This is a genomic window from Serratia nevei (assembly GCF_024160145.1).
Lineage (GTDB): Bacteria > Pseudomonadota > Gammaproteobacteria > Enterobacterales > Enterobacteriaceae > Serratia > Serratia nevei_A.
Map to the genome: position 1 here is coordinate 1 of NZ_JAMYWQ010000035.1, position 49955 is coordinate 49955.

Sequence of the window (49955 nt, forward strand, 5' to 3'; positions counted from 1 at the left end):
TGCAGTATTGGATAAAAACATAGCTATCTCCCGCCGATAATTTTCATATCAGATCGGGAACAGGTGAAAAGATTCAAAAAAATCCCCAGACAACTGACCTGGGGATTTGTGTAGAAGAGACAGCCTGCGGCGCCCTTTTTTATGCGTTGGAATAACGTGCCTTCTCCGGCAGCCAGCGTTCGATCAGCGCCTGGGCGTGCTCCGGATAGTGCTGATGGAGATGGCGAGCAACGCGCTGCACTTCGGGGATCATCGCCTGATCGCGCAGCAGGTCCGCCACCTTGAATTCGGCGCTGCCGGTTTGGCGGGTGCCCAGCAGCTCGCCCGGGCCGCGGATCTCCAGATCGCGCTGCGCGATGACGAAGCCATCGTTGCTGTCGCGCAGCACCTGCAGGCGCGTTTGCGCAGTTTTGCTCAGCGGCGTTTTGTACAGCAGCACGCAGTGTGAGGCCACGGCGCCGCGCCCTACGCGGCCGCGCAGCTGGTGCAGCTGCGCCAGGCCCAGCCGCTCCGGGTTTTCGATGATCATCAGGCTGGCGTTCGGCACATCGACGCCGACTTCGATCACCGTAGTGGCGACCAACAGCTGCAGCTCGCCTTGTTTAAACGCCTGCATCACCGCCTGCTTTTCCTGCGCTTTCATGCGGCCGTGCACCAGCGCCACCTTCAGCTCCGGCAGCGCGGTTTTCAATTCTTCCCAAGTGGCTTCCGCCGCCTGCGCTTCCAGCAGTTCGGACTCTTCGATCAGCGTACACACCCAGTAAGCCTGCCGCCCCTCTTCCAGACAGGCGCTCTTCACCCGTTGAATGATGTCGGCGCGGCGGGTATCGGGGATGGCGACGGTGGTCACCGGCGTGCGGCCCGGCGGCAGCTCGTCGATCACCGAGGTATCGAGATCGGCATAGGCGGTCATGGCCAGCGTGCGTGGGATCGGCGTGGCGGTCATGATCAGCTGATGGGCGTGGAAGCCTTGCTCTTCGCCTTTCTCCCACAGCGCCAGCCGCTGGTGCACCCCGAAGCGGTGCTGTTCATCGATGATCACCAGCGCCAGGCCGTTGAACTGCACCTGCTCCTGGAAGATGGCGTGGGTGCCGACCACCATCGACACTTGGCCGCTGGCGATGGCTTCCTGCTGCGCGATGCGCGCCTTGCCTTTCTGTTTGCCGGCCAGCCAGCCGACCTCCAGCCCCAGCGGCTCGAACCACTGGCGGAAATTGTTGGCGTGCTGCTCGGCCAGCAGCTCGGTCGGCGCCATCAGCGCCACCTGCTTGCCGTGCGCGATAGCGCGCAGCGCCGCCAGCGCCGCCACCAGCGTTTTGCCGGAGCCGACGTCGCCCTGCACCAGCCGCATCATCGGGAAGTCTTTTTGCATATCGGCTTCGATGTCGGCCACCACGCGCGTTTGCGCGCCGGTCGGCGAGAACGGCAGCTGGGCGAGAAAACGGTTTTTCAGCCGATCGTCCGGCAGCAGCGGCTGCGCCTGATAACTCTGGGCACCGGCGCGCACCGCCAGCATGCTGAGATTATGCGCCAGCAGCTCTTCGAGGATCAGGCGTTTTTGCGCCGGGTGTTTGCCCAGCTCCAGATCCGCCAGCTGGATGTCCGGCGGCGGGCGATGCAGGGTGTGCAGCGCCTGCGGCAGGCTCATCAGGCCGCCGCTCAGCTCCGGCGGCAGCAGTTCGGCGATGGCGCAGGTATCCAGCAGCTCCAGCGCCTGATCGGTCAGCTTGCGCAGCGTGGCTTGCCGCACCCCTTCGGTGGTGGGGTAGACCGGCGTCAGCGACGCCTGCAGCTCGACTTCGCTGGCTTCGCCCTGAATGCGGTATTCCGGATGGATGATCTCCGCGCCGTGGTTGCCGCGTTTGATCTCGCCGTAGGCGGTCACGCGGCGGCCGGTGGCCAGGCTGTTCTTCATCGCGGCGTTGAAGTTGAAGAACCGCATGGTGAGAATGCCGGTACCGTCGCTGATCTGGCAGGTCAGCATGCGGCGGCGGCCGAAGCTGATGTCGCTGCGCAGCACTTCCCCTTCAACCGTGGCGTAGATGCCCGGCAGCAGATCGTTGATCGGGTAGAGGCGGGTGCGGTCTTCGTAGCGCAGCGGCAGGTGCAGCAGCAGATCCTGAATGGTCTCGAGGCCAAGCTTGGCCAGTTTGCCTGCCTGGCTGGCGCCAACCCCGGAAAGCGTGGTGAGTGGGACAGCATCCAGCAGGCGGCCTTTCATTTGCGCACCGTCGCCTGCATGGCCGCCCACCATTCGGCGCTGGCGACCACCTGGCCCTGCTCGTCAATCTGCGGGCGTGGCAGCCCTTTGCGCTTGGCCACGTTGGCCAGCACCGGGTAGCCGCCTTCGAACAGCAGACGCTGCTGCTCTTCTTCATCCAACATGCTGTTGTCGCGGCGATACAGGCCGGCGTTTTGCCGCTGGCGCTGTGCTTCATACAGGATCAGTGCCGAGGCCACGGAGACGTTGAGCGATTGCACCATGCCGATCATCGGAATGACGATGTCCCGATCGGCCAGCGCTAGCGCTTCTTCGGTGATGCCGGTTTTTTCCTGGCCGAGCAGCACGCAGGTGGGCCGGGTGTAGTCCACCTCGCGGAAATCGACCGCGCGGGCAGACAGATGGGTGGCCAGAATTTGCATGCCCTGCGCTTTCAGGTGACCGACCGCGTCGCCGATGGAACGATGGGTTTTGACGCTGACCCAGCTGTTGCTGCCGGCGGCGGAGGAAACCAGGGTGCGCATGCGGGTGGTGGGCCACACGGCGTGGACCTGATGCACGCCGACGGCGTCGGCGGTGCGGATAATGGCGGAGACGTTATGCGGTTTGTGCACTTGCTCCAGGCAGACCGTCAAATCCGGCTGCCGGGTCGCGAGCATTTCACAAATCCGCGCATAGCGTTCAGGACTCATAAGCGCTAGTTTCGGTTGCGGTTAACTTTGATCACATCCGGCATGATACGGATTTTACGCATAATGTTTGCCAAATGGATACGATCGCGGGTGGTCAAGCGGATAAAGGCGCTATAAACCCGACCGTCTTTCTCTTCGGTGTTCAGGCTCTGAATATTGGACTCGGCTGCGTTGATCGCCGCCGTCAGGTTGGCCAGCGCGCCCTGGTGGTTGAACATGTCCACCTTGATCTCGGCGATGAACTCCTGCTCGGTCTCTTTATCCCACTCGACCGCCATGAACTTCTCAGGCTCTTTCTGATAGCCGCGAATATTGCGGCAGGATTCATGGTGGATCACCAGCCCTTTGCCCGGGCTGACGTGAGCGATAATCGGGTCGCCCGGAATCGGACGGCAGCACTTGGCGAAGGTGATCAACACCCCGTCGGCGCCTTTGATGGCCAGGTTACGCACGCCGGAGGAAGCGCCCAGGCTGGACTGATCGCCCTGCAGGTTCTTCGCCACCACCACGCTCATGGCGTTGCCGAGGCCGATTTCCGCCAGCAGATCGTCCAGCGTCGCCAGCTTCATGCGGTCCAGCTCGTGCTGAATGTTTTCCTGCGGGATTTCGGCCAGCTTGCGGCTACCGCCCAGCGCATGATTGAGCAGACGGCGGCCGAGGCCGACGGAATCGTCGCGCTTGAGGTTCTTCAACATCTGGCGAATTTTGGCGCGCGCTTTCGAGCTGACCACGAAGTTCAGCCAGGCGGCGTTGGGCCGCGCGCCCGGTGCGGTGATGATCTCGACGGTCTGGCCGCTGGTCAGCGACTGCGACAGCGGATATGGCTGACGATCGACGCGCGCGCCGACGCAGGCATGGCCGATATCGGTATGCACCGCATAGGCGAAGTCGACCGGCGTGGCGCCGGCGGGCAGCTCGACGATGCGGCCTTCCGGGGTGAAAACGTAAATCTCATCCGGGAACAGATCGGATTTGACGCTCTCGATAAATTCAAACGAACTGCCGGCGCTTTGCTGCAGCTCCAGCAGGCTTTGCATCCAGCGCTGGGCGCGGATCTGCGCCGTGGTGCCGGTTTCGCCCTGTTCTCTTTCCTTGTAAGCCCAGTGCGCGGCCACCCCCATCTCAGCCATCTGATCCATGTCTTCGGTGCGGATCTGCACTTCGACCGGCACGCCGTGCGGGCCGATCAGCGAGGTATGCAGCGATTGATAGCCGTTGGCCTTGGGAATGGCGATGTAATCTTTCACTCGCCCCGGGCGCGGTTTGTACAGGCTGTGCACCTGACCGAGCACGCGGTAGCAGGTATCGACCTCTTTCACGATCACCCGGAACGCGTAGATATCCATGATGGAATGGAAACGCTGTTCTTTGAGGTGCATCTTGAGGTAGATGGAGTAGAGGTGTTTTTCCCGCCCGCTGACGCGGCAGGCGATGCCGGCTTCGGTCAGCCGCCCTTCGATCTCGGAGAGGATTTTTTGAATCATCTCTTTGCGGTTGCCGCGCGCGGCTTTCACCACTTCCTTGATCACGCGATAACGGTTCGGGTACAGCGCCTCGAAACCCAGCTCTTCCAGCTCGGTCTTCAGGTGATGAATACCCAGACGGTGGGCGAGCGGGCTGTAGATTTCCAGCGTTTCACGCGCGATGCGCCGGCGTTTGTCGGGGCGCAGCGAACCGAGGGTGCGCATGTTGTGCGTACGGTCGGCCAGCTTGATCAGCACGACGCGGATATCCTGCACCATCGCCATGATCATCTTGCGGAAGTTTTCCGCCTGCGCTTCTTTCTTGTCCTGGAACTTCAGCTTGTCGAGCTTGGAGACGCCCTCAACCAGTTCGGCGACGCTCTTGCCGAACAGCTGTTCCATATCTTGATAGGTGGCCGGGGTGTCTTCGATGACGTCGTGCAGCAATGCCGCCATCAGCGTCTCGTGATCGAGACGCATTTCCGCCAGGATGCAGGCCACGGCGACCGGGTGAGTAATGTAAGGCTCACCGCTGGAGCGTGTCTGGCCCTCGTGCGCGTCGCGCGCGACGAGGTATGCCTGTTTGAGGCGCTTAATCTGCTCCTCGGGCAGGTAACGTTGAATCAGCAGATTCAGGCTTTCAAACAGGTACAAGGCGGACTCGCAGTCTAATTAACGACGACCTTCAGCAATCGCGGTAACCGCTTGAATCTCTGCGGCTTCCTGCTCTTGCTGTTCCTGGCGCTCACGCACGTCGAGGATCTGGCTGGTGATCAGGCCTTCTTCGATTTCGCGCAGGGCGATAACGGTGTACTTGTCGTTCTCTTCCGGAACCAGTGCATCTTTGCCGCCGGTCTGGATCTGACGCGCCCGACGAGCAGCGACCAACACCAGGTCAAAACGGTTACCAATTTTCTCTACAGCGTCTTGAACAGTTACGCGTGCCATATTTGTGCTACTCCACAGGTGACGAAAAGACTGGGCATGATACTGAAACTGCCTTCAGTCTGCCAATAGTTTGCTGATTAAAGCGTCATGCCGCAGCAACTGGCGGCCCAAACGCAGGCGTTCGGCGCGAATGATGGTCTTCAGATCGGACAGCGCCAGATCGAAATCATCGTTCACGATCAGGTAATCGTACTCCGCGTAATGCGTCATTTCCGCCACGGCCTGAGCCATGCGCTTGGCGATCACCTCTTCGGAATCCTGCCCGCGCCCGCGCAGGCGGCGGCCCAGTTCTTCCTTCGACGGCGGCAGAATGAAGATGCTGCGCGCCTGCGGCATTTTGGCGCGGATTTGCTGCGCGCCCTGCCAGTCGATATCCAGAAACACGTCTACGCCGGTCGCCAACACTTGTTCGATGGCGGCGCGCGAGGTGCCGTAATAGTTGCCGAACACTTCGGCGTGCTCAAGAAATGCGTCCTGCTCGATCATCCGGCGGAATTCGTCTTTCGAGACGAAGAAATAGTGCTCGCCGTGATTTTCACCCGGGCGGCTGTCGCGCGTGGTGTGCGAAACCGAAACCTGCGTGTCGTACAGCGGTTGCGTCTTTAACAAAGCCTGAATCAGACTTGATTTACCTGCGCCACTGGGAGCAGAGACAATATAAAGCGTGCCTTGAGCCATGATGATGTTCGTTGATAACGGTTGATATGCCAATAACAGCGGATGTGTACTTTCTCCGCACAGTATACACGGCTAACGCGCCGGGTGTAGCGTTAGCTCGCATTTTGCCCGCCGCTTTGCGCGGAAAAAGCGGCGAATGAGCGAATTTGCGCGTCAAAGGGCCACATTTCTGCAGTTTTGGCCGCGGCGGCGGCGCGTTGCCGCCCCGAGATCAGTGATCCGGATGCTGGTAGTTGAACACCGGCAGGCCGAGGCGGAAGCGCAGGGCGATCAGGCGCGCGCTCAGGCCGGCGACCAGCGTGAGGATCACCACCAGATTGTGCGGCAGGCTGAGGTGCTGCAGGCCGATATACAGCCAGGCGGCGCTGAAGGCGATGCCGGCATAGATCTCTTTCTGGAAAACCAGCGGGATACGGTTGCAGAACATGTCGCGCAGCACCCCGCCGAAGACGCCGGTGATCACCGCGGCGATGGCGGCGATAATCGCGCTGTGCCCCATATCCAGCGCCACCTGCGCGCCGATGATGGAGAAGACGATCAGGCCGACGGCGTCGAGCACCAGGAACAGGCGGCGCAGATGGCGCATCAGGGGGGCCACCCAGGTGGTGACGATCGCCGCTATCGCGACGATGACGATGTATTCCGGGTGTTTGACCCAGCCCAATGGAAAATGCCCGAGCAGCATATCGCGCACCGACCCGCCGCCGATCGCCGTGACCGAAGCGATGATGATCACGCCGAACATGTCCATTTGGCGGCGGCCGGCCGCCAGCGCGCCGGTCATGGCTTCGGCGGTGATGCCGATGATATAAAGGATGCTCAGTAACATAAGGGATTCACAGCGTACTTGCGTCAGAATGATGGCCGGCAGGGTAATCGCCGCCGATGGCGCGCGCCACTGAGTTTTTTTTACCGATGGCGTTTCGGATTAATTTATCTAATCCAAACTCCATTTTTATTGCCGATAACCAGCCTTTTTTAACCTCTGGCTGTTAATGAAAGCATTAGAAATTTCGCGCTGGTTTCCATCGCTGACTATGCTTTTTGCAGCTAATCCTTCAACCGAGAAACCGAGACTGCAGATGAAAAACTCCCCGAAACTGGCCGTGGTGGCCGCCCTGCTGCTGAGCGGCTGTGTGGCGCCAGGCCACCAGGCAACGTCACCCGCCCCGGTTTGCCACACCGGCGATCCGATGATGCAGACAACGCTCTACTTCGGCCTGAATCGCCCGGCGGGGCCGGCGATCACCGCCGCCGAGTGGCAAACCTTCGTCGACAGCCAGGTGACGCCGCGTTTTAAAGATGGGCTGACGGTCTTTGATGCCAAAGGGCAGTGGCTGGGCCACGACGGCAAACTGGCGCGCGAGAACAGCAAGGCGCTGCTGTTGATCCATGCGCCGGGCAAAGAGAGCGAGGTGAATATCGAGGCGCTGCGCAGCGGCTATAAGCAGCAGTTTGCGCAGGATTCGGTGATGCGGGTGGATGCGCCGGTGTGCGTGGCGTTTTAAAGCGAACTCCCGGCCATGCGGCCGGGAGTGGGGATTACAGCACCAGGCCGGCGATGGCGGCCGACAGCAGGCTTACCAGCGTCGAGCCATAAACCAGCTTCAGGCCAAAACGGGAAACCACGTTGCCTTGCTGCTCGTTCAACCCCTTGATGGCACCGGCGACGATGCCGATGGAGGCGAAGTTGGCGAACGACACCAGGAACACCGACAGAATGCCCAGCCCGCGCGGCGACAGCTCCGCCGCGATCTTCTTCAGCTCGATCATCGCTACGAATTCGTTGGCCACCAGCTTGGTCGCCATAATGCTGCCCGCTTTCAGGGCCTCTTCCGCCGGGATGCCGATCAGCCAGGCCAACGGATAGAACACATAGCCGAGGATCTGCTGGAAGCTGATGCCGAGCACCGCCGAGAACAGCGCGTTGACGGCGGAGATCAGCGCGATAAAGCCGATCAGCATCGCCGCGATGATCATCGCAATCTTGAAGCCGGCCAGAATGTACTCACCCAACATTTCGAAGAAGCTCTGGTCTTCATGCAGTTTGTTCAGCTTCAGCTCCGGCTCGTCTTCGACCTGATACGGGTTGATGATCGACAGGATGATGAAGGTGCTGAACATGTTGAGGATCAATGCCGCCACCACGTACTGCGCGTCGATCATCGACATGTAGGCGCCGACGATGGAGAGCGATACCGTCGACATGGCGGTCGCGGCCATGGTGTACATGCGGCGCGGCGAGATATCGCCGATGATGCCCTTGTAGGCGATGAAGTTCTCCGACTGCCCCAGCACCAGCGTGCTGACGGCGTTGAACGACTCCAGCTTGCCCATGCCGTTGACCTTGGACAGCAGGGTGCCGACCAGGCGGATGATCAGCGGCAGGATGCGGAAATGCTGCAAAATGCCGATCAGGGCGGAAATAAAGATGATAGGGCACAAAACGCCGAGGAAGATGAACGCCAGGCCATCCTTGCTCATGCCGCCGAACACGAACTCCGATCCTTGGGCGGCGTAAGCGAGCAGAGTGTCGAAGAAGCCGGCGACGTGTTTGATCACGCTGAGCCCGCTGGCGGAGTGCAGGAAGAAATAGGCCAGCGCGCCCTCGATCACCAGCAGCTGGATGATATAGCGCAGGCGGATTTTCTTGCGATTATTGCTGACCAGCAGCGCCAGGGCGATGATCACCACCAGAGCCATAATAAATTGCAGAATTTGTGGCATAAACGGTCCGTACGGTTCACGGGCAGAAAAAAAACACATTTAGCCACAGCATCGCCCCCCTTTCATTACCTTGCGTGATAATTAGAACAAAATACTTATGGGGTGTGGGATATCTTGCCGATTGTCATCCGCACGCGCTGTCCGGCAGTTTTTCATAAGCTTCCCGCTGAGTCGGTTCCCCAGAGGCCTGCCGGCTCGCAACCTGATGCAATCGCCGTCACTCGCGTGCAAACGCCAGGAATCTGGCTCGCAATTGGCGCTTTTTCATGGCGTAAAGCGTGGTTTTCTCGAGGGAGGCAGAGAAAAATGCCTGAACAAGGCGCCACGACCGGCGCATGTTCTCGGACAAGGAGGCGAACGATGAATACCGGCACGTTGCTCAGGGCGCTGGCCAACGGCGTGAATCCCGACACCGGCGAGCTGTTGAGACCGGCTTCGGCGGCCTGTGCACCAGAGGCTATCCGTCTCTTGTTGGCGTTGGCCAACGAGTTCGACGGTGAAGCCGAACTGCAGAAAAAAGCCCGGCTGACGCCGGAGGAGAAGCGGCAGAAGAATCTGGCCAAGGGGCGGCCGGCCAATGCCTACTTTCCTTGGCCGGAAGAGGAAAAGCGGCAGCTGCGCGAGAGCCATGCGGCAGGGGCGACGCTGGAAGCGCTGAGCGATGAGTTTGAGCGCTCAACCTGGAGCATTGCGGTGCAGTTGCAAAAAATGGGTCTGATCGGCGAAGAGCAGGCGGCCGCTTATCGCTGATCTGCCACCATAAAAAAGCCCGCTTGGCGCGGGCTTGATAGCGTGCGGAGTGTGATCACTCGATGTTCTGGATCTGCTCGCGCATCTGCTCGATCAGCACTTTCAGCTCGATGGCGGAAGCGGTGACGTCGGCATTGATCGACTTGGAGGCCAGGGTGTTCGATTCGCGGTTGAACTCCTGCATCATGAAGTCGAGGCGGCGGCCGACGGCTTCTTTCTTCTTCAGGATGTTGTGCGTCTCTTTCACGTGCGCTTCCAGACGGTCCAACTCTTCGGCGACGTCGATGCGCTGCGCCATCAGCACCAGCTCCTGCTCCAGGCGGGTGTTTTCCAGCTGTACCTGTGCCTCTTCCAGCTTGCTGACCAGGCGTTCGCGCTGCCATTGCAGGATGTTCGGCATCTGGGCGCGCACTTTGACCACTTCAGCGCTGACGCCGTCGAGGCGCTGTTCGATCAGCGTTTTCAGCGCGGCGCCTTCGCTTTCGCGTGCGACGATAAAGTCATCCAGCGCGCCGTCCAGCGCCTGCATCAGCTCGGCGCTGATGGCGTCCAGATCCTGCTCCTGCGCGGACATCACGCCCGGCCAGCGCAGCACGTCGATCGGGTTGATTTCCCCTTCGTCGCTCTGCATTTTCACCCAGTTGGCGGCTTCGACCAGCTGTTTGGCCAGCTTTTCGTTCAGGATCAGCGAGCTTTGCGCGCTTGGATCCAGTTCGAAACGCAGGTTGCATTCGACTTTGCCGCGGGTCAGGCGGCCACGGATACGTTCACGGATCACCGGCTCCAGGCTGCGGAATTGTTCCGGCAGGCGGATGTAGGTTTCTAAGTAGCGCTGGTTAACGGAACGCAGCTCCCAGGCTGCGCTGCCCCATTCACCCTTGATTTCACGCCGGGCGTAGGCGGTCATGCTGCGGATCATTGATGCGTACCCGTAAAAGGAAAAGATGGGGCGATTATAGCGTCGCGGCTGCGGGCAGGATAGGCATTACGTCACGAAGCCCGTATAATGCGCAGCCAATAGTTGATTTGAAGCCGGAGAGAGCCCATGCGTCCTGCAGGCAGAGCACCACAGCAAGTTCGCCCCCTGACACTGACCCGTCACTATACCAAACACGCTGAAGGTTCAGTGCTGGTTGAGTTTGGCGATACCAAAGTCTTGTGCACCGCCACGGTAGAAGAGGGTGTTCCGCGCTTCCTGAAAGGCCAGGGGCAAGGTTGGGTCACCGCCGAGTACGGTATGCTGCCGCGCTCCACCCACAGCCGCAATGCCCGTGAAGCCGCCAAAGGCAAGCAGGGTGGCCGCACGCTGGAGATCCAGCGCCTGATCGCGCGCTCGCTGCGCGCCGCGGTGGATCTGAAAAAGCTCGGTGAATTCACCATCACCCTCGACTGCGACGTACTGCAGGCCGATGGCGGTACCCGCACCGCCTCCATCTCCGGCGCCTGCGTGGCGCTGGCCGATGCGCTGAACACGCTGGTGGCCAACGGCAAGCTGAAAGCCAACCCGATGAAGGGCATGGTGGCGGCGGTTTCCGTCGGCATCGTCAATGGCGAAGCGCTGTGCGATCTGGAGTATGTGGAGGATTCCGCGGCGGAAACCGACATGAACGTAGTGATGATGGAAGATGGCCGCATGATTGAAGTGCAGGGTACCGCCGAAGGCGAGCCGTTCAGCCACGATGAGCTGTTGGCGCTATTGGCGCTGGCCCGAGGGGGCATCGAAACCATCTTCCAGGCGCAGAAAGCGGCGCTGGCGGACTGATTTTTTAAGGCGACTGAGAAGTCGCCTTTTTTATGCCCGGCGATCGGGCGGCAGTAATGACAAGACCCAAGCAGATTCAGACGAGGAGAAGCAGTAATGAAAGCCTATCAGCGCCAGTTTATCGAGTTCGCGCTTAACAAGCAGGTATTGAAGTTCGGCGAGTTCACCCTGAAGTCCGGCCGCACCAGCCCGTATTTCTTCAATGCCGGCCTGTTTAATACCGGGCGCGATCTTGCGCTGTTGGGGCGCTTCTACGCCGAAGCCCTGATGGACTCCGGCATCGATTTCGACCTGCTGTTTGGCCCGGCCTATAAAGGCATCCCTATCGCCACCACCACGGCGGTGGCGCTGGCGGAACACCATGAGCGCGACGTGCCTTACTGCTTTAACCGTAAGGAAGCCAAGACCCACGGCGAAGGCGGTTCGCTGGTGGGCAGCCCGCTGCAGGGCCGCGTGATGCTGGTGGATGATGTGATTACCGCCGGCACTGCGATCCGCGAGTCGATGGAAATCATCGGCGCCAGCGGCGCTTCGCTGGCAGGCGTGCTGATCTCTCTCGATCGCCAGGAGCGCGGCCGCGCGGATATCTCCGCCATTCAGGAAGTGGAGCGCGACTATCACTGCAAGGTGATCTCGATTGTGACGCTGAAGGACCTGATTGCCTATCTGGAAGAGAAGCCGGAAATGGCGGACCACCTGGCGGCTGTGCGCGCTTACCGCGAGCAGTACGGGGTGTAAGTAAAAACGCCGGGCATGCCCGGCGTTATCTTTATTGCAGCTGGGCCGCCAACAGCGGCCAGCGGGCGTCGAATTCCTGCGTTGGACGATAGCGGAATTCCGAACGCACATAGCGCGACAACATGCCTTCGCAGAAGGCCAGCAGCTGGCTCGCCAGCAGCGTTTCATCGACGATAAAGCCTTTGCCTTCGCGCAATTTGCGCTCTTTCAACACCTGGCGCAGCTGCGCCTCGATGCGTTCGAACAACTGGTTGATGCGGCCCTGCAGGCGATCCTGTTCAAACATCAGCGCGTGGCCGGTCATGATGCGCGTCAGCCCCGGGTTGCGTTCCGCAAAGCCCAGAATCAGCAGTAAAATCAGGCGCAGACGATTAAACGTCTCTTTCTCGTCCTGCAAGATCAGGTTGATGCGGGTGATCAGGCTGTCTTCGATAAACTCGATCAGGCTGTCGAACATCCGTGTCTTGCTGGGGAAATGCCGGTACAGCGCAGCTTCAGAAACACCCACGTTCGCGGCGAGCTTGGCGGTGGTGATGCGTTGGCTGCCGTCGCTGGACTCCAGCATCTGGGCTAACGCCTGCAATATTTCCTCGCGCCGATTCCTTTTCGTCTTTTCTTTTTCTGCCATGTCTGATTAGACCCTTGCTAAAACTTAACTGACGGAAACCCGCGCACCGGCCGCTGCAGAGCAGGCTCTGTGCGGCTTATGTGATAGCTTTTTTACGATGCTGGGGTCAGCGGCCTTAACGGCCATTTTCCGCGCTGCCTGGTGTGCGCTGTAATTGTCGCGGTAAAACCTTGCCGCAGAGACATCCTTCTCCCCGGAAAGGCAAGGTTCAGGCGACGTTTCCCTGCCGGCCATCGTGCATTGGGTGGCGCTTAGTGGCGCCCCGAGTGGCCGAAGCCGCCTTCGCCGCGTTCGCTGCTGTCGAACTCTTCCACCAGGTTGAATTCGGCCTGTACCACCGGCACGAAGACCATCTGTGCGATGCGCTCACCCGGCTCGATGGTGAATGACTTCTGGCCGCGGTTCCACACGGATACCATCAGCTGGCCCTGATAATCGGAGTCGATCAGGCCGACCAGGTTGCCCAGCACGACGCCGTGCTTGTGGCCCAGGCCGGAGCGCGGCAGGATCACCGCCGCCAGGTCTGCGTCGGCGATGTGGATCGCCAGACCGGTAGGCAGCAGCGTGGTTTCACCCGGCGCCAGCTCCACCGCGCTGTCCAGGCAGGCGCGCAGATCGAGGCCGGCGGAGCCCGGCGTGGCGTAGGTCGGTAGCGGGAAATCCTGACCGATGCGCGGGTCGAGGATCTTAACGTCGATTTTTTTCATCATAACGGCTGACTATCTCGTCTATTAAACGTTGGCCAAGGAGTGCCTTGTCGCTCAGCGCCAGGCGTTTCTCTCCATCCTGCCAAAAAAGGTGCAGGGCATTGGTGTCGCTGTTGAACCCGTGCTCTGCAAGCGATACATCGTTAGCGCAAATCAAATCCAGCTTCTTACGCGCCAGTTTTTGCCGCGCGTATTCTTCCACATTCTGGGTTTCGGCGGCAAACCCCACGACAAACGGTCGATTTTGGGTCATCGCCGCCACGCCGGCGACGATGTCGGGGTTTTTTACCATCTTGAGGACGATTTCATCACCCTGTTTTTTTATTTTTTCATCGGCGATCTGCTCGGGACGGTAGTCGGCCACGGCGGCGCAGGAGATGAAAATCTGCTGCTGAGCGGCGCGCTGCTGCACCGCCTGCTCCATCTCCAGCGCACTGGTGACGTCCACCCGGGTGACCGATGGCGGCGTCGGCAGGCTGACCGGCCCGGCGATCAGCGTTACCTGCGCGCCGCGGGCGGCGGCGGCGCGGGCAATGGCGAAACCCATTTTGCCGGAGCTGTGATTGCTGATGAAACGTACCGGATCCAGCGCTTCACGCGTCGGGCCGGCGGTGATCATAACCTGCAAATGTTGCAGATCCTGCGGGGCGGAGAAATACGCGTTCGCCAGGTCGACGATTGCCAGCGGATCCAGCATGCGGCCCGGGCCGACGTCGCCGCAGGCCTGGCTGCCGCTGTCCGGCCCCCAGAGCAGCATGCCTCGCGCCTGCAGCGTTTGCAGGTTGGCCTGCGTGGCGGCGGCGCGATACATCTGTTGGTTCATGGCGGGGGCAGCGGCGATGGGGGCATCGGTTGCCAGGCAGACGGTGGTCAGCAGATCGTTGGCCATGCCGGCGGCGACGCGCGCCAGCAGATCGGCGGTCGCGGGCGCCAGAATCACCAGATCTGCCCATTTGCCGAGTTCTATGTGGCCCATGGCGGCTTCGGCGGCGGGATCCAACAGATCGTCGGACACCGGGTAGCCGGAAACGGCCTGCAGCGTCAGTGGCGTAATGAACGCCTTGGCGGCGTGGGTCATCACCACGCGCACTTCTGCGCCCCTGTCGCGCAGGCGGCGCACCAGCTCTGGGCATTTGTAGGCGGCGATGCCGCCGCTGATGCCAAGCACAATATGTTTGCCGGAAAGTCCCGTCATCATCATTGTCCGATTGAAAGCCGAAAGATGCGCCATTTTAGCATATCCGCCGTTCAGGTGAGCGATTCCGCAATGGCTGCAGGGCGTTACATTGTGCTTTGCGAAACACTTCGCAATGTTATCAAACACCTGTCGAACGCGCCGGGCAGCACATGGCATGCTGTAGCCCTTTCAGGGAGGAACATGATGAGCAACCCGATTGTGGCGTGCTGGCCGGGCGCGCTGGCGCCGCGTGAAAAGCTGTTGATGCAGGGGGCGGCGGCGCTGTCCGACGCAGAACTGTTGGCCATTTTTTTGCGTACCGGGCTGCCCGGCGTGCACGTGATGCAGCTGGCGGAGCAGCTGCTGCGCCGGTTCGGCTCGCTTTATCACCTGATGTCGGCCGATCATCAGGCTTTTTGCAGCCAAAAAGGCCTGGGGGACGCCAGCTATACGCAGCTGCAGGCGATTGCCGAGCTGGCGCTGCGCTTCTTTTCCAGCCATTTGTCGCAGGAAAACGCCATGCTCAATCCGCGCGTTACCCAGCATTATCTGCAAAGCCTGCTGGCGCACCGCGAGCGAGAGGTCTTTTTGGTATTGTTTTTAGACAATCAGCACCGGGTTATTCGCCATCAGGAGATGTTTGCTGGTACCATCAGCAGCGTCGTCGTCTACCCGAGAGAAATTGTGCGTGAAGCGTTGAAGGCTAATGCAGCCGCGCTGATTCTCGCGCATAATCACCCTTCGGGTAAGGCTGAACCCAGTCATGCCGACCGTTTGATAACCGAGCAGGTGGTGAAAGCCTGCCAGTTATTGGAGATCCGAGTGCTTGATCATTTGGTGATCGGTCGGGGTGAATGCGTCTCTTTTGCCGAGCGCGGATGGCTTTAAGCGATTTTTTCGCGATCCTTGTGGGATCTTTAGCTGTTCGGGACTTGAGCACTTACGCTTCAGAGCGTATACTACGCCACCTTTGAGAATCTTGGGTTTGGCGCAAGAGCCTATCTCAGCAGGTTTCTGACCTGATGTGTGGTTTCTACCTGATGACGAGAGTCTCCTCAGTATGAAGTTTGCTGAGATGGGCTCTAAAAGCCTGACGAGGCAGCCATACCCTATACGAAGCTCGAGCTGATTTGATTTTTGGAGAATAGACATGTCCCGAGTCTGCCAAGTTACTGGCAAGCGCCCGGTGAGCGGTAACAACCGTTCCCACGCAATGAACGCGACCAAACGCCGTTTTCTGCCTAACCTGCACTCACACCGTTTTTGGGTTGAGGCTGAGAAGCGCTTTGTAACTCTGCGTGTATCTGCTAAAGGTATGCGTGTTATCGATAAGAAGGGTATTGAGACGGTTCTGGCCGATCTGCGTGCCCGTGGTGAGAAGTATTAAGGAACTGAATCATGGCTAAAGGTGTTCGCGAGAAGATCAAGCTGGTTTCTTCTGCTGGTACTGGTCACTTCTATACCACCACGAAGAACAAGCGTACTAAGCCGGAAAAATTGGAACTGAAGAAATTCGATCCAGTTGTCCGTCAGCACGTAGTATACAAAGAAGCTAAAATTAAATAATTTTAGTGGATTAATGAAAAACCCGGCCTTGGCCGGGTTTTTTGTTTTATAAGGGTAGAAAACGTCGAAGGGGAAGCCAGATGCCTGAATTACCGGAAGTTGAGACGAGCAGACGCGGTATAGAGCCTTATCTTGTCGGCCACAGCATTCAGTATGCGGTAGTGCGCAACGCGCGCCTGCGCTGGCCGGTTTCCGAGCAGATCCTGACGCTGAGCGATCGACCGGTGCTTAGCGTGCAGCGCCGGGCCAAATACCTGCTGATCGAGCTGGACCGCGGTTGGATTATCGTGCATCTGGGCATGTCGGGTAGCCTGCGCATGCTGCGCGAGGAAAACGAAGACGAAGCCGGCAAACACGATCACGTCGATTTGGTGATCAGCAACGGCATGATCCTGCGCTATACCGATCCGCGCCGTTTCGGCGCCTGGCTGTGGTGCGAAGACCTGGCGACCAGCAGCGTGTTGGCGCACCTGGGGCCGGAACCGCTGAGCGAAGCGTTCAACGGCGACTACCTGTATGAAAAATCACGCAATAAGCGCACGTTGATCAAACCGTGGCTGATGGATAACAAACTGGTGGTCGGGGTCGGCAATATTTACGCCAGCGAATCGCTGTTCAGCGCCGGGATCCTGCCCGATCGTCCGGCGGGATCGTTGAGCAAAGCCGAAGCGGCGCTGCTGGTGAAGACCATCAAGGCGGTGTTGCAGCGCTCCATCGAACAGGGCGGCACGACATTGCGCGACTTTTTGCAGTCGGACGGCAAACCGGGGTATTTCGCGCAGGAGCTGCAGGTTTACGGGCGGGCGGGAGAACCGTGCCGCGCGTGCGGCACGCCGATCGAATCCGCCAAGCACGGGCAGCGCAGCACCTTCTTTTGCCGTCGCTGCCAGCGCTGAGCATTACTCGGCGGCGAGCTTCGCCATCAGCGCCTGGGTGACCACATCAGGCAGGAAAGGCGCGATATCGCCGCCGTGACGGGCGACTTCCTTCACCAGTGAGGAGGAGATAAACGACCACTCCTCGGAAGGCATCAGGAATACGCTTTCCAGCGTCGGCATCAAATGGCGATTCATGTTCGCCAGCTGCAATTCGTACTCAAAGTCAGATACTGCACGCAGGCCGCGCACCAGGATATTGGCATTCTGGTGAGCGGCGAAGTGCGCCATCAGCTCGCTGAAGCCCAGCACTTGCACATTGTCCAGATGCGAGGTGACCTGCGTCGCCAGCGCCACGCGCTCATCCAGGTTGAACAGCGGTTTTTTGCTCGGGCTGGCGGCGATGGCCAGAATCACGTGATCGAACATCAGTGACGCGCGCGTCACTAAATCCAGGTGGCCGTTGGTCATGGGATCGAAGGTCCCGGGATAGATGGCTTTGCTGGTCATGATTCACTTCTCTGAGTAGTTGCGGCCCAATGCCCATAATGCGGCATATTTATTGAAAGTATATTGCGCGTTGACCACCGCTAACAGCAACCCCTGTTTGCCATCCAGGAAGCCGGCGCGCAGCAGCCAGGTTTTGACGAAGGCGCCGAGCGTGTGGGTCAGGATCGACAGATAGCCGCAGCGTTTGCCGGCCCGGTGGCGTTGCGTGGCCCACTCTTCGGCGTAGCGCAGCTGTTTGCGCTGGAAGGCGAAGAAGTCGCGACAGGTCAGGTGCAGCATATCGCCGCTGAGAGGGATCACGTTGGCGTTGCCGATGTTCAGCGATTCGTGCACCAGATCGTCGTTATAGCGATAGCGTTGGTTGGCGTACAGGCGGTTGACGCGGTCGGGATACCAGCCGCTGTGGCGCATGAAGCGGCCAAGAAACAGGTTACGCCGCGCACAGCTGTAGACGGCGCCGTCGTCCGGCGCGTTCAACACCCGTTCGATGGATTGCCGTAGTTCGGGCGTGACGCGTTCGTCGGCGTCGATCATCAAAACGTAGTCATGGCTGGCGTAGCTTTGCGCCAGCTGGCGCTGTTTGCCGAACCCTTGCCAGTCGGTGTGCGAGAAGACCCTGGCGCCCAGGCTTTCGGCGACGGCGACGCTGTCGTCCTCGCTGCCGGAGTCCAGCACGATGATTTCATCGGCCCACTCGACCGAACGCAGGCAGTCCGGCAACAGCCCGGCTTCGTTTTTGGCGATCATCACCACCGACAGGCTTTTGCGGCTGCTCATTCAGTGACTCCGGGGCGGCAGGTGCGGTTCCAGCAGCTGCAGCAGGCGCTGCAACGCTCCCTGATTCTGATACAACACTTCCACCGCATGGCGGCCGTAGTAACGCCGGTAGTCTTCGTCGGTCAGCAGGGTTTCCACTTCCTTCACCAGCGAATCCACGTCGGTCACGGTGATCAGGCCTTCGGCCTGCGAGAGCTTGGCGCAGATGTCTTTAAAGTTGAAGGTATGCGGGCCCATCAGCACCGGGATGGCGTGCGCGGCCGCTTCCAGCGGGTTGTGCCCGCCGCGTTCCACCAGGCTGCCGCCGACAAAGGCCAGATCGGCGATGCCGTACAGCAGCATCAGTTCGCCCATGGTATCGCCGATCACCACCTGGGTGCTGCCGGACGGGATTTCGCCGCTGCTGCGCAGGGTGTAGCTGAAGCCGGCCTTTTGCACCAGCTCTTTGGCTGTCGGGAAGCGTTCCGGGTGGCGCGGCACCAGGATCAGCAACAGGTCTGGGTGTTTTTCCAGCAGCTTGCGGTGTGCTTCCAGCAGGATGGTTTCTTCACCGTCATGAGTGCTGGTGGCGATCCACACCGGGCGGCGCGGCGCCCATTGGCGGCGCAGCGTAACGGCGCGGGCGGCCAGTTCCGGGGTAACGGAGATATCGAATTTCAGGCTGCCGGTTACGGCCAGCTGCGAGCGTTTCAGGCCCAGCTCGATAAACCGATCGCCGTCTTCCTGGTTCTGCGCGGCGATCAGCGTAATGCGGCGCAGCATATCGCGCATGAACCCGCCAATTTTCTTATAGCCGGCGGCGGAGCGGGCCGACAGGCGCGCATTGGCGATCACCAGGGGGGTTTGCCGCTGATGCAGCGCGTTGATCAGGTTCGGCCACAGCTCGGTTTCCATGATGATAACCAGCTTGGGATTCACCTGGTCGAGGAAACGGTTCATGGAGCCGGGCAGATCGTAGGGCAAATAGACATGATGCACGTCTTTGCCGAAAGCCGACTGAACGCGTTCGGAACCTGTTGGAGTCATTGTGGTCACAGTTATCGGCAAAGCGGGGTAACGGTGGCGCAGCGCCCGCACCAGCGGGATGGCCGCCAGCGTTTCGCCGACGGAGACGGAATGCAGCATGATGCCGCCTGGCACGACTTTTCCGGCGCAGAAGCCATAGCGTTCCGCCCAGCGTTTACGGTAGGCAGGCGCTTTGCGGCTGCGCAGCAGTAGGCGGAGCCAGATCAGGGGTTGGATGAGGTAGAGTAGTACCTGATATAAACGCAGCAACATTCTATCAATTTCATTTATATGGGTTATTCGGAATAGTACCATAACTGAAAGGGAAAGGCGCTAATTTGGTAACCTGGGGTGTCAGTTTCAGACAACCGGCGAGCGATTTCGCCGACAGGCTCGAAATGAAGAATATTTTAATTATTCGCCGCGATAACATTGGCGATCTCGTTTGCACCACGCCCTTGATTGAAGGGGTGAAAATTGCCTATCCTGACGCAAAAGTTTATCTGCTGATCAATAAAATCAGCCAGGATGTTGTTAAAAACAATCCTCATCTCGAGAAAGTCTTTGTCTATAAAAAGGCCAAGCATAAGGCAAAGAATGAAACGACGTTGGGCGTTTATTTCGAGCGTCTGATGATTTTCCTGAAGCTGCGAAGAATAAAGTTCGATGCGGTTATTCTTGCCAACCCGGTGCCCTGCAAATACAGCCTGCGTTTAGCGAAAATGGCCGGCGCCACCCATATCATCGGCGCCGATCTGGGCACGAAAGATATTCAGCACCCGTTCCGCAAGGACGATTTCCGTGGTCAACATCAGGTCGAACATACCTACAGCTATTTATCGGCGATTACCGATCAATCCATTCCGATCCCGCCGGTGCGCGTGTTCCTGACGCCGCAAGAGCGGCAATTGGCGGCGCAGCGGCTGCAAGAACGGCTGCCACCGGTCGAGCGGGTATGCGCCGTGCATATCAGCAGCCGCAGCCCGAAAAGGCGCTGGCCGGTTGAACGCTATGCCGAAATCATCAACCGTCTGGTTGCCGATCCCCACACCGGCGTGCTGATCTTCTGGTCGCCGCAGGGCACGCTGGCGCCGGATGATATCGGCGACCAGCAGCGTGCCGAACAGCTGTTGGCGCTGTGTCAAAACGAACGCGTCGCGCTCTATCCGACGGCGTCGGTACGTGAGCTGTTAGGCGGGTTCGATTTATGCGATCGGGTGCTGTGCAGCGACGGTGGGCAGATGCATCTTGCCGCTGCGCTGAATAAGCAGCTGGTGGTGTTCTTTGGCGATACAAATAAAGAACTATGGCATCCGTGGACGCCAGACTACCAGATTTTGCAATCTGAATCCGGTGATTGTGTCGATATTTCTGTTAAGGACGTTTGGGACCTTATCAAGTATAAAAACGTCTGATTTTATTTTCCCGCCACATCCTGGTGGCGGGGGTGAAATAGAATTTACTCCACCAGTGATAAATACTTATCGAGAATCTTCTCGTAATCGAATTTACTATACATCTCCGCTGTGATTTGGGGAGGTGCCTGCCATGCCAGGCGCATTTTTTCCGCCAGTGCCTGTTCGTTCATTTCCGCCAGATAAGGCAGCAATGGCCCCGTCATGATTTCTTTCACGCCACCCGGACAAGCGGTGCTGACGATTGGGGTATGGCAAATCAACGCTTCGATCAGCACGGTTGGCAAACCTTCGCTGTCGGAGCTGAGAGTGACCATTTTGGCGCCTTTGATCGCCGGTAGCGGGTTGGTGTGGAATCCCGCGAGCACGACTTTATCCTGCAGGTTAAGGGCCGAGATTTTTTCTTGAATGGCATGGGTGGCCGCAGCCTCTCCCTGGCCGATAAGCAGCAGCTTTGCGGGCAGATCGGCCAAGGCAAACGCCGCCAGCAGTCGATCGTGGCGTTTTACCTGATGGAAACGGCCGACGTGCAAAATGTAATCTTCGCCGGCGAAGGGATTCTCCTGCGCTGCGCGGTTTTCTATTTCTTTGATATTAAATGGATTGTAAATGGTAACGAGTTTTTTGGGGCGAATACCGGTCTGCTCGATCAGGTCGGTGCCGATGGCTTCGGAAACGGTGATGACCTGGCGATTTTTATAGACCTTCTGCACTTTTTTTTGCTTTAACCAGCGGCTAAACCCCGTTTTGTTGCCCAGATAAGTGCGGGAAAACATGCCGTGGACGCAGTACCAGACATTGCAATCTTTCAGCACGCGAGAACGAACGACAATACGGTCGGTTTTGTGCAGATGGGAAATCACCAGTGCGGGTTTGCCAAACCTGGTGAATAAGTCGGGCAACAAACGGTCCATTGAGGCGGCACGGCGCGACAGCTCATGGGTTTTGCGAAACGCTCCTCTGTTGGTGTCGTGATCGACGACATAGTTCACGCCTGCCGGGATCTCATAGTCGAGGCGAGAGTTCAGTGATAGCAAAGTGACCGCACAGCCTCGTTGTTGCAAACCCTTGGCCAGCGTCAGAGTCACGTTTTCCGCACCGCCGCCCGGCAGGCCGTCGATAATCAGCAGGATATGTTTTTTCATGGTTTCAACAACCTTTGATAGAGGCTGATCAATTGCTGAGATAAGCGTTGGGCATCATGCGGCAAGATGGTGGCGCGTGCCGCTGCACCCATCTGCGATCCCGGCGCCTGGCGCGGCAGTGCCCGAATGGCCTCCGTGATGGCCGGTACGTCGAGCGCGTCGGTCACGAAGCCGTTTTGGCCCGGGGTGATAAACTCGGCGCCGCCGCAGGTGGTGCTGGTGATCACCGGCAGGCCGCACGACATCGCTTCCAGAATCACATTGGGGAACGGATCGTACAGCGTTGGCAGCAGCAGCGCGTCCGCAGCCTGATAGAACGGCAAGGTTTGCTTCTGCACGCCCATAAAGTGAATGCGATCGCCGCAGCCCAGCGACTGGGCCAACGCCCGATAGCGTTTTTCGGCCTTGTCTTTGCCGACCACCAGGAGGTGGCTGTCGGTCGCCGCGACGGCGCGGATGGCGGCGGCCAGCCCTTTGCGCTCGAAACCGGAGCCGACGAAGATCAGGCAGTGCGCCCGTTGCGGGATCGGGTACTGCTCGCGCAGACGGCGGCGCTGCGCCTCGTCGGCGGGCGGGAATTTTTGGTTGTCGATGGCGTTATAGATCACCGTGATTTTTTCGGCGGGCACGCCAAAGTCGGCGATGATTTCCTGTTTGATCATTTCGGCGTTGCAGATGACGGCTTTCAGCTCCGGCGCGGCGTACATGGCGCGTTCGGCGCACATCACATAGCGGTGATAGCGATTGGAGAACAGCCACTTGCGGCGCCATTCCGGCAGCAGACGCGCGCGCTGCAGCAGCCAACGGCGGTGTACGCCGTCGCCGGCGCGGTAAATGTCGCAGCCGGGAATGCGCTCGTGGCTTTGCACCAGATCGAAGCGCTCTTTCTGCCACAGCGCCCTGGCCGCCACGGCGAAGCCCCGCTCGCGGCTGATGCGGCCGAGTTTTAACGGGTTGCACAGGTGGATATGCCAGTTGGGATTGGCGTCACCCTGCCATTCGCGGGTGATGACGTTCAGATCGAGATCCTGTTGCTCCAGCGCCTCCAGAGCGCGGGAGACGAAACGTTCGGCTCCCCCATCCGGGCGGTATTTTTGGCGAACGATCGCCAAACGGAATGCTTTCATGCCAGCGTGCTCCGCGCGGCTGCAATCACCGCGTCTGTAGGAATAAGGTCAAGATACCGTTCGTCGGTGCCGGTATCGATGGCGTCCGGATCGGGCAGTTCGCCGAAGTCACCGGCCCAGATCACGGCACCGGTTGCCTGCCAAGGCCGCCAGAAGGTCAGCTTGGAAGGGCCGAACAGCGCTACGCACGGCGTTCGCAGCGCGGCGGCCATGTGCATCGGCACCGAATCCACGCCGATAAACAGTTTGGCGTGGTCGATCAGGGCGGCCAGTTGGCGCAGCGTCAGCTGGCCGGCCAACGAGATTACGCCCTGCGGTGGGCAAAGTGCCAAAATGCGTTCTACCATGGCCTGTTCTCTGGCGTCGGGGCCGGAGGTGATCACCAACTGGTGGCCGTCGGCCTGCAAGGCGGTGAGGGTGGCGGCCATTTTCTCTTCGCTCCAGCATTTGAAGAACCAGCGCGATGTGGGCTGCACCACAATATAACTGCCGGAGACGCCCTGTTGCTGCAACCGCTGCTCACAGGCCCGCCAATCTTGCGGATCGTAACTCATGGTCACCTGCTCATTGAGCGTGGGCAGGTTCAGCGGCGCCAGCAGCGACAGATTCTGTTCGACGGTATGCAGGTGGGCGTGATTGTCTACCGGCACCAGCTGCGTGTGGCAGTGGCGCCACAGGACGCCGCGGCGCTTGGGAAAATCGAAGCCCAAACGGATGCGCGCGCCGGTCAGGCGCGTGAGGATGGCGCTGCGCCACTGATCGGCCAGATTGACCACCAGATCGTAGCGCTGCGCCTGCAGGCGGCGCAACAGCGCCAGCTCGTGCCTCAGATGAGCGCGAGTGCCCTGTTTTTTCCATTGGCGGTCGATGGCGAACAGGTTCGACAGCTCTGAATTGCTGGCCAGCATCTCCTGCGTTTCCTGATACAGCAGCACATCGATCTGCGCCTGCGGGTAGTTTTGCCGCAGGCTGCTGATGACCGGTGTAACCAGCAGCATATCGCCGTGATGGCGTAGTTTTATGATCAGGATACGCTGTACGGATGGGGCGGAAGTAAGGGCTGGCGCGTCGTTCATCATGAGTCGCTTTCTGGGAAACCAATGTTTGATTCTAAATGACCCGATCGCATGTGGCTACTGTTGCACGGTTTTCTTGCCGGGCGGCAAAAAAATCGTCGTGCCGGGGACGAATGCGCTTCAACGTTGTCCAAATCAGGCTGCAAAGTCGTTTGCCCTGGCGAAACGGCCTGCGTAACATAGTGTATTCTGTTGATATCAGGCTCGATATTCATGACTAAACCGGCGTTTCTCATCACCATTGATACCGAAGGCGATAATCTGTGGCAAAACCACGATCGCATCGCGACCGAAAACACGCGTTTCTTGCCGCGCTTTCAGGCGTTGTGCGAAAAATACGCCTTCAAACCGGTTTATCTCACCAACTATGAAATGGCGATGGATCCGGCTTACGTCGAGTTCGCGCGCGACGTGATCGCCCGCGGCGCCGGTGAGGTGGGCATGCATCTGCACGCCTGGAACAGCCCGCCGCTGACGCCGCTGACCGATGACGACTGGCGCCACAAACCCTATCTTATCGAGTATCCCGCCGATCAGATCCGCGCCAAGGTCGATCACATGACCAAGCTGCTGGAAGATGCCTTCCAGACCAAAATGCTCAGCCATCGCGCGGGCCGTTGGGCATTCAACGAATACTACGCCTCGCTGCTGCTGGAATACGGCTATCAGGTGGACTGCTCGGTGACGCCGCGGGTCAACTGGCAGTTTTCGCCGGGCAATCCGCAGGGCAACGGCGGCACCGATTACAGCCGGTTCCCGTCGCAGGCCTATTTCATCGATCCGCAGAACATCGCCAAACCGGGCGCGTCGTCGCTGCTGGAAGTGCCGATGAGCATTCAGTACAAGCATTCGGCGCTGATGAATACATTCAAGCAGGGCTATGATCGGCTGCGCGGCAAACGGCGTTCGCCGTCGGTCCATTGGCTGCGCCCGAGCGGCGACAATCTGGCACAAATGAAAAAAGTGGCGCAAATGTCCTTGGCTCAAGGGCACGACTACGTTGAGTTTATGCTGCATTCTTCAGAGTTTATGCCTGGCGGCAGCCCGACGTTTAAAACGGAACAGGACATAGAAAGACTCTATGTCGAACTGGAACAACTGTTTGATTGGCTGCAGGGAATAACGATAGGAAAAACCCTGGCGGAATATTATTTGGACAAAGTCAGTACACGATGAGAGAAAAGAAAAAACTTAAGATTAGGCTGTGCGATTTCTTTCTCAGCCTGTTTTTCCGCCAGGCAAAAAGCACGCCGGAGAAGAAAAATGCCCTGGCCTCGATGACGTTCGACAACATCCTGGTCTATTCCACTACGGCGTTGGGCGACTATATGTTCAATTCGCCGGCGCTGCGCGCGATTCGCCTGCGCTATCCGCAGGCGCGCATTACGCTGGTCGCGCACCCCAAATATCAAAACTTGCTGACACAGCGCGACTTCTACGATGACGTGTTGTTCTGGACCAACAAAGTCAGCGATATGCCGGCGTTGGTAAAGCAGGCGAAACGCTATAAGCCGCAACTGGCCATTTTATTGCATTCTCATCTGCCTTATGACATCACCAGTGCAGCCATGGCCGGCTGCCAATATATTGTGCGCGACAATTACGCCAAGCCGGTGGGTAAAATGGCCCGTTGGTTGACCTATGGGTTGGATGATTACGACGAACACGTCATTGCGCGCAAAATGAAGCTGGTGGCGGCATTAGGGTGTGCGACCGACAATGTCGATATGGCGTTGCCATGCCGTTACGAAGTGCAGCCTAAGCAGGAAGGAACGGTGCGTGTGGGTTTCCAGCTTGGCGCTTCGACGCTGATACGTTGTTGGCCGCCGGAATATTACGCTGCTCTTGCACAGCGTTTATTGGCTGCGAACGAACGCATTGAAATCGTGTTGATTGGCTCGCCGCAGGAAACGCCTTTGGCTGAGGCGTTGATGAAACATATTGATGCGGCGTTGGCCGACAAAATCGTCAGTTTCGTGGGGAAAACCACGTTGCCACAGTTATTGGGGGTGATCGCCTCAATGGATCTGCTGGTGACGGGCGATACCGGCCCTTTCCATCTGGCTATCTCGCTGCATGTGCCGACCCTGAGCTTGTTCGTGACAGAAGATCCGCGCCGCAGCGGTCCCTATCAGGACCGCGAGCTGCATCAGAATATTTATCTGCCGTTGAGCGATCCGCGCGTCACCGACAAAGAAGCCCCTCTGCGAGCGATCGCTGTCGATGATGTTTACCTGCGCGTTATGGCGATGCTTGCGGCATAAGGGTAAAAAAGAGCGTGCATGCACGCTCTTTGCTCTCTGGGCGTTTTCAGTCATCGTATCCGCGTGGGTTACTCTGTTGCCAACGCCAGGCGTCCTGCATCATATCTTCCAATCCGCGACGAGCCTTCCAGCCCAGTTTTTCTGCGGCTAACGAAGCGTCCGACCAGCATTCGGCAATGTCGCCAGGGCGGCGTGGCGCAATGTGGTAGGCGATTTTACGGCCGCAGGCCCGTTCAAAGGCGTGCAGCATTTGCAGCACGGAGTAACCGACGCCGGTGCCCAGGTTGTAAACCGCCACGCCCTGAGAATCGCGGATGTGTTCTAGCGCCTGCAGGTGGCCTTCCGCCAGATCCATCACGTGAATATAGTCGCGCACGCCGGTGCCGTCCGGCGTAGGGTAGTCATCGCCGAAGACCGCCAATGCATCCAGCTTGCCGATTGCCACCTGAGCCATATAAGGCATCAGATTGTTGGGGATGCCGTTGGGATCTTCGCCGATCCGGCCTGAAGGATGCGCGCCGACGGGATTGAAGTAACGCAGGATGGTGATCGCGAAATCCGGTTCCGCTTTCGCGAAATCCTGCAGGATCTGCTCCACCATCAGTTTGGACGTGCCGTAAGGGTTGGTGGTGCCGCCGATGCGCGACGTTTCATGCAGAGGAACCTGCTCCGGCGTGCCGTAGACCGTGGCGGAAGAGCTGAAAATAAACTGGCGCACGCCGGCCTGGCGCATTTCATCCAGCAAGGTCAACGTGCCGCCGAGGTTATTCTGATAGTACTCCAACGGTTTGGCGGTGGATTCCCCGACCGATTTCAAGCCGGCGAAATGGATGACGGAAGAGATGTCATGTTCGGCGAAGATGCGCTTTAACGCCGCTCGGTCCTGAACATCGTCAGGGTAGAAAATGGCCGCTTTGCCCGCGAGCTCCGCTACGCGCTGCAGCGAAGTTGCAGAGGCATTCGCGAGGTTGTCCAGCACCACGACGTCTTCATTTCGCTCCAGCAGCGCCAGCACGGTATGTGAACCGATATACCCGGCGCCGCCAGTCACTAAAATAGCCATTGAGCCTCCTTCACGTTGATTATTTTTCGTTTGGGCCTGCGTTGGCGGCTGCTGAAGGCGACAGGCACAGGTAAATGGCCAGCAGCAACGTCAAGTTGGTCACATAACGGTGATCGATGAATAAGGTATCCACCATGCCAATCACGACCGTCGGCAGCAGCACCAGCAGCAAGACAGGTCTCGCCGTGGCGCCAAGGCGGCTGGCGTAAAACGTCAGCAGGTAAAACAGGACGACCGCCGTCAGGCCGATAAGGCCTTGCAGAGAGCCCGCATCGATCACATCGTTATGCAGGTGGAACACCAAGTTGCGCAATGCTTCGGGGTTACCGCCCTCGTGCCGGTTGATGTAATCGGTCGTTGAGGCCAATCGAGTGGCCGTGCCTTGGCCGTTAGGATGGTGCAGGATCGCGTCGACGCCCGCTTTCCACATGCTGATGCGCGAACCCAGTGACGAGTTGCCGTCGCCTTTTTGATAGTTGCCCAGCTCGGTCGCGGTGCCAACCAGCCGTTCAGTGGCTTTGCTGAAGAAATGGCTGGTGATGGCGGCGGCGAGCAGCGTAATGACGCAGGCGATCGCCATCGTGCGGAGTGAAATATGGTGCCTGCGGCCAAACATCATCAACAGAATGATTGGGTAAAGCAGCAGCGAAGAGCGCGTTTCCGTCAGTAAAATCAGCCCGAGCGTGATCAGAATGACCGCCGCGATGGCCAATGATTTGCGGCGCAGGTTCAACGATGCAATGACATATATCGTCAGCAGTGACTGCAAAACGTAAATGTAGGCGGTCATGGTGGAAACCGTCTTGATTTGCAAACGTACGTCCGGGGTTTTCAGGTAGTAATACAGCCCCATGTATGAGGTATAAAAGAAGCCGACGACGATCAGCACCTTAACCGCAAGCAGCGTTTTTCGGCCCCAGCTGTCGCGCAACGTGCCCAGTGCCAGTATCAGAGCCGCGCCCACGATCAGCCGCAGTGATGTGGTGAGGTAGTCCTCATCGGCCTCCATCATACTGACGGCCGGAAAACGCCAATGCCAGATGAGTTGGCTCAGCCCGACGAGAAACACGCCAAGCGCAACCATTGCCGCTTCACGCGGAATGTTGCGCGGGCGGCGTATCAGCAGGGTAATGACGGCAATGAAAGCGGACAGATAAAACGCGTTGCGGTTAAGCGTGGTGTCCGTCAGGGTCGTTGAAACCGCGATGGCGGCTAAAACGAATGCAAGCGTCATGGCATTGATGGTTTTTATTTGGCGAAGCATGCGAAACCTCGCTCCAGTGCCTGGACGAATTTAGCGTAATCAAAGCGATCGCGGGCGTGTTGCAGCGCGTTGTTGCTCATGGTCAGGTATTGTTTTTGCGTCAACACGGCGGCAATTTGGCGCGCACACGCCTCCGGCGATAGCACCAGCGGATCCATCATGCGTTGGGTCACGGCATTGAACACCTGATGCGGGAAGTCGATAGCGATGCCGGTCAGCGACTGATACTGCGCGAAAGTCAGCGTGGGGGCGATGCCGATGCCGCACTTACCGTCGGGGATCACTTCCGGTTGACCATCGATCAGCGGGAATATCACCGGGACGCCGTGGAATAACGCCTCCATGCAAGACAAGCCAAAAGGCTCGGTGACCGGCGAGCTGATATAGAAATCGATTTTTGCGAAGAATTCCGTCAGGTCCTGGCGGAAACCGAGGAAGCGCACCTGCTGTTGCAGGCCTAACTTTTCTACCAGCGCCCGCAGAACATCCTCATCGGGCCCTTTGCCGGCGATGTGGAGTTCTGCGTCGATGTTCATTTTCAGCAACGCCTGCAGCGTCAGGATAGATACGCCGATGCCTTTGAGAGAAACCAGGCGGGAGGCGGTGCCCAAGCATATCCGTGGGCCGGGCTCTTGCGTTTTGGGCGTTACGGCGGTTGGCGGTGGCACGCAGTTGCTGACAATCTCGATCGGACAGGTGAGCTTGAAGCGTTCTTCCATCACGCGTTTCGAGGCGTGGCTGACGGCGATGCAGCCGTCCACTTTTTCAAAGAAGCCGAGTGTCTTGCGAGTTAACGGATAACGCCATGAGCAGCCATGATCGTAATAAAGGGTTTGGCTGCCGCGGATTTTACGCGCCAGATTGGGGACGAAATCCCAGAAGATCACCAGGTCGGCTTGCTGCCGTTCGATTTTTCGCAACAGCGCCGTTTTACGCATAAAAACAGGGTATTTCAGCGAGCTGCCGCTGACGATCCTGTTGGCGAACGTGAGTGGCGTATCGCCCAGTTCACGCGCGATCTCTGCGCCGATCTTGTTGCTGATGCACAGGATGCTGTCGCTGCCTGAGGTGGTGTTGGCCAGGAATTGCAGAAATATCTTCTCTGCCCCGCCCATTTTTTCCAGATTGATGACGTGCAGCCGTTTCATAGCGTTTGCTCCTGCAGCAAAACGAATACCTCGCGGGCCGAGAGGGAAGCCATATGGCGATCGCTGGCAACGAGCGACCGCTGATTCTGCCCGTAGCCGCCGATCAGGCCGGGATCGGTCGGCCCGAACAGCGTGATGTTCGGTTTGTCTAGCGCGGCGGTCAAATGGCTGAGCCCGGTGTCGACCGAGACCACGCCTTTGGCGCCGGCCAGCACGTCAGCCACCTGCTGCAGGCTGAGTTTCGGCAACACCTCGACATGTGAAAAGCCTTCCGCCAGGCGCAACGCGCGCTGATGCTCATGCTCCGCGCCCCACGGCAGTTTGATCTTCAGCCCGCTGTCGGCCGTCAGCGCGATCAGCTCGCGCCAGTTTTGCTCCGGCCAGTGCTTGTCGTCACGGGTCGTCGCGTGCAAAAACACCAGATATTGACCGGCGTCGGCCGGCGGCTGGCTGAGAAAGCGCGCGGCGATGGCGTAATCGCCATAGCTGCCCGGTTTATCGTAGCCGAGGCTTTTGGCGAACAGCTCGCGCGTGCGTTCCACCGCGTGCTGCTGTTTGTCTATTTCATGGCGCACGTTGTAGAACCAACTGGCGAACGGCTCGCGCGCGCTTTTGCAGTCCGGGCCATGCTTGCTGCCTTTGGCGATGCGCGTGATCAGCGCGGCGCTTTTGATCAGGCCCTGCGCGTCGATCACCACGTCGTAACGGCGTTCTTGCAGCGCGCGCTTAAAGTCGCAGCGCTGTTGCCGGGTGTCGTTGCCGAACCAGTTTTTGCGCCAGCGGCGGATAGCTACCGGGATCACGCGATCGACCGCCGGGTGCCAGGTGGGGATTTGGCTGAAGCCTTCTTCCACCACCCAGTCGAAGCGGATATCGGGAATGGCCTGCTGCGCGTCGGTCAGGGCGGGCAACGTATGCAGCACGTCCCCCATTGAGGACGTTTTTACAATTAACACCTGCATGACTATTCCTCGCTGGCGACAAGCAACGGCGTCAGCGCGTCCAACACTTGCTGCGGCTGAATATCAATCAAACTTTGGTGATACCCCTGCTCGGCATCCCCCTTGCGCACCTTGTGATAGCCGCTGATCAAGCGGATAACCCGTGCCCTGTTGGAGAGCGGCGGCGTGAAGTCGGGGCTGCTTGGGCCGTACAAGGCTATCAGCGGTTTGTTCAACGCGGCGGCAACGTGCATTAAACCGGAATCGTTGCTGACCACCGCACGGCAGGCGGCGATCAGGATAACCGCCTGTTCCAGCTGGGTTTCCCCGGCCAGGTTACGGCAGAATTCGCGTGTATTTTCCTGCAATGCGGCGCGGATCTGCTCGCCGGCCTCGTGGTCTTTCGCCGAACCGAACAGTGCGACCTGATAGCCGCTCTCGATCAACTGCTGAGCCAGCGTTGCGTAGTGATAGTGTGGCCAGCGCTTGGCGGGGCCGAACTCTGCGCCTGGACAGAAGCCGACGATCGGCCGGCCGTCGGTCAGGTTGAAGGCCGCGGCGGTTTCGGCGATCTCTTCGTCGCTCACCTGCAGCCGTGGCCACAGCAGCGGCTGCGGCAGATCGTCGGCGCGCTGAATGCGGCCTTTGTCATAGGCTAGCGCCACGTAGCGCTGCACCATCAGCGGGAAGGCTGCCTTGTCGAGCACGCGGACGTCGTTCAGCAGGCCGTAGCGCATTTCGCCCCGCCAGCCGGTGCGCTGCGGGATATCGGCGAAGAAAGGCACCAGCGCGGATTTGAACGAGTTGGGTAGAACGTAAGCGCGATCGTAACGGTTGGCGCGCAGGGCGCGCCCCAGGCGGCGGCGCTCGCCGAGCCCCAGCGCGCCGTGGCCCAGCGGCATCGCCAGCGCCTGATTGACTTCCGGCATGCGCGCCAGCAGCGGGCGGCACCAGGCCGGCGCCATCACATCGATCTCCGCCGACGGGTATTCGGCCTTCAGGGTGCGATAGAGACTTTGCGACATCATCATGTCGCCAACCCAAGAAGGGCCGATAACCAGTATTTTCATACCCAGCGTTAATTCCTTCAGCTTATGCGGTGCGGTTCAACCAGGCCATGTACTCTTTCACGCCTTCGGCGACCGTTTTGAACGGTGCGTCGTAGCCAGCGGTGCGCAGCTTGGTCAGATCGGCCTGGGTGTACGCCTGATAGCGGCCCTTCAGCTTCTCCGGGAACTCGATGTATTCCACCGCGCCCTTCTGGTGGAAGTCCACCACCGCGTCGGCCACCGCCTGGAAGGTTTCTGCACGGCCGGTGCCGCAGTTGAAGATGCCGGATTTGCCGGTTTCCCAGAACCACAGGTTAACCGCCGCCACGTCGCCGACGTAGATGAAGTCGCGCTTGAAGTTTTCGCTGCCGGCGAACAGTTTCGGGTTTTCGCCGCGGTTGATCTGGGTGTTCAGGTGGAAAGCGACGCTGGCCATGCTGCCTTTGTGGCCTTCGCGCGGGCCGTAAACGTTGAAGTAGCGGAAACCGCAGATCTGCGAATCCGCTTCCGGCAGGATCTCGCGCACGTACTGATCGAACAGGAATTTGGAGTAGCCGTACACGTTGAGCGGCGCTTCATACGGGCGCTCTTCGATAAACTCTTCGCGCCCGCCGTAAGTGGCGGCGGAGGAGGCATACAGGAACGGGATTTCGCGATCCAGGCAGTAGTGAAGCAGGTCTTTGGAGTACTGATAGTTGTTGTCCATCATGTACTTGCCATCCCACTCGGTGGTGGCGGAGCAGGCACCTTCGTGGAAGACCGCTTCGATATCGCCCAGATCGTCGCCGGCCACGATGCTGGCGATAAAGTCTTCTTTGTCGATATAGTCGGCGATGTCCAGATCGACCAGGTTGACGAACTTGGTGCCGTCTTTCAGGTTATCCACCACCAGGATATCGCGATATCCCTTGTCGTTCAGTGCCTTAACGATATTGCTGCCGATCATGCCGGCGCCGCCAGTGACGATAATCATTGGGTTACCCCTGCTAAGCTGCCTGGCGGGGCACAATGCCCCACGCTCAATGGCGGTTATCATAGCATTTCATGCCGCGGCAAACAGCGTAAGGGCTCCGAATATCCCGCATTGCCATTGAAGTCCGCTTTTTGCCGTGATATCTGCTGCAATTTTAATATTCTCTCCCGCGCATTCTCGTCAGTTTGGTTACAAATCAGTAAAATATGCCGCAAAGAGCCCAATCCTGGAGATAACCGAATGTCAGCGTCTTTTTATCAGCAGTTGGAACAACAGCTTGCCGCCACTCGCAGTGAAGGGCTGTTCAAGGAAGAACGCATCATCACCTCCGCGCAACAAGCGGATATCGCCGTCGCCGACGGCAGCCATGTGATCAACTTCTGCGCCAATAACTACCTGGGCCTGGCCAACCATCCGGCGCTGATCGCCGCCGCCAAATCGGGGATGGACAGCCACGGCTTCGGCATGGCGTCGGTGCGCTTCATCTGCGGCACCCAGGACAGCCACAAGCAGCTGGAACAGAAACTGGCGGCCTTCCTGGGCATGGAAGACGCGATCCTGTACTCCTCTTGCTTCGACGCCAACGGCGGGCTGTTCGAAACCCTGCTCGGCCCGGAAGATGCCATCATCTCCGATGCGCTGAACCACGCGTCGATCATCGACGGCGTGCGCCTGTGCAAGGCCAAGCGCTATCGCTACGCCAATAACGACATGGCCGAGCTGGCCGCGCAGCTGAAACAGGCCAAAGCCGACGGTGCTCGCCACATTCTGATCGCCACCGATGGCGTGTTCTCGATGGACGGCGTGATCGCCAACCTGAAAGGGGTTTGCGATCTGGCGGATGAGTATCAGGCGCTGGTGATGGTGGATGACTCCCACGCGGTGGGCTTTGTCGGTGCCAACGGGCGCGGCACCCATGAATACTGCGAAGTGATGGGCCGCGTCGATATCATTACCGGTACGTTAGGCAAAGCGCTGGGCGGCGCTTCCGGCGGCTACACCGCCGCCAAGAAAGAAGTGGTGGAGTGGCTGCGTCAGCGTTCGCGCCCGTACCTGTTCTCCAACTCGCTGGCGCCGGCGATCGTCGCCGCGTCGATCAAAGTGCTGGAACTGCTGGAAGAGGGCGATGCCCTGCGCGATCGCCTGTGGGCCAACGCGCGTCTGTTCCGCGAAAAAATGACCGCCGCCGGCTTCACGTTGGCTGGCGCCGATCACGCCATCATCCCGGTGATGCTGGGTGAGGCGAAGCTGGCGCAGGAATTCGCCAATGCGTTGCTCAAGGAAGGCATCTATGTGACCGGTTTCTTCTATCCGGTGGTGCCGAAAGGCCAGGCGCGCATCCGTACCCAGATGTCCGCCGACCACACCCCGGAGCAAATCGAACGCGCAGTGGCGGCGTTTACACGTATCGGTAAGGATCTTGGCGTTATTGCATAAGGTAAAACCATGAAAGCACTGTCAAAACTGAAAGCGGAAGAAGGGATTTGGATGACCGATGTGCCTCAGCCAGAGCTGGGCCACAACGACATCATGATCAAAATCCGCAAAACCGCGATCTGCGGCACCGATGTGCATATCTACAACTGGGATGAGTGGTCGCAAAAAACCATTCCGGTTCCGATGGTGGTCGGCCATGAGTACGTGGGCGAAGTGGTGGCGATCGGTCAGGAAGTCAAAGGCTTCAGCATCGGCGATCGCGTGTCCGGCGAAGGCCACATCACCTGCGGCCACTGCCGCAACTGCCGCGGCGGCCGCACGCATCTGTGCCGCAACACCATCGGCGTGGGCGTAAACCGTCCGGGCTGCTTCGCGGAATACTTGGTGATCCCGGCGTTCAACGCCTTCAAGATCCCGGATAACATCTCCGACGAACTGGCTTCGATCTTCGATCCGTTCGGCAACGCGGTGCATACCGCGCTGTCGTTCGATCTGGTCGGGGAGGACGTGCTGGTGTCCGGCGCCGGCCCGATCGGCATCATGGCGGCGGCGGTGTGCAAACACGTCGGTGCCCGCCACGTCGTGATCACCGACGTTAACGAATACCGTCTGGAACTGGCGCGCAAGATGGGCGTGACCCGTGCGGTGAACGTCAGCAAGGAAAACCTTAACGACGTGATGGCTGAGTTGGGCATGACCGAAGGGTTCGACGTCGGTCTGGAAATGTCCGGCGCGCCGCCGGCGTTCCGCACGCTGCTCAATGCCATGAACCACGGCGGGCGTATCGCCATGCTGGGCATTCCGCCTTCGGATATGTCGATCGACTGGAACCAGGTTATCTTCAAGGGGCTGTTTATCAAAGGGATTTACGGCCGCGAAATGTTCGAAACCTGGTATAAGATGGCGGCGCTGATCCAGTCCGGTCTGGATTTGACCCCGATCATCACCCACCGTTTCTCGATCGACGAGTTCCAGCAGGGCTTCGACGCCATGCGCTCCGGCAAGTCGGGCAAAGTGGTGCTGAGCTGGGATTAACCTCGGCGAACAGTGAAAAGGGCCGGCATGCCGGCCCTTTTTTTACGCTTGCGGTTTGGCTTGCGTCCAGTGCTGCCAGTGGCGCTTGATGAAGGTCACCGGCGGCGAGGTGGCAATGCTGTCGGCGATGACGCCCAGCGCGGTGCCGGCGTTGGTTTTTTCCTTCGGCAGCTTGACCTTGCACTGCTTGATGCCGCCGCTGAACGGGTTCTTCGGCTGCGGTTTCTGCGGTTTGACCGGCGGTGGAACGTAGCCGCCGTTACTCTGCGGCTCGTTCAGCAGCGAGCTTGGTTTGACCAGCACGATATCGGCGGGCAGTGACGGCAGCATCTGCTGCAGCACTCTCACCGTCGCCGGGCGCGGGTGGCCAATGGCAATGGCGGAGCCGTTGCGCCGCGCCAATTCGACCGCGCGGTTGAATTGCCGGCGGATGTCGGCTTCGTTCGCGGTATCGTCGAGAAACACCTTGCGTTTGATCACCTTGACGCCGGTGCCGGCCGCGGCGCGGGTCGCCTGGCTGCTGCCGATGGTCATGCTGTCGAGGAAGTACAGGCGGTAGCTTTCGAGCGCCTGCATCACTTTCTGCATGCCCGGCAGGCTGGAGGTCATGGCGCTGCCCATGTGGTTGTTCATGCCGACCGCGTAGGGCACGTTGTTCACCGCGTTGCGGATGATGCGCTGGATCTCTTCGCTGCTCATGGAAGGTTGCAGGGTATCGCGTTCCAGCGGCTGCTTGCTGAGCGGCGCCATCGGTATGTGGATCAGCACTTCGCGGCCCTGGCTGTGGGCGCGGGTGGCCATCAGGCGGGCATACGGCGCGTTGGGCAACACCGCGACCGAGATCGCCGTCGGCATTTGCAGCACCGCGTTTTCTTCATGGGGGCGGTAGCCTACGTCATCGATGACGATGGAAAGTTTTCCTGCCTGCGCAGCGTAAACCTGCAGCAGGCAGCCGATTAACAGAGCTGTACGGGTTTTGACATAGCGCAAATCTATCTTCCCAACCACGGCAGTGGGTTAACCGCCTGTCCCTGACGACGGATTTCGAAATAGAGCGACGGCGTTCCCTGGCCGCCGCTGGTGCCGACCAGAGCGATCGGCTGGCCGGCGCGCACCTGCGCCCCGACGTTGACCAACGCGCTTTGGTTGTAGCCGTACACGCTCATGTCGCCTTTACCGTGTTCGACCACCACCATCAGACCATAGCCTTGCAGCCAGTCGGCCAGCAGCACGCGGCCATCGGCGACGGCTTTCACTTCGCTGCCTTCGCGGGCTTCAATCACCATGCCTTTCCAGCGTAGCTCGCCCTGCTGCTGTTCGCCAAAGCCGTGCAGCGTGCGGCCACGCACCGGCCACATCAGTTGGCCGGCCGGACGACCGAGGCCGCCGGTTCGCGCCATCAGTGAGCGATCGGCTTCGCTCGGCTTGTAGGTGGTGCCGGTTTTCTTCGCCTGCTGTTCCTTGATGCGCACCTGTTCGCGCACCTTGGCCGCTTCACGCGCTTCGCGTTCGGCGCGCGCCCGGGCTTCGCGCTCCGCGCGGGCGATCTTGTCGCGCATGCGGGCTTCGTTCTGGCGCAGTTCCACCAGGCGCTGTTGGTCTTTTTCCAGCGAAGCCTCCAGCGCGGTCAGCGTTTTCTTGCGGGCGCCGCGCGCCTGCTCCAGCTTCTGCTGCTGCGTCTGTTGTTCGTCCAGTAAGGATTTTTGCTGGCCCTGTTTGGCCACCAGCGTGGTTTTTTGCTTCGCCAGCTCGGCGCGGGTCTGTTTCAGTTCTTCGATGGTTTTCTGGCGCGCTTCGTTCAGATAGCCGAAATAGGCCAGAATACGTTCGCTGCGCTGGCTCTCTTCACCGCTGAGGATCAGTTGCACGGCGCTGTGCTGCCCTTGTCGGAAGGCGGCGTCGAGCTGTTTGGCGAGGAGGTTTTGTTGGGTCGATTGCTGCTTTTGCAGTTTGGCTATCGAGGCGTTCAGGCCGGAAATGTCCTTGCCCAACTGGGTGAGCGTGCCCTCGGTGTCGCGCAACTGGCGGCTGGCCTGGGCGATGGTTTTTTCCTGCTGACGCAGCTGATCTTGCAGCGAGCTGCGCTGCTGTTGCTGCTGCTTCACCGCTTTTTCTTTCTCGGCGATGCTCTGCTGGATGTCTTTCAACTGGGATTTATTGTCTTCCGCCGCCTGGCCGGCGAGCGGCAACAGCAAGACGCCAGCGCAAAATACGCTGGCGCACATGGCGGTGAACGTCCTTGGCGCGGTGCGTTCAGGCAGCGGACGGCTGCCTGCGTTTGCGCTTCGGGTTACCCTTGATAGTGCAAAAAACGCCTTCTCCCTCATGGAGAAGGATTATTCCACGATGAACAGCGGCTTACCAGTCATCTCTTGCGGGATTTCCATTCCCATCAGTGTTAACAGGGTTGGCGCGATGTCCGAAAGCTTGCCGCCTTCGACCGCTCGCGCCGGTTTGCCGACGTAAATCAGCGGCACCGGCAGGCTGGTGTGGGCGGTGTGCGCCTGGCCGGTGGCCGGATCGCGCATCTGCTCGGCGTTGCCGTGATCGGCGGTGATCAGCAGCTGGCCGTCGACGTCGCGCACCGCATCAACCACCTGGGCGATGCAGGCGTCCAGCGTTTCCACCGCTTTGACCGCCGCTTCATACACGCCGGTATGCCCCACCATGTCGCCGTTCGGGTAGTTGCAGATAATGGCGTCGTATTTGCCGCTGCGGATGGCGCTCAGTAGCTTGTCGGTCAGCTCGGCGGCGCTCATTTCCGGCTGCAAATCGTAGGTGGCGACCTTCGGCGAGTTGACCAGCACGCGGTCTTCTCCCTTGAACGGCGCTTCCACGCCGCCGTTATAGAAGAAGGTGACGTGGGCGTATTTTTCGGTTTCCGAGATGCGCAGTTGGGTTTTGTCGTGCTTCATCAGCCATTCGCCGAAGGTGTTGGCCAGCGACGCCGGCGGATAGGCGCAGGCGGTCGCGATGTCGGCGGCGTATTCGGTCAGCATGACGAAATCGCCGAATTGCACCTGTTTGGCGCGCGGGAAACCGTCGAAATCCGCGTTCACGAAGGCACGGGTGATCTGGCGCGCGCGGTCGGCGCGGAAGTTCATGAAGATCAACGCGTCGCCGTCCTGCATTGCGGCATCGGCTTCACCGGCGGCGCGGATCACGGTCGGTCTGACGAACTCGTCGTTTTCACCGCGCTGATAGGCGGCCTGCAGACCGGCGAGCGCATCGTCGGCCTCGTAGTCGCCTTTGGCCGCGGTCAGCAGGTCATAGGCCAGCTGCACGCGGTCCCAGCGATTGTCGCGGTCCATCGCGTAGTAGCGGCCGATCAGCGAGGCGATGCGCCCGACGCCCAATGCGGCGAAGGCGTCGCGGCAGCGTTGCAGCGGGGCTTCGGCGCTGCGCGGCGGCGTGTCGCGCCCATCGAGGAAGGCGTGCAGATAGACGGCTTTGGCACCACGTTGGGCGGCCAGCTTGATCATGGCCAGGATGTGCTCGTCGTGGCTGTGCACGCCGCCCGGTGACAGCAGGCCCATGATATGCACCGCCTTGCCGGCCGCCACCGCTTTATCCACGGCGGCGGTCAGCACCGGGTTGGCGAAGAAGTCGCCGTCGGCGATCGCTTTGTCCAGCCGGGTCAGATCCTGATACACGATGCGTCCGGCGCCCAGGTTGACGTGGCCGACTTCGGAGTTGCCCATTTGCCCGTCGGGCAGGCCGACATCCAGCCCGGAAGCGGCGATCAGCGTATGCGGCTGCTCTCGCCACAGGCGATCCATCACCGGGGTGCCGGCGTTCAGGATCGCGTTGTCCTGCCGCTCTTCACGGTGGCCGTAACCGTCCAGGATCACCAGTACCATCGGTTTTTTGTTGCTCGACATTGCATAGACCTCTTATGAACTTTTTAAGCTGCGAATAGCCATGCGCCCGCCGCCGGCATGGCTATTCGCCCTCGAAAAACCGGCTGATTTTACACCGCCGGCGGCGATAAATAGCCCAAAGAGATCAAGGTTGCGGCGAATCGCGCGGGCTTTTATGCTCTGACGTCGGGAATTTCTCAGCGCAGCCCGCAGTTTCTGCAATCGCGCTTGCTTATTGGCTGTATTTGCCGCACTCGGCAGGTATACTCTGAAACCTTGACTTATTTATCCCTTAACTGACGGGAGTTGTTACACCCCATGCTGCAAGAAATTATGCCATTCGTAAGCAGACACCCCATTCTGAGCCTGGCTTGGATCGCTCTGCTGGTCGCCGTTATCGTCATGACCTTCAAAAGCCGTTTCTCCAAGGTCAAAGAGATCGCCCGCGGTGAAGCTATCCGCCTGATCAACAAAGAAGAAGCCGTGGTGGTCGACACCCGCAGCCGCGATGACTTCCGCCGTGGCCACCTGGCCAGCGCCATCAACCTGACCGCCAGCGAAATCAAAAAAGGCAGCCTGGGCGAGCTGGAAAAACACAAAGCGCAGCCGATCATCGTCGTGTGCGCCAACGGCACAGCGTCTCGCGAGCCGGCGGAAAACCTGAGCAAGGCCGGTTTTGAAAAGGTGACTATGCTGAAAGACGGCATTGCCGGCTGGAGCGGAGAAAACCTGCCGCTGGTGCGCGGTAAGTAACCGTTTAACCTATTTGAGGTGGCAATCCATGGCTAACATTGATATCTACACCAAAGCGACCTGTCCGTTCTGCCATCGCGCCAAGGCGCTGTTGAACAGCAAGGGCGCGGCGTTTAACGAGATCGCCATCGACGGCGATAACGCCAAGCGCGAAGTGATGATCGAGCGCAGCGGGCGCACCACCGTGCCGCAGATTTTCATCGACGGCCGGCATATCGGCGGCTGCGATGATTTATATGAACTCGATGCTCGCGGCGGCCTGGATCCGCTGCTTTAAGCAGCTTGCCGGTTCACCGAGTGTCAATAAGGACGTTTAACCAAGGGTATTACTCACATGTCAGAACAAAACAGCACCGAAATGGCTTTCCAGATCCAACGCATTTATACCAAGGACATCTCCTTCGAAGCGCCGAACGCGCCGCAGGTTTTCCAGCAGGAATGGCAGCCGGAAGTTAAACTTGATCTGGATACCGCGTCCAGCCAACTGGCTGACGAAGTGTATGAAGTGGTACTGCGCGTAACCGTAACGGCGACCCTGGGCGAAGAGACGGCGTTCCTGTGCGAAGTGCAACAGGCGGGCATCTTCTCGGTAGCAGGCATCGAAGGCACGCAGCTGGCGCATTGCCTGGGTGCATACTGCCCGAACATCCTGTTCCCGTATGCGCGCGAGTGCATCACCAGCCTGGTTTCTCGCGGCACATTCCCGCAGCTGAACCTGGCACCGGTCAACTTTGACGCGCTGTTCATGAACTATCTGCAGCAGCAGGCGGAAGGCGAAGGTGCCGCACCACATCAGGATGCCTGATGAACACCGTCAATGCTTCAATGACCGTAATCGGTGCCGGCTCGTACGGCACCGCTTTGGCCATTACGCTGGCGCGTAACGGCCATACCGTGATGCTGTGGGGGCATAACCCCGCGCAAATTCAAACGTTGCAGCAAGATCGCTGCAATCAGGCGTTTCTGCCCGACGTTCCCTTCCCCGATACCCTGCTGCCGGAAGCCGATTTGGCGCGTGCGCTGGCGGCCAGCCGCGACGTGCTGGTGGTGGTGCCGAGCCACGTGTTCGGCGACGTGCTGCGCCAGCTGAAACCGCATCTGCGCCCGGATGCCCGCATTGTGTGGGCCACCAAGGGGCTGGAAGCGGAAACCGGCCGGTTGCTGCAGGACGTGGCGCGTGAAGCGTTGGGCGAGGCGATCCCGCTGGCGGTGCTCTCCGGGCCGACCTTCGCCAAAGAGCTGGCCGCCGGCCTGCCGACGGCGATTGCGCTGGCGGCGACCGATGCGCAGTTCGCCGACGATCTGCAACAGCTGTTGCACTGCGGCAGGAGCTTCCGCGTCTACAGCAACCCCGACTTCATCGGCGTGCAGCTTGGCGGCGCGGTGAAGAACGTGATCGCCATCGGCGCCGGCATGTCCGACGGGATCGGTTTCGGTGCCAATGCCCGCACCGCGCTGATTACGCGCGGGCTGGCGGAAATGAGCCGCCTGGGTTCTGCGCTGGGCGCCGATCCTTCAACGTTCATGGGCATGGCGGGGCTGGGGGATCTGGTGCTAACCTGCACGGACAACCAATCGCGCAACCGCCGCTTCGGCATTATGCTGGGGCAGGGCAAAGGCGTGCAGGAAGCGCAGGACAGCATCGGTCAGGTGGTCGAGGGCTATCGCAATACCAAAGAAGTATTGGCGCTGGCGCAGCGGCACGGCGTGGAAATGCCGATCACCGAACAGATTTATCAGGTGCTTTACTGCCATAAAGACGCCCGCGAAGCGGCGCTGAGCCTGCTGGGGCGAGCCCGAAAGGACGAAAAACCCAGCGCGTGACATAAAACGATATGCCGGGGCAGCGTGCTGACCCCGCAAATGACCTGGGCCGCTTCGCGCTACCTACCGCGTGAAGCGGCCCGTTTGGCAAGGCAGAGGGGAATGTGATGTCGTCAGAAGAGTTGGAACAGGTCTGGAACAGCATTAAATCAGAAGCGCGAGCACTGGCTGATTGTGAACCGATGCTGGCCAGCTTTTTCCATGCGACGTTGCTCAAGCACGAGAACCTGGGCAGCGCGCTCAGCTATATGTTGGCCAACAAGTTGGCGACGCCGATCATGCCCGCCATCGCGGTGCGCGAGGTGGTGGAAGAGGCCTACAAGTCCGACAGCCAGATGATCGTTTCGGCGGCGCGCGATATCCTGGCGGTGCGGCTGCGCGATCCGGCGGTCGATAAATACTCCACGCCGCTGCTTTACCTGAAAGGGTTCCACGCGCTGCAGGCTTACCGCATCGGTCACTGGCTGTGGCAGCAAGGGCGGCAAGCGCTGGCTATCTACCTGCAAAATCAAATTTCCGTCGCCTTTGGCGTGGACATCCACCCGGCGGCGACCATCGGCTGCGGCATCATGCTCGACCACGCCACCGGCATCGTGATCGGTGAAACGGCGGTGGTGGAGAACAACGTCTCTATCCTGCAGTCGGTCACCCTGGGCGGTACCGGGAAAACCAGCGGCGACCGTCACCCGAAAATTCGCGAAGGGGTGATGATAGGCGCAGGCGCCAAAATTCTCGGCAACATTGAAGTGGGCAAGGGCGCGAAGATCGGCGCGGGCTCGGTGGTTCTGCAGGCGATACCGCCGCATACCACCGCCGCCGGTGTGCCGGCGCGCATCGTCGGGCGGCCGGAGAGCGATACGCCGTCGATGGATATGGACCAATACTTCAACGGCACCAATCACGGCTTCGAGTACGGCGACGGTATTTGAGCGCCGTCTGCGCAGCCATTCAGGGGGAGCTTCGGCTCCCCCTGTGTTTTTCCGGCAGCGGTCAGCCCTGTTTCGGGAAGTTGGTGATATCGGTGACGATGTCGTCGATCGCCGCCTTGACGTCATCCGCCGTGACCGGCGTACTGTCGTTGTTGACGGTTTTGCCGTAGGCCTTGCGTACCACTTCCATCACCGTTTTACCGGTATCCTGATCGATCAGCTCGCCTTCGATATACAGCGCAGTATTTTGCGTCCGGTGCCCGGTGGCGGCCATGGTGCTGGCGACCACTGCGGCGACCGGCACCACCTCATAGAACTTCATGTCTTCGTTTTCCGCGGAAACGGCGGTGATGGCGAGTTTGGCCACCAACACGCGTGAGCCCGCCGGGCTTGGCAGAATGGTGAAGCGGTTCTGCAGCGCGGCTTTAATCCGCTGGGTCGCATACGCCTTAATTTTGTTCAGCGTGTCCTGGCTGACGCGCGTGGTCGGTTTCTCCGCCGGGAAATAGACCACCGGTTGGAAATAGAGGCCGCGATAGTTGGATTCCCTGTAGTTTGGATCTATCCAGCGCAGCGTTTTATGGCCGCTTGGCGAGGTGGTTTCCTGCAGTTTGCTGTAATCGGACAAGAAGCCCGAATATTGCGATGTTTGGGTGACTTTGGACGAACAGCCCGCCAGCAACAGGCCCGCTGCCAGAACCGCCATGGCAACGCTCAAGCGTTGTTTCTTCATATGGTTTCCTATGATGAGTGGTGATTGCCCTTACAAAACATAGCGCATTATCTGCGCCGCAGTGGGCATTTTCGGGGCCGGGCGTGCCTTGCCGTCGCCTTTTTCAGGATCGTGATGCGCCGCCGGTTTTTGCCGTCAGCGTCGGCGATAAGGCGGCTAGCGAGGCATCCGCTCTGAGCAGCGCCTGGCGCTGCTCAGTTTGCCACTGGGGTAATAAGGGCCAGAGATCCGCCTGATGTTCGGCCTGCAGGCACCAAACCTCCCGATCGTGCCAGTCGCCGAGGGCGTTTTGCGCCGCTTTCAGGCCCGCCGTCGCGGCAGGGGAGAGGGGGAGGCGTTGCGGATAGGCTTCGGCCGCGTAGCGCAGGCGTTTTACCCGCAGCCGCAGGCGGTGGCGATCGTAGCCGGCATCGGCCACTGCCCGGCGCAATTGCCGCAGTTGGCGCCGCAGGTGTCGGTTCAGGCGGTGTTTGACGCCGCGCCGCGCGGTGCGGCGAAAGCGGCGCGGCCAGGCGCGCAACAAAGAGGGAAAGTCGATGAGCTGCGGGTGGGCGAGCAGTTGGCGGTAACGGGCCTGAAGATCGCTCTGGCGCACATTGGCCTGCCAATCCAGGTGATGGCGCGCCAGTTCGGCGATCAGCACTTCGAGATCGCGCAGCGGCGTCGTGAGCTTGCCCAACTCGGCGGCGGCCCGATCGAGCCGTGTTGCGCCGGGGCAGCCGCGCAACGGGCGCAGCAGGCTGCGGATGCGGCGCAGGCTGACGCGCAGGTCGTGCAGCGCTTCGCTGTCTTGCGCCTGCTGTAGCCGCAGCAGCGCCTCGTTCAGCGCCAGTTCAAGCTGGCGAAGCTGGGTGACAATATCCTCGACAAAAGCCATGTGCCGTTCCCGGGAGAGCATCGCAGTGATGATGCTTCCAGTATGGCGCGTCGTCGCGAATTACGCCTTGATCAGTGCGCCGGCATAGTCCAGCTGCCGCCAGGCCTCATACACCACCACCGATACGGCATTCGACAGGTTCATGCTGCGGCTTTGCGCCTGCATCGGGATGCGGATTTTTTGCTGCGCAGGCAGCGCATCGAGGATATCGGCGGGCAACCCGCGCGTTTCCGGGCCGAACAGCAGGTAGTCGCCGGGCTGGTAGCTGACGGCGCTGTGCGCCGGCGTGCCTTTGGTGGTCAAGGCAAACAGCCGCTGCGGGTGTTCGGCGGCGAGAAAGGCGGCGTAATCGGCATGACGACTGACGCGGGTGAACTCATGGTAGTCCAGCCCGGCGCGGCGCAGGCGCTTGTCGTCCCACGGGAAACCCAGCGGTTCGATCAGGTGCAGATTAAAGCCGGTATTGGCGCACAGGCGGATGATATTGCCGGTGTTGGGTGGAATTTCGGGTTCAAATAAAACGATGTTCAGCATGTTGCAGGCCCCTCGTGAACGAGGGGCGCAGGATAGCAAACTCTTACTGTTCTGTCTTAGTCGACAGGCGTTGATGATGCAGCGGCAGCCAAAGCACCAGCCGCAGGCCGCCAAGCGGGCTGTCTTCGGCCTTCACCCAGCCGCGATGCTGATTGACCGCCGCTTCGACGATCGCCAGGCCGAGGCCGGTGCCGCCGGATTCGCGGTCGCGCGCTTCATCGGTGCGGTAGAACGGACGGAAAATCTGCTCGCGGTCTTCGGCGCTGACGCCGGGGCCGTCGTCGTCAACCTGGATGGTCACGCCCTGATTGTCGGCGCTGAACGCCACGGCGATGCGGGTGTGCGAATAACGCAGGGCGTTGCGTACGATGTTTTCCAACGCGCTGTCCAGCGCGCTCGCGTTGCCGAACAGCGTCCACGGGCCGGGCGGCGCGGTGATTTCCAGCTGCTTGCCCATCTGTTCCGCTTCGAAACGGGCGTTGTCCAGCACGTCGGCCCACAGGTCGTTGGCTTTCAGCTGCTCGCGCGCCAGCTCGCCCTTCTGCTGCCCACGCGACAGCGCCAGCAGATCGTTGATCATCGAATCCAGCCGCTGCGCTTCGGTTTCGATGCGCGTCAGCTCGTGGCCCTCGCCGTGGCGGCGGCGCATCAGCGCGGTGGCCAACTGCAAGCGCGTCAGCGGCGTGCGCAGCTCGTGCGAGATGTCCGAGATCAGCCGTTGCTGGGCGTTCATCATGCGCTCCAGCGCGCTGACCATCTGGTTGAAGCTGGCACCGGTAGCCAGAAACTCTTGCGGGCCGGCCTCCAGCTCGGGATGCTGCTTCAGGTTGCCGCGCGCCACGTCATCGGCGGCGTTCTTCAGCTTGCGTGCCGGTTTCGCCAGGCTCCAGGCCAGCCACAGCAGCAGCGGGGCGCTGATCAGCATGGTGACGATCAACAGCAGCAGCGGCCGGTCGAACATCAGGTTGATGAAATCGGATTGCGGGCTGTTGGCGGGACGGATCAGGTACAGCTGGTAGTTGTCTTCGCCGTCGCGCACCGCGAACGGCCCCACCAGTTCAACGCGACCGTATTTTTTCTTCTTCGGATGATCCGAGTTGTCGGATTGGCCGATGAAGTTGCGGACGATCTGCATTTCGTTGCGCTGCGCGCCGATCACCCGGCCTTCGCTGGTGACCAGCAGCAGGCGTTGGCCCGGCGGCGCCCATTTGTCGATGGCGCGGAACAGGCGGCGCCACCACATCAGATCGTTGGCCGGATCGTTTTGCAACTCGGCCTCGACGTGCTGTTCCAGCATCAATCCCTGCCGCTGCTCGCTGTCGAGCAGCGAGGTCATTTGGCGGGAGTCGAGCTTGGGCACCATCAGCACCAGCATTAGCACCAGGGCTAACGTGAACCAGAAAATGGCGAAGATGCGTGCCGTCAAACTGTTGATCATGTTGCAGATACCATCAAATAACCACGCCCGCGCAGGGTTTTGAACCACGGATGCCCGTCTTTGCGATCCGGCAGCTTACGCCGCAGGTTGGAGATGTGCATGTCGATGGCGCGATCGAACGGGGTCAGGCGTTTGCCCAGCACTTCCTGGCTCAGCAGTTCGCGCGACACCACCTGGCCGAGGTGCTGTGCCAACAGGTACAGCAGGGTGAACTCGGTGCCGGTCAGATCCAGCACCTGGCCGTCGAAGCTGGCCTCCTGGCGGCCGGGATTCAACTGCAGGCCATCGACATCCAGCGTCGGGGCGCCGCTGTCGACCTGCTGCTGCTGTTCGCTCCAGTTGGAACGGCGCAGAATGGCGCGAATGCGTGCGACCAGTTCGCGATCGTTGAAGGGTTTTGGCAGGTAATCATCGGCCCCCAGTTCCAGGCCCAGCACTCGGTCCAACTCGCTGCCGCGCGCGGTCAGCATGATGACCGGCGTCTGGTGATGCTGGCGCAATTCTTTCAGCGTATCGATGCCGTTTTTCTTCGGCATCATGATGTCGAGCAGCAGCAGATCGACGGAGCTGTCCAGCAGCGACAACGCCTGCTCGCCATCGTGCGCCACGATGATATTAAAACCTTCCATTTCAAGCAGTTCTTTTAACAGCGAGGTCAACTCGCGGTCGTCGTCAACTAACAGAATCTTGTTCATTATGATTTACCTCCAGACGCAAAATACGTCATCAACTGTTGCCATTCCATGACTTTACGTAGTTTTACATGCACTGACGCAGGTTTTCAGGTGTCGCGGTACACTGCTCCTCGTTGATTCGCAAAGTGAGAAAGCTTGAGGAGTTGAAATGCGTAAGGTGACCGCATTAGTTATGGCATCACTGCTGGCAATTGGTTCGACCGCTGCCTTCGCTGCCGACACTATACCGGACACGGCCCAACCTCCCGGCAACGACGCGAATACCCGAATACCTGGCCAGCACCATATGTTCGACGGTGTCAGCCTCAGCGAACAGCAGCGCCAGCAAATGCGCGATTTGATGCGCCAGGCCCGGCACGATCTGCCTGGTGTCAATGTAGCTGAAATGGAAGCCATGCATAAACTGGTGACCGCAGAGAAATTTGACGAAGCCGCCGTGTATGCCCAGGCGGAAAAGATGGCCCAACAGCAGGTCAAGCGCCAGGTCGAAATGGCCCGGGTGCGCAACCAAATGTATAACCTGCTGACGCCAGAGCAAAAAAGTGTTTTAGACCAGAAACATCAGCAGCGCATGCAGCAGATGGAGCAACAACTTTCTGGTTTGCAGCAAGCTTCTGCCCAGAAGTGAAGTACGACTGAGTAGTCCCCTGTTTTTCCTTGCCATAGACACCATCCCTGTCTTCCCCGCCATGATGGCGGGGTTTTTTTTATCAGGCGATTAGAAAGAATCCATTATAAATCAAGCATCCTTGCAACAGTCATAAGCAGTTACAAGAAGGATATAGCGTTACGGGTGTAGACTACATTGCCACACCACCAGCCCGCCGCCGAGAGGGCTTAACGTTACTGCGTGTTGCAGGTAATCAGGGGCAAGGTGAGCATAAACCATCGTCTGTTGTATGCTGACGTGCCCCAGAATCTGCTGTAACGCAATAATGTTTCGCCCGTTCATCATGAACCAGCCTGCAAATGTATGCCGAAGCACATGCGTGGCCGGCCCGCGTGGTAAATCGGGCTTAACCCTTCTCAGTTTTCTACAGAAATTTTCGTAGTCCACTTTAAACAGTGGCGCGCTGGCGTTGCTATATATCTCTTTTTCCAGTTCGGCAGATATCGGAACAATTCGCCGCTTGCCGTTATTGGTTCCCGAAATACCACGCGGCTGTTAACAACCTGCGGCGCCTTCAGCGTGCTCACTTCCCCCTGCGACCGCCGGTACTCAGACAAAGCAATGCAATCAGCCGATAGTCACCTTTGAGCATCTTAAGCAACCTTACGATTTCTTCAACCGACAGGAACGTCATACCGGGATCCTTCTCCGGTAATGGCGGCAACCCGAGCACGGGGTTTTCACCTGCGAACTCGTTAATTTTGCACAGTGCACTAACATGCCGGATAGCCGGTATATGTCACGGTTGATGGTTGATACGCTGATCCCTGCGGATAACCTGAGGCTGCGGTGCTCTATCAGCATCCGCTTATCCAGTTCATTGACCAGTGGATTTCCCAGCACCGTGATGGTCTTAATCAGGTGCTTATTCTCAATCTCACCAACTACGGTAAAAAGCCTGCAACAGCCATTAAGCGTCGACGGAAGCCGACAAAGCAAAAGACACACGCTTCCAGTAGCCGCGAGGGCGATTACCTGGAAGGCGCGAAAGGTAATATGCTTGTGATGCGTCAGACCTTCAGAACAGAGCGAGCTGCCCGCCGTGCCGCTGCGGCGAAATGGTCGCAACTTCAGCGCGGCGCCGCCGAGTTTGGTATTACGCTGGCGCGCGCTCGCCCGGATATTTACCCTGAATTGCATGCGAAAGTGGTCGGGTTCAAATCGGTGATCGACAATGCTGATTGGGTGATCGCCAGGGGGCATACCGTAGGGGAGCAGGGCTATCAGACGGCGTTGGAGCTGGAGGTCAAAGTCAAAGGCACCGAAAGGGAGTCTGCCGACAAAACAGCCGATGAGTGATATAGAGTTACCAAAGGCAAACCCCAAAACCAAGGCAATACCCCATGGCGTTCAGATGTCCGCGTTGTGGCGCAGTAGCAACGACTCGGCACCAGTGAAGCAATGAGCAACATCACCCTGCGCAGTTACCTCCAGTGCAACAATATGCTGTGTGGTTGCACCTTTGCTACAACGACAACATTGGAGCGGTATATTTCCCCCCCCTAATCCGCCCGATCTGTCAGATGGCTTCAGGCTGCCGTGGCAAGCCTTCCCCTGCAGCCATTACGGTACGTCAACTCCCTCTGAATCTGTAACCCCATAACCCGCCGAGACGGCGGGTTGATTCAAAAGCACTGTCAAATCAGAAAACCATTCATCAAGAACGGTTGATTACCCGAAGATCTTCTGCCACTTCAAAATTATTGATACTATATCCAGGCAATAAATCTTTAAATTTAAAAGGACTACACACTATGTCGAGTATGGTTTTCTGCCGAGGATGCGGCAAAGAAATACACGAAACAGCAAAGGCTTGCCCAAGCTGCGGCGCCGCGCAAGGAGCAACTGGCGAGAAGAGCCGCATTACAGCTGCACTCTTAGCTTTTTTCCTTGGTGGCTTCGGGGTTCATAAATTTTACTTAGGTAAAATAGGGCAGGGATTTTTGTATTTGATCTTTTGCTGGACATTTATTCCTTCAATCATCGCCTTTATCGAGTTCATTGTTTACCTTTGCAATTCCGATGAAGAATTTGCAAGAAAGTATGGTTGAATAGTGTCGATAAACGAAAGCCCCTTGATAAGGGGCTTTTTTATCAATGTGGTCGATGTGGACGTTTGGTGGACGGAGATGAAATAATATTTTTTAAAACAGTGTGATAATTGTTTTAAGACAACCCCATCCCTGTCTTCCCCGCCATGATGGCGGGGTTTTTTTTATCAGTCACTTATGTGCAAAATTTTCTAAAACAACAAATTACTCAGGTGCACAAAGGGGCTGGAATGTGCTCTAAATTGCTAGGGTGTGGACGGGATGTGGACGCTCTTTTGCGTGGATGCTACCGCCCAATGGGTTCTGTGTATTCCGATGATTTCGATCAGTGATTCCGGCGATTCCGATCGCTCTTCTCGCGCTGTTTATTTCTTACTCTTGTTTTTAACTCGTCTGATCGGTTTGCGCCAGTTTACGCATCGACTCACCC

General features: G+C 59.2%; 52 protein-coding genes and 2 pseudogenes. 22 read left to right on the forward strand and 32 right to left on the reverse strand.

The genetic code is table 11. The features are described from left to right. Nucleotides 1-139: 139 nt before the first annotated feature. The 6 genes from recG to M6G53_RS19860 form a co-directional block, all read right to left on the reverse strand. On the reverse strand, nt 140-2221 hold the full coding sequence (recG, locus tag M6G53_RS19835) for an ATP-dependent DNA helicase RecG (protein ID WP_253333991.1): 2082 nt from the start codon (nt 2219-2221) through the stop codon (nt 140-142). Continuing rightward, nucleotides 2218-2913, reverse strand: a complete 696-nt coding sequence (trmH, locus tag M6G53_RS19840; RefSeq protein WP_253333993.1) for a tRNA (guanosine(18)-2'-O)-methyltransferase TrmH — start codon at nt 2911-2913, stop codon at nt 2218-2220. The genes recG and trmH overlap by 4 nt, the downstream gene beginning before the upstream one ends. 5 nt (nt 2914-2918) lie before the next feature. Beyond that, nucleotides 2919-5030: a bifunctional GTP diphosphokinase/guanosine-3',5'-bis pyrophosphate 3'-pyrophosphohydrolase gene (gene spoT, locus M6G53_RS19845; protein ID WP_019452189.1), complete on the reverse strand. Its 2112-nt coding sequence runs from the start codon at nt 5028-5030 to the stop codon at nt 2919-2921. 18 nt (nt 5031-5048) lie between these two features. After that, nucleotides 5049-5324 (reverse strand): DNA-directed RNA polymerase subunit omega, encoded by a 276-nt coding sequence (gene rpoZ, locus M6G53_RS19850; protein ID WP_004931221.1) that lies wholly within the window; start codon nt 5322-5324, stop codon nt 5049-5051. 54 nt (nt 5325-5378) lie between these two features. Further along, complete coding sequence (gmk, locus tag M6G53_RS19855; protein ID WP_004931218.1) at nt 5379-6002, reverse strand: guanylate kinase; 624 nt, start codon at nt 6000-6002, stop codon at nt 5379-5381. Between the two features lie 211 nt (nt 6003-6213). After that, the gene (locus M6G53_RS19860) at nt 6214-6831 is read right to left on the reverse strand and encodes a trimeric intracellular cation channel family protein (protein WP_253333995.1); all 618 of its coding nucleotides are present in this window, start codon (nt 6829-6831) and stop codon (nt 6214-6216) included. Between the two features lie 253 nt (nt 6832-7084). Here M6G53_RS19860 and M6G53_RS19865 point away from each other — a divergent pair, with 253 nt between their 5' ends. Then, nucleotides 7085-7510, forward strand: a complete 426-nt coding sequence (locus M6G53_RS19865; protein WP_253333997.1) for a DUF3574 domain-containing protein — start codon at nt 7085-7087, stop codon at nt 7508-7510. Nucleotides 7511-7544: 34 nt separating this feature from the next. Here the strand turns inward: M6G53_RS19865 and M6G53_RS19870 are convergent, their stop codons facing one another. Then, nucleotides 7545-8729, reverse strand: coding sequence for a NupC/NupG family nucleoside CNT transporter (locus M6G53_RS19870; RefSeq protein WP_004931212.1), 1185 nt, complete (start codon nt 8727-8729; stop codon nt 7545-7547). Nucleotides 8730-9089: 360 nt separating this feature from the next. Here M6G53_RS19870 and M6G53_RS19875 point away from each other — a divergent pair, with 360 nt between their 5' ends. After that, entirely contained in the window at nt 9090-9479 is a 390-nt protein-coding gene (locus M6G53_RS19875; protein ID WP_253333999.1) for a hypothetical protein, read from the forward strand. 55 nt (nt 9480-9534) lie between these two features. Here the strand turns inward: M6G53_RS19875 and M6G53_RS19880 are convergent, their stop codons facing one another. After that, nucleotides 9535-10398 carry a YicC/YloC family endoribonuclease gene (locus tag M6G53_RS19880; protein WP_015379441.1) on the reverse strand — a complete coding sequence of 288 codons (864 nt, stop codon included), beginning with the start codon at nt 10396-10398 and terminating at the stop codon, nt 9535-9537. A gap of 126 nt (nt 10399-10524) precedes the next feature. Here M6G53_RS19880 and rph point away from each other — a divergent pair, with 126 nt between their 5' ends. Together rph and pyrE are read left to right on the forward strand one after the other, a co-directional pair. After that, nucleotides 10525-11241, forward strand: coding sequence for a ribonuclease PH (gene rph / locus M6G53_RS19885; RefSeq protein WP_253334002.1), 717 nt, complete (start codon nt 10525-10527; stop codon nt 11239-11241). A gap of 96 nt (nt 11242-11337) precedes the next feature. Beyond that, nucleotides 11338-11979, forward strand: a complete 642-nt coding sequence (pyrE, locus tag M6G53_RS19890; protein ID WP_004931204.1) for an orotate phosphoribosyltransferase — start codon at nt 11338-11340, stop codon at nt 11977-11979. A gap of 31 nt (nt 11980-12010) precedes the next feature. On the opposite strand, the gene slmA is transcribed toward pyrE, so the two are convergent. The 3 genes from slmA to coaBC form a co-directional block, all read right to left on the reverse strand. Next, entirely contained in the window at nt 12011-12607 is a 597-nt protein-coding gene (gene slmA, locus M6G53_RS19895; RefSeq protein ID WP_004931203.1) for a nucleoid occlusion factor SlmA, read from the reverse strand. Nucleotides 12608-12858: 251 nt separating this feature from the next. Beyond that, the gene (gene dut, locus M6G53_RS19900; RefSeq protein WP_253334004.1) at nt 12859-13317 is read right to left on the reverse strand and encodes a dUTP diphosphatase; all 459 of its coding nucleotides are present in this window, start codon (nt 13315-13317) and stop codon (nt 12859-12861) included. Next, nucleotides 13295-14512, reverse strand: a complete 1218-nt coding sequence (coaBC, locus tag M6G53_RS19905) for a bifunctional phosphopantothenoylcysteine decarboxylase/phosphopantothenate--cysteine ligase CoaBC (protein ID WP_253334061.1) — start codon at nt 14510-14512, stop codon at nt 13295-13297. The genes dut and coaBC overlap by 23 nt, the downstream gene beginning before the upstream one ends. Before the next feature lie 183 nt (nt 14513-14695). Between coaBC and radC the strand changes: the two genes are divergently transcribed. The 4 genes from radC (at nt 14696) to mutM (ending at nt 16953) form a co-directional block, all read left to right on the forward strand. Next, complete coding sequence (gene radC, locus M6G53_RS19910) at nt 14696-15379, forward strand: RadC family protein (protein WP_025304698.1); 684 nt, start codon at nt 14696-14698, stop codon at nt 15377-15379. Nucleotides 15380-15641: 262 nt separating this feature from the next. Next, nucleotides 15642-15878, forward strand: coding sequence for a 50S ribosomal protein L28 (gene rpmB, locus M6G53_RS19915; RefSeq protein WP_004931195.1), 237 nt, complete (start codon nt 15642-15644; stop codon nt 15876-15878). 11 nt (nt 15879-15889) lie between these two features. After that, on the forward strand, nt 15890-16057 hold the full coding sequence (rpmG, locus tag M6G53_RS19920) for a 50S ribosomal protein L33 (protein WP_002442576.1): 168 nt from the start codon (nt 15890-15892) through the stop codon (nt 16055-16057). A gap of 80 nt (nt 16058-16137) precedes the next feature. Next, nucleotides 16138-16953 carry a bifunctional DNA-formamidopyrimidine glycosylase/DNA-(apurinic or apyrimidinic site) lyase gene (mutM, locus tag M6G53_RS19925; protein ID WP_253334006.1) on the forward strand — a complete coding sequence of 272 codons (816 nt, stop codon included), beginning with the start codon at nt 16138-16140 and terminating at the stop codon, nt 16951-16953. Between the two features lie 3 nt (nt 16954-16956). On the opposite strand, the gene coaD is transcribed toward mutM, so the two are convergent. From coaD to waaA, 3 genes are read right to left on the reverse strand one after another with little or no spacing between them, the layout of a single operon-like run. Next, nucleotides 16957-17442, reverse strand: coding sequence for a pantetheine-phosphate adenylyltransferase (gene coaD, locus M6G53_RS19930; protein WP_253334008.1), 486 nt, complete (start codon nt 17440-17442; stop codon nt 16957-16959). 3 nt (nt 17443-17445) lie between these two features. Further along, complete coding sequence (locus M6G53_RS19935; protein ID WP_253334010.1) at nt 17446-18219, reverse strand: glycosyltransferase family 2 protein; 774 nt, start codon at nt 18217-18219, stop codon at nt 17446-17448. Further along, a complete protein-coding gene (waaA, locus tag M6G53_RS19940; RefSeq protein WP_253334012.1) occupies nt 18220-19497 on the reverse strand; it encodes a lipid IV(A) 3-deoxy-D-manno-octulosonic acid transferase in 1278 nt (425 codons plus the stop codon). A 125-nt stretch (nt 19498-19622) separates the two neighbouring features. Between waaA and M6G53_RS19945 the strand changes: the two genes are divergently transcribed. Next, nucleotides 19623-20639 (forward strand): glycosyltransferase family 9 protein, encoded by a 1017-nt coding sequence (locus M6G53_RS19945; protein WP_253334014.1) that lies wholly within the window; start codon nt 19623-19625, stop codon nt 20637-20639. 44 nt (nt 20640-20683) lie between these two features. Here M6G53_RS19945 and M6G53_RS19950 read toward each other — a convergent pair whose 3' ends face one another. The 3 genes from M6G53_RS19950 to rfaQ are packed head-to-tail and all read right to left on the reverse strand — an operon-like array spanning nt 20684 to nt 23990. Next, nucleotides 20684-21784, reverse strand: coding sequence for a glycosyltransferase (locus M6G53_RS19950; protein ID WP_253334016.1), 1101 nt, complete (start codon nt 21782-21784; stop codon nt 20684-20686). Further along, nucleotides 21781-22911: a glycosyltransferase family 4 protein gene (locus M6G53_RS19955; RefSeq protein WP_253334018.1), complete on the reverse strand. Its 1131-nt coding sequence runs from the start codon at nt 22909-22911 to the stop codon at nt 21781-21783. Before M6G53_RS19955 ends, M6G53_RS19950 begins: the two co-directional genes overlap by 4 nt. Then, entirely contained in the window at nt 22908-23990 is a 1083-nt protein-coding gene (gene rfaQ, locus M6G53_RS19960; protein ID WP_253334020.1) for a putative lipopolysaccharide heptosyltransferase III, read from the reverse strand. The genes M6G53_RS19955 and rfaQ overlap by 4 nt, the downstream gene beginning before the upstream one ends. A 210-nt stretch (nt 23991-24200) precedes the next feature. Here rfaQ and M6G53_RS19965 point away from each other — a divergent pair, with 210 nt between their 5' ends. Both M6G53_RS19965 and M6G53_RS19970 read left to right on the forward strand, forming a co-directional pair. After that, complete coding sequence (locus M6G53_RS19965) at nt 24201-25163, forward strand: polysaccharide deacetylase family protein (protein WP_253334022.1); 963 nt, start codon at nt 24201-24203, stop codon at nt 25161-25163. Beyond that, on the forward strand, nt 25094-26251 hold the full coding sequence (locus tag M6G53_RS19970) for a glycosyltransferase family 9 protein (RefSeq protein ID WP_253334024.1): 1158 nt from the start codon (nt 25094-25096) through the stop codon (nt 26249-26251). The genes M6G53_RS19965 and M6G53_RS19970 overlap by 70 nt, the downstream gene beginning before the upstream one ends. Before the next feature lie 46 nt (nt 26252-26297). Here the strand turns inward: M6G53_RS19970 and galE are convergent, their stop codons facing one another. Genes galE through rfaD form a run of 6 tightly spaced genes read right to left on the reverse strand, consistent with a single transcriptional unit; the run spans nt 26298 to nt 32689 of the window. Further along, nucleotides 26298-27314, reverse strand: coding sequence for a UDP-glucose 4-epimerase GalE (galE, locus tag M6G53_RS19975; RefSeq protein ID WP_253334026.1), 1017 nt, complete (start codon nt 27312-27314; stop codon nt 26298-26300). A 19-nt stretch (nt 27315-27333) separates the two neighbouring features. Then, the gene (locus M6G53_RS19980) at nt 27334-28578 is read right to left on the reverse strand and encodes an O-antigen ligase family protein (RefSeq protein WP_253334028.1); all 1245 of its coding nucleotides are present in this window, start codon (nt 28576-28578) and stop codon (nt 27334-27336) included. Further along, on the reverse strand, nt 28563-29726 hold the full coding sequence (locus M6G53_RS19985; protein WP_253334030.1) for a glycosyltransferase: 1164 nt from the start codon (nt 29724-29726) through the stop codon (nt 28563-28565). The genes M6G53_RS19980 and M6G53_RS19985 overlap by 16 nt, the downstream gene beginning before the upstream one ends. Beyond that, on the reverse strand, nt 29723-30688 hold the full coding sequence (gene rfaC, locus M6G53_RS19990; protein WP_253334032.1) for a lipopolysaccharide heptosyltransferase RfaC: 966 nt from the start codon (nt 30686-30688) through the stop codon (nt 29723-29725). Before rfaC ends, M6G53_RS19985 begins: the two co-directional genes overlap by 4 nt. A gap of 2 nt (nt 30689-30690) precedes the next feature. Beyond that, nucleotides 30691-31737: an ADP-heptose--LPS heptosyltransferase RfaF gene (gene rfaF / locus M6G53_RS19995; RefSeq protein WP_253334034.1), complete on the reverse strand. Its 1047-nt coding sequence runs from the start codon at nt 31735-31737 to the stop codon at nt 30691-30693. Nucleotides 31738-31759: 22 nt separating this feature from the next. Next, entirely contained in the window at nt 31760-32689 is a 930-nt protein-coding gene (rfaD, locus tag M6G53_RS20000; RefSeq protein WP_253334036.1) for an ADP-glyceromanno-heptose 6-epimerase, read from the reverse strand. A 240-nt stretch (nt 32690-32929) separates the two neighbouring features. On the opposite strand from rfaD, the gene kbl reads away from it, so the two are divergent. Together kbl and tdh are read left to right on the forward strand one after the other, a co-directional pair. After that, nucleotides 32930-34126, forward strand: coding sequence for a glycine C-acetyltransferase (gene kbl, locus M6G53_RS20005; protein WP_033645197.1), 1197 nt, complete (start codon nt 32930-32932; stop codon nt 34124-34126). 9 nt (nt 34127-34135) lie between these two features. Further along, nucleotides 34136-35161 (forward strand): L-threonine 3-dehydrogenase, encoded by a 1026-nt coding sequence (gene tdh / locus M6G53_RS20010; RefSeq protein ID WP_253334038.1) that lies wholly within the window; start codon nt 34136-34138, stop codon nt 35159-35161. A 42-nt stretch (nt 35162-35203) separates the two neighbouring features. On the opposite strand, the gene M6G53_RS20015 is transcribed toward tdh, so the two are convergent. The 3 genes from M6G53_RS20015 to gpmM are packed head-to-tail and all read right to left on the reverse strand — an operon-like array spanning nt 35204 to nt 39042. Further along, nucleotides 35204-36151, reverse strand: coding sequence for a divergent polysaccharide deacetylase family protein (locus tag M6G53_RS20015; protein WP_253334040.1), 948 nt, complete (start codon nt 36149-36151; stop codon nt 35204-35206). A gap of 2 nt (nt 36152-36153) precedes the next feature. Continuing rightward, nucleotides 36154-37488 carry a murein hydrolase activator EnvC gene (gene envC / locus M6G53_RS20020; protein ID WP_253334042.1) on the reverse strand — a complete coding sequence of 445 codons (1335 nt, stop codon included), beginning with the start codon at nt 37486-37488 and terminating at the stop codon, nt 36154-36156. 9 nt (nt 37489-37497) lie between these two features. Then, nucleotides 37498-39042 carry a 2,3-bisphosphoglycerate-independent phosphoglycerate mutase gene (gene gpmM / locus M6G53_RS20025; protein ID WP_253334043.1) on the reverse strand — a complete coding sequence of 515 codons (1545 nt, stop codon included), beginning with the start codon at nt 39040-39042 and terminating at the stop codon, nt 37498-37500. A gap of 297 nt (nt 39043-39339) precedes the next feature. On the opposite strand from gpmM, the gene M6G53_RS20030 reads away from it, so the two are divergent. The 5 genes from M6G53_RS20030 to cysE all read left to right on the forward strand — a co-directional run bounded on the left by M6G53_RS20030 (nt 39340) and on the right by cysE (nt 42527). Next, nucleotides 39340-39774 (forward strand): rhodanese-like domain-containing protein, encoded by a 435-nt coding sequence (locus M6G53_RS20030; protein WP_253334044.1) that lies wholly within the window; start codon nt 39340-39342, stop codon nt 39772-39774. A 28-nt stretch (nt 39775-39802) separates the two neighbouring features. Continuing rightward, complete coding sequence (gene grxC, locus M6G53_RS20035) at nt 39803-40051, forward strand: glutaredoxin 3 (protein ID WP_004931142.1); 249 nt, start codon at nt 39803-39805, stop codon at nt 40049-40051. A gap of 57 nt (nt 40052-40108) precedes the next feature. Next, entirely contained in the window at nt 40109-40579 is a 471-nt protein-coding gene (gene secB / locus M6G53_RS20040) for a protein-export chaperone SecB (protein ID WP_004931139.1), read from the forward strand. Beyond that, nucleotides 40579-41598, forward strand: coding sequence for an NAD(P)H-dependent glycerol-3-phosphate dehydrogenase (gpsA, locus tag M6G53_RS20045; RefSeq protein WP_253334045.1), 1020 nt, complete (start codon nt 40579-40581; stop codon nt 41596-41598). Before secB ends, gpsA begins: the two co-directional genes overlap by 1 nt. Before the next feature lie 107 nt (nt 41599-41705). Further along, the gene (gene cysE, locus M6G53_RS20050; protein WP_253334046.1) at nt 41706-42527 is read left to right on the forward strand and encodes a serine O-acetyltransferase; all 822 of its coding nucleotides are present in this window, start codon (nt 41706-41708) and stop codon (nt 42525-42527) included. Nucleotides 42528-42588: 61 nt separating this feature from the next. On the opposite strand, the gene M6G53_RS20055 is transcribed toward cysE, so the two are convergent. The 5 genes from M6G53_RS20055 to cpxR all read right to left on the reverse strand — a co-directional run bounded on the left by M6G53_RS20055 (nt 42589) and on the right by cpxR (nt 46804). After that, nucleotides 42589-43260, reverse strand: a complete 672-nt coding sequence (locus M6G53_RS20055; protein ID WP_253334047.1) for a DUF3313 domain-containing protein — start codon at nt 43258-43260, stop codon at nt 42589-42591. A 103-nt stretch (nt 43261-43363) separates the two neighbouring features. Then, nucleotides 43364-44137 carry a CHAD domain-containing protein gene (locus M6G53_RS20060; RefSeq protein ID WP_253334049.1) on the reverse strand — a complete coding sequence of 258 codons (774 nt, stop codon included), beginning with the start codon at nt 44135-44137 and terminating at the stop codon, nt 43364-43366. A 60-nt stretch (nt 44138-44197) separates the two neighbouring features. Next, nucleotides 44198-44671, reverse strand: a complete 474-nt coding sequence (trmL, locus tag M6G53_RS20065) for a tRNA (uridine(34)/cytosine(34)/5-carboxymethylaminomethyluridine(34)-2'-O)-methyltransferase TrmL (protein WP_253334051.1) — start codon at nt 44669-44671, stop codon at nt 44198-44200. Between the two features lie 43 nt (nt 44672-44714). Then, nucleotides 44715-46109, reverse strand: coding sequence for an envelope stress sensor histidine kinase CpxA (gene cpxA / locus M6G53_RS20070; RefSeq protein WP_253334053.1), 1395 nt, complete (start codon nt 46107-46109; stop codon nt 44715-44717). Beyond that, entirely contained in the window at nt 46106-46804 is a 699-nt protein-coding gene (gene cpxR, locus M6G53_RS20075) for an envelope stress response regulator transcription factor CpxR (RefSeq protein WP_126192666.1), read from the reverse strand. Before cpxR ends, cpxA begins: the two co-directional genes overlap by 4 nt. A gap of 148 nt (nt 46805-46952) precedes the next feature. Between cpxR and cpxP the strand changes: the two genes are divergently transcribed. Continuing rightward, nucleotides 46953-47432 (forward strand): cell-envelope stress modulator CpxP, encoded by a 480-nt coding sequence (gene cpxP, locus M6G53_RS20080; protein WP_253334055.1) that lies wholly within the window; start codon nt 46953-46955, stop codon nt 47430-47432. A 159-nt stretch (nt 47433-47591) separates the two neighbouring features. On the opposite strand, the pseudogene M6G53_RS20085 reads toward cpxP, so the two are convergent. After that, a pseudogene (locus M6G53_RS20085) lies at nt 47592-48356 on the reverse strand (phage integrase); the annotation flags it as partial. Here M6G53_RS20085 and M6G53_RS20090 point away from each other — a divergent pair. The 3 genes and pseudogenes from M6G53_RS20090 to M6G53_RS20100 all read left to right on the forward strand — a co-directional run. Then, nucleotides 48357-48773, forward strand: a pseudogene (locus M6G53_RS20090) (phage late control D family protein); the annotation flags it as partial. A 102-nt stretch (nt 48774-48875) separates the two neighbouring features. Continuing rightward, on the forward strand, nt 48876-48980 hold the full coding sequence (locus tag M6G53_RS20095) for an ogr/Delta-like zinc finger family protein (RefSeq protein ID WP_253334057.1): 105 nt from the start codon (nt 48876-48878) through the stop codon (nt 48978-48980). A gap of 248 nt (nt 48981-49228) precedes the next feature. Further along, the gene (locus M6G53_RS20100) at nt 49229-49525 is read left to right on the forward strand and encodes a TM2 domain-containing protein (RefSeq protein ID WP_253334059.1); all 297 of its coding nucleotides are present in this window, start codon (nt 49229-49231) and stop codon (nt 49523-49525) included. The last annotated feature ends 430 nt before the right edge of the window (nt 49526-49955 follow it).

Coding starts and splice junctions, on each gene's coding strand:
- coaBC (WP_253334061.1), bottom strand. CDS start 14,512: ATGATGACGGGACTTTCCGGCAAACATATTGTGCTTGGCATCAGCGGC.
- M6G53_RS19870 (WP_004931212.1), bottom strand. CDS start 8,729: ATGCCACAAATTCTGCAATTTATTATGGCTCTGGTGGTGATCATCGCC.
- grxC (WP_004931142.1), top strand. CDS start 39,803: ATGGCTAACATTGATATCTACACCAAAGCGACCTGTCCGTTCTGCCAT.
- dut (WP_253334004.1), bottom strand. CDS start 13,317: ATGATGAAAAAAATCGACGTTAAGATCCTCGACCCGCGCATCGGTCAG.
- cysE (WP_253334046.1), top strand. CDS start 41,706: ATGTCGTCAGAAGAGTTGGAACAGGTCTGGAACAGCATTAAATCAGAA.
- rfaC (WP_253334032.1), bottom strand. CDS start 30,688: ATGCAGGTGTTAATTGTAAAAACGTCCTCAATGGGGGACGTGCTGCAT.
- tdh (WP_253334038.1), top strand. CDS start 34,136: ATGAAAGCACTGTCAAAACTGAAAGCGGAAGAAGGGATTTGGATGACC.
- M6G53_RS19860 (WP_253333995.1), bottom strand. CDS start 6,831: ATGTTACTGAGCATCCTTTATATCATCGGCATCACCGCCGAAGCCATG.
- M6G53_RS20030 (WP_253334044.1), top strand. CDS start 39,340: ATGCTGCAAGAAATTATGCCATTCGTAAGCAGACACCCCATTCTGAGC.
- M6G53_RS19935 (WP_253334010.1), bottom strand. CDS start 18,219: ATGAGCAGCCGCAAAAGCCTGTCGGTGGTGATGATCGCCAAAAACGAA.
- trmH (WP_253333993.1), bottom strand. CDS start 2,913: ATGAGTCCTGAACGCTATGCGCGGATTTGTGAAATGCTCGCGACCCGG.
- mutM (WP_253334006.1), top strand. CDS start 16,138: ATGCCTGAATTACCGGAAGTTGAGACGAGCAGACGCGGTATAGAGCCT.
- trmL (WP_253334051.1), bottom strand. CDS start 44,671: ATGCTGAACATCGTTTTATTTGAACCCGAAATTCCACCCAACACCGGC.
- M6G53_RS19945 (WP_253334014.1), top strand. CDS start 19,623: ATGAAGAATATTTTAATTATTCGCCGCGATAACATTGGCGATCTCGTT.
- cpxR (WP_126192666.1), bottom strand. CDS start 46,804: ATGAACAAGATTCTGTTAGTTGACGACGACCGCGAGTTGACCTCGCTG.
- waaA (WP_253334012.1), bottom strand. CDS start 19,497: ATGTTGCTGCGTTTATATCAGGTACTACTCTACCTCATCCAACCCCTG.
- M6G53_RS20055 (WP_253334047.1), bottom strand. CDS start 43,260: ATGAAGAAACAACGCTTGAGCGTTGCCATGGCGGTTCTGGCAGCGGGC.
- M6G53_RS19965 (WP_253334022.1), top strand. CDS start 24,201: ATGACTAAACCGGCGTTTCTCATCACCATTGATACCGAAGGCGATAAT.
- pyrE (WP_004931204.1), top strand. CDS start 11,338: ATGAAAGCCTATCAGCGCCAGTTTATCGAGTTCGCGCTTAACAAGCAG.
- M6G53_RS19880 (WP_015379441.1), bottom strand. CDS start 10,398: ATGATCCGCAGCATGACCGCCTACGCCCGGCGTGAAATCAAGGGTGAA.
- rpoZ (WP_004931221.1), bottom strand. CDS start 5,324: ATGGCACGCGTAACTGTTCAAGACGCTGTAGAGAAAATTGGTAACCGT.
- M6G53_RS19875 (WP_253333999.1), top strand. CDS start 9,090: ATGAATACCGGCACGTTGCTCAGGGCGCTGGCCAACGGCGTGAATCCC.
- rfaQ (WP_253334020.1), bottom strand. CDS start 23,990: ATGATGAACGACGCGCCAGCCCTTACTTCCGCCCCATCCGTACAGCGT.
- gmk (WP_004931218.1), bottom strand. CDS start 6,002: ATGGCTCAAGGCACGCTTTATATTGTCTCTGCTCCCAGTGGCGCAGGT.
- slmA (WP_004931203.1), bottom strand. CDS start 12,607: ATGGCAGAAAAAGAAAAGACGAAAAGGAATCGGCGCGAGGAAATATTG.
- M6G53_RS19950 (WP_253334016.1), bottom strand. CDS start 21,784: ATGAAAAAACATATCCTGCTGATTATCGACGGCCTGCCGGGCGGCGGT.
- rfaF (WP_253334034.1), bottom strand. CDS start 31,737: ATGAAAATACTGGTTATCGGCCCTTCTTGGGTTGGCGACATGATGATG.
- rpmG (WP_002442576.1), top strand. CDS start 15,890: ATGGCTAAAGGTGTTCGCGAGAAGATCAAGCTGGTTTCTTCTGCTGGT.
- M6G53_RS20100 (WP_253334059.1), top strand. CDS start 49,229: ATGTCGAGTATGGTTTTCTGCCGAGGATGCGGCAAAGAAATACACGAA.
- gpmM (WP_253334043.1), bottom strand. CDS start 39,042: ATGTCGAGCAACAAAAAACCGATGGTACTGGTGATCCTGGACGGTTAC.
- M6G53_RS19985 (WP_253334030.1), bottom strand. CDS start 29,726: ATGAAACGGCTGCACGTCATCAATCTGGAAAAAATGGGCGGGGCAGAG.
- envC (WP_253334042.1), bottom strand. CDS start 37,488: ATGAGGGAGAAGGCGTTTTTTGCACTATCAAGGGTAACCCGAAGCGCA.
- galE (WP_253334026.1), bottom strand. CDS start 27,314: ATGGCTATTTTAGTGACTGGCGGCGCCGGGTATATCGGTTCACATACC.
- M6G53_RS20095 (WP_253334057.1), top strand. CDS start 48,876: ATGAGCAACATCACCCTGCGCAGTTACCTCCAGTGCAACAATATGCTG.
- secB (WP_004931139.1), top strand. CDS start 40,109: ATGTCAGAACAAAACAGCACCGAAATGGCTTTCCAGATCCAACGCATT.
- M6G53_RS19980 (WP_253334028.1), bottom strand. CDS start 28,578: ATGCTTCGCCAAATAAAAACCATCAATGCCATGACGCTTGCATTCGTT.
- M6G53_RS19865 (WP_253333997.1), top strand. CDS start 7,085: ATGAAAAACTCCCCGAAACTGGCCGTGGTGGCCGCCCTGCTGCTGAGC.
- rfaD (WP_253334036.1), bottom strand. CDS start 32,689: ATGATTATCGTCACTGGCGGCGCCGGCATGATCGGCAGCAATATCGTT.
- recG (WP_253333991.1), bottom strand. CDS start 2,221: ATGAAAGGCCGCCTGCTGGATGCTGTCCCACTCACCACGCTTTCCGGG.
- M6G53_RS19955 (WP_253334018.1), bottom strand. CDS start 22,911: ATGAAAGCATTCCGTTTGGCGATCGTTCGCCAAAAATACCGCCCGGAT.
- gpsA (WP_253334045.1), top strand. CDS start 40,579: ATGAACACCGTCAATGCTTCAATGACCGTAATCGGTGCCGGCTCGTAC.
- M6G53_RS20060 (WP_253334049.1), bottom strand. CDS start 44,137: ATGGCTTTTGTCGAGGATATTGTCACCCAGCTTCGCCAGCTTGAACTG.
- kbl (WP_033645197.1), top strand. CDS start 32,930: ATGTCAGCGTCTTTTTATCAGCAGTTGGAACAACAGCTTGCCGCCACT.
- cpxA (WP_253334053.1), bottom strand. CDS start 46,109: ATGATCAACAGTTTGACGGCACGCATCTTCGCCATTTTCTGGTTCACG.
- radC (WP_025304698.1), top strand. CDS start 14,696: ATGAGCAACCCGATTGTGGCGTGCTGGCCGGGCGCGCTGGCGCCGCGT.
- rph (WP_253334002.1), top strand. CDS start 10,525: ATGCGTCCTGCAGGCAGAGCACCACAGCAAGTTCGCCCCCTGACACTG.
- cpxP (WP_253334055.1), top strand. CDS start 46,953: ATGCGTAAGGTGACCGCATTAGTTATGGCATCACTGCTGGCAATTGGT.
- rpmB (WP_004931195.1), top strand. CDS start 15,642: ATGTCCCGAGTCTGCCAAGTTACTGGCAAGCGCCCGGTGAGCGGTAAC.
- coaD (WP_253334008.1), bottom strand. CDS start 17,442: ATGACCAGCAAAGCCATCTATCCCGGGACCTTCGATCCCATGACCAAC.